The 55,865-nt window shown below is 69.6% G+C and carries 57 protein-coding genes and 3 pseudogenes (1 of these 60 running past the window's edge); 30 read left to right on the forward strand and 30 right to left on the reverse strand.

The genetic code is table 11. From position 1 onward, the window contains the following. Positions 1-953, forward strand: a 953-nt coding sequence (locus tag M1M07_RS20475; RefSeq protein WP_248675369.1) for a S1C family serine protease, incomplete at its 5' end; no start/stop codon positions are given. A 79-nt stretch (positions 954-1,032) separates the two neighbouring features. On the opposite strand, the gene M1M07_RS20480 is transcribed toward M1M07_RS20475, so the two are convergent. Beyond that, entirely contained in the window at positions 1,033-1,536 is a 504-nt protein-coding gene (locus M1M07_RS20480) for a pyridoxamine 5'-phosphate oxidase family protein (protein WP_197250814.1), read from the reverse strand. Between the two features lie 110 nt (positions 1,537-1,646). Between M1M07_RS20480 and M1M07_RS20485 the strand changes: the two genes are divergently transcribed. Beyond that, positions 1,647-3,284 carry an ABC-F family ATP-binding cassette domain-containing protein gene (locus tag M1M07_RS20485; RefSeq protein ID WP_248675370.1) on the forward strand — a complete coding sequence of 546 codons (1,638 nt, stop codon included), beginning with the start codon at positions 1,647-1,649 and terminating at the stop codon, positions 3,282-3,284. Then, on the forward strand, positions 3,281-3,655 hold the full coding sequence (locus M1M07_RS20490) for an RNA-binding S4 domain-containing protein (protein WP_197250816.1): 375 nt from the start codon (positions 3,281-3,283) through the stop codon (positions 3,653-3,655). The genes M1M07_RS20485 and M1M07_RS20490 overlap by 4 nt, the downstream gene beginning before the upstream one ends. Before the next feature lie 12 nt (positions 3,656-3,667). On the opposite strand, the gene M1M07_RS20495 is transcribed toward M1M07_RS20490, so the two are convergent. Then, complete coding sequence (locus tag M1M07_RS20495; protein ID WP_197250818.1) at positions 3,668-4,243, reverse strand: TetR/AcrR family transcriptional regulator; 576 nt, start codon at positions 4,241-4,243, stop codon at positions 3,668-3,670. A gap of 93 nt (positions 4,244-4,336) precedes the next feature. Here M1M07_RS20495 and M1M07_RS20500 point away from each other — a divergent pair, with 93 nt between their 5' ends. The 5 genes from M1M07_RS20500 (at position 4,337) to M1M07_RS20520 (ending at position 8,265) form a co-directional block, all read left to right on the forward strand. Continuing rightward, on the forward strand, positions 4,337-5,221 hold the full coding sequence (locus M1M07_RS20500; protein ID WP_248675371.1) for an oxygenase MpaB family protein: 885 nt from the start codon (positions 4,337-4,339) through the stop codon (positions 5,219-5,221). Between the two features lie 153 nt (positions 5,222-5,374). Next, on the forward strand, positions 5,375-5,650 hold the full coding sequence (locus M1M07_RS20505; RefSeq protein ID WP_197250821.1) for a helix-turn-helix transcriptional regulator: 276 nt from the start codon (positions 5,375-5,377) through the stop codon (positions 5,648-5,650). Between the two features lies 1 nt (position 5,651). Next, positions 5,652-6,188: a hypothetical protein gene (locus tag M1M07_RS20510; protein WP_197250822.1), complete on the forward strand. Its 537-nt coding sequence runs from the start codon at positions 5,652-5,654 to the stop codon at positions 6,186-6,188. After that, positions 6,185-7,075, forward strand: a complete 891-nt coding sequence (locus M1M07_RS20515) for an ATP-binding cassette domain-containing protein (protein WP_248675373.1) — start codon at positions 6,185-6,187, stop codon at positions 7,073-7,075. Before M1M07_RS20510 ends, M1M07_RS20515 begins: the two co-directional genes overlap by 4 nt. Beyond that, positions 7,072-8,265, forward strand: a complete 1,194-nt coding sequence (locus M1M07_RS20520) for an ABC transporter permease (protein WP_248675374.1) — start codon at positions 7,072-7,074, stop codon at positions 8,263-8,265. The genes M1M07_RS20515 and M1M07_RS20520 overlap by 4 nt, the downstream gene beginning before the upstream one ends. Positions 8,266-8,283: 18 nt before the next feature. On the opposite strand, the pseudogene M1M07_RS20525 reads toward M1M07_RS20520, so the two are convergent. From M1M07_RS20525 to M1M07_RS20555, 7 genes and pseudogenes are all read right to left on the reverse strand, one after another. Next, positions 8,284-8,607, reverse strand: a pseudogene (locus M1M07_RS20525) (carboxymuconolactone decarboxylase family protein); the annotation flags it as partial. Positions 8,608-8,639: 32 nt separating this feature from the next. After that, positions 8,640-10,223, reverse strand: coding sequence for a long-chain fatty acid--CoA ligase (locus M1M07_RS20530; protein ID WP_248675375.1), 1,584 nt, complete (start codon positions 10,221-10,223; stop codon positions 8,640-8,642). Positions 10,224-10,270: 47 nt separating this feature from the next. Beyond that, the gene (locus M1M07_RS20535; RefSeq protein ID WP_248675376.1) at positions 10,271-10,864 is read right to left on the reverse strand and encodes an alpha/beta hydrolase; all 594 of its coding nucleotides are present in this window, start codon (positions 10,862-10,864) and stop codon (positions 10,271-10,273) included. 36 nt (positions 10,865-10,900) lie between these two features. Then, positions 10,901-12,235, reverse strand: coding sequence for an MFS transporter (locus tag M1M07_RS20540; protein WP_248675377.1), 1,335 nt, complete (start codon positions 12,233-12,235; stop codon positions 10,901-10,903). Positions 12,236-12,342: 107 nt separating this feature from the next. Next, a complete protein-coding gene (locus M1M07_RS20545) occupies positions 12,343-13,395 on the reverse strand; it encodes a 3-keto-5-aminohexanoate cleavage protein (RefSeq protein WP_248675378.1) in 1,053 nt (350 codons plus the stop codon). A 40-nt stretch (positions 13,396-13,435) separates the two neighbouring features. Then, positions 13,436-14,326, reverse strand: a complete 891-nt coding sequence (locus M1M07_RS20550; protein ID WP_248675379.1) for a TauD/TfdA family dioxygenase — start codon at positions 14,324-14,326, stop codon at positions 13,436-13,438. A gap of 26 nt (positions 14,327-14,352) precedes the next feature. Further along, entirely contained in the window at positions 14,353-15,327 is a 975-nt protein-coding gene (locus M1M07_RS20555; protein ID WP_248675381.1) for a quinone oxidoreductase, read from the reverse strand. Between the two features lie 233 nt (positions 15,328-15,560). Here M1M07_RS20555 and M1M07_RS20560 point away from each other — a divergent pair, with 233 nt between their 5' ends. Further along, positions 15,561-16,583, forward strand: a complete 1,023-nt coding sequence (locus M1M07_RS20560; RefSeq protein ID WP_197250830.1) for an AraC family transcriptional regulator — start codon at positions 15,561-15,563, stop codon at positions 16,581-16,583. A gap of 73 nt (positions 16,584-16,656) precedes the next feature. After that, positions 16,657-17,715, forward strand: coding sequence for a YeiH family protein (locus M1M07_RS20565; RefSeq protein WP_197250831.1), 1,059 nt, complete (start codon positions 16,657-16,659; stop codon positions 17,713-17,715). A gap of 20 nt (positions 17,716-17,735) precedes the next feature. Here the strand turns inward: M1M07_RS20565 and M1M07_RS20570 are convergent, their stop codons facing one another. After that, positions 17,736-18,527, reverse strand: coding sequence for a hypothetical protein (locus tag M1M07_RS20570; RefSeq protein WP_197250832.1), 792 nt, complete (start codon positions 18,525-18,527; stop codon positions 17,736-17,738). Positions 18,528-18,735: 208 nt separating this feature from the next. Here M1M07_RS20570 and M1M07_RS20575 point away from each other — a divergent pair, with 208 nt between their 5' ends. Then, a complete protein-coding gene (locus M1M07_RS20575; protein ID WP_197250833.1) occupies positions 18,736-20,241 on the forward strand; it encodes a carboxyl transferase domain-containing protein in 1,506 nt (501 codons plus the stop codon). A 61-nt stretch (positions 20,242-20,302) separates the two neighbouring features. Here M1M07_RS20575 and M1M07_RS20580 read toward each other — a convergent pair whose 3' ends face one another. Beyond that, the gene (locus M1M07_RS20580; protein ID WP_248675382.1) at positions 20,303-21,778 is read right to left on the reverse strand and encodes an adenylate/guanylate cyclase domain-containing protein; all 1,476 of its coding nucleotides are present in this window, start codon (positions 21,776-21,778) and stop codon (positions 20,303-20,305) included. A gap of 86 nt (positions 21,779-21,864) precedes the next feature. Further along, positions 21,865-22,539: a GPP34 family phosphoprotein gene (locus tag M1M07_RS20585; protein ID WP_197250852.1), complete on the reverse strand. Its 675-nt coding sequence runs from the start codon at positions 22,537-22,539 to the stop codon at positions 21,865-21,867. 134 nt (positions 22,540-22,673) lie between these two features. On the opposite strand from M1M07_RS20585, the gene M1M07_RS20590 reads away from it, so the two are divergent. Continuing rightward, the gene (locus M1M07_RS20590; RefSeq protein ID WP_308200821.1) at positions 22,674-24,587 is read left to right on the forward strand and encodes a propionyl-CoA synthetase; all 1,914 of its coding nucleotides are present in this window, start codon (positions 22,674-22,676) and stop codon (positions 24,585-24,587) included. Between the two features lie 36 nt (positions 24,588-24,623). Here M1M07_RS20590 and M1M07_RS20595 read toward each other — a convergent pair whose 3' ends face one another. After that, entirely contained in the window at positions 24,624-25,694 is a 1,071-nt protein-coding gene (locus M1M07_RS20595; RefSeq protein ID WP_197250835.1) for a YihY/virulence factor BrkB family protein, read from the reverse strand. A 74-nt stretch (positions 25,695-25,768) separates the two neighbouring features. Here M1M07_RS20595 and M1M07_RS20600 point away from each other — a divergent pair, with 74 nt between their 5' ends. Then, positions 25,769-26,275 carry a flavin reductase family protein gene (locus M1M07_RS20600; protein ID WP_197250836.1) on the forward strand — a complete coding sequence of 169 codons (507 nt, stop codon included), beginning with the start codon at positions 25,769-25,771 and terminating at the stop codon, positions 26,273-26,275. Positions 26,276-26,327: 52 nt separating this feature from the next. Here M1M07_RS20600 and M1M07_RS33055 read toward each other — a convergent pair whose 3' ends face one another. Both M1M07_RS33055 and M1M07_RS33060 read right to left on the reverse strand, forming a co-directional pair. Beyond that, positions 26,328-26,936, reverse strand: coding sequence for a hypothetical protein (locus tag M1M07_RS33055; RefSeq protein WP_248675407.1), 609 nt, complete (start codon positions 26,934-26,936; stop codon positions 26,328-26,330). Between the two features lie 34 nt (positions 26,937-26,970). Continuing rightward, positions 26,971-27,039 (reverse strand): annotated as a pseudogene (locus M1M07_RS33060) (hypothetical protein); the annotation flags it as partial. Positions 27,040-27,219: 180 nt separating this feature from the next. On the opposite strand from M1M07_RS33060, the gene M1M07_RS20615 reads away from it, so the two are divergent. From M1M07_RS20615 to M1M07_RS20625, 3 genes are read left to right on the forward strand one after another with little or no spacing between them, the layout of a single operon-like run. Continuing rightward, positions 27,220-27,996 carry a pyrimidine reductase family protein gene (locus tag M1M07_RS20615; protein WP_248675385.1) on the forward strand — a complete coding sequence of 259 codons (777 nt, stop codon included), beginning with the start codon at positions 27,220-27,222 and terminating at the stop codon, positions 27,994-27,996. Beyond that, a complete protein-coding gene (locus M1M07_RS20620; RefSeq protein WP_197250838.1) occupies positions 27,989-28,474 on the forward strand; it encodes a CinA family protein in 486 nt (161 codons plus the stop codon). Before M1M07_RS20615 ends, M1M07_RS20620 begins: the two co-directional genes overlap by 8 nt. 51 nt (positions 28,475-28,525) lie before the next feature. After that, positions 28,526-29,014 (forward strand): hypothetical protein, encoded by a 489-nt coding sequence (locus M1M07_RS20625; RefSeq protein WP_248675386.1) that lies wholly within the window; start codon positions 28,526-28,528, stop codon positions 29,012-29,014. A 4-nt stretch (positions 29,015-29,018) separates the two neighbouring features. On the opposite strand, the gene M1M07_RS20630 is transcribed toward M1M07_RS20625, so the two are convergent. Continuing rightward, positions 29,019-30,818 carry an acyl-CoA dehydrogenase gene (locus tag M1M07_RS20630; protein WP_248675387.1) on the reverse strand — a complete coding sequence of 600 codons (1,800 nt, stop codon included), beginning with the start codon at positions 30,816-30,818 and terminating at the stop codon, positions 29,019-29,021. A 93-nt stretch (positions 30,819-30,911) separates the two neighbouring features. On the opposite strand from M1M07_RS20630, the gene M1M07_RS20635 reads away from it, so the two are divergent. The 4 genes from M1M07_RS20635 (at position 30,912) to M1M07_RS20650 (ending at position 33,957) form a co-directional block, all read left to right on the forward strand. Next, complete coding sequence (locus M1M07_RS20635; protein WP_248675389.1) at positions 30,912-31,571, forward strand: TetR/AcrR family transcriptional regulator; 660 nt, start codon at positions 30,912-30,914, stop codon at positions 31,569-31,571. Next, the gene (locus tag M1M07_RS20640) at positions 31,568-32,254 is read left to right on the forward strand and encodes a response regulator transcription factor (protein WP_248675390.1); all 687 of its coding nucleotides are present in this window, start codon (positions 31,568-31,570) and stop codon (positions 32,252-32,254) included. Before M1M07_RS20635 ends, M1M07_RS20640 begins: the two co-directional genes overlap by 4 nt. Further along, complete coding sequence (locus M1M07_RS20645) at positions 32,254-33,570, forward strand: sensor histidine kinase KdpD (protein WP_197250845.1); 1,317 nt, start codon at positions 32,254-32,256, stop codon at positions 33,568-33,570. The genes M1M07_RS20640 and M1M07_RS20645 overlap by 1 nt, the downstream gene beginning before the upstream one ends. A gap of 90 nt (positions 33,571-33,660) precedes the next feature. Further along, complete coding sequence (locus M1M07_RS20650) at positions 33,661-33,957, forward strand: hypothetical protein (protein ID WP_197250847.1); 297 nt, start codon at positions 33,661-33,663, stop codon at positions 33,955-33,957. 53 nt (positions 33,958-34,010) lie between these two features. Here M1M07_RS20650 and M1M07_RS20655 read toward each other — a convergent pair whose 3' ends face one another. The 6 genes and pseudogenes from M1M07_RS20655 to pdxH all read right to left on the reverse strand — a co-directional run bounded on the left by M1M07_RS20655 (position 34,011) and on the right by pdxH (position 39,357). Further along, complete coding sequence (locus tag M1M07_RS20655; RefSeq protein WP_248675404.1) at positions 34,011-34,364, reverse strand: FKBP-type peptidyl-prolyl cis-trans isomerase; 354 nt, start codon at positions 34,362-34,364, stop codon at positions 34,011-34,013. A 21-nt stretch (positions 34,365-34,385) separates the two neighbouring features. Continuing rightward, positions 34,386-34,733, reverse strand: a pseudogene (locus M1M07_RS20660) (FKBP-type peptidyl-prolyl cis-trans isomerase); the annotation flags it as partial. A 37-nt stretch (positions 34,734-34,770) separates the two neighbouring features. Beyond that, positions 34,771-36,069 (reverse strand): citrate synthase, encoded by a 1,299-nt coding sequence (locus M1M07_RS20665; RefSeq protein WP_248675391.1) that lies wholly within the window; start codon positions 36,067-36,069, stop codon positions 34,771-34,773. A gap of 339 nt (positions 36,070-36,408) precedes the next feature. Next, complete coding sequence (locus tag M1M07_RS20670; RefSeq protein ID WP_197250850.1) at positions 36,409-37,326, reverse strand: aldose 1-epimerase family protein; 918 nt, start codon at positions 37,324-37,326, stop codon at positions 36,409-36,411. A 103-nt stretch (positions 37,327-37,429) separates the two neighbouring features. Further along, positions 37,430-38,707: an MFS transporter gene (locus tag M1M07_RS20675; protein ID WP_248675392.1), complete on the reverse strand. Its 1,278-nt coding sequence runs from the start codon at positions 38,705-38,707 to the stop codon at positions 37,430-37,432. Next, positions 38,704-39,357 carry a pyridoxamine 5'-phosphate oxidase gene (gene pdxH, locus M1M07_RS20680; RefSeq protein ID WP_248675405.1) on the reverse strand — a complete coding sequence of 218 codons (654 nt, stop codon included), beginning with the start codon at positions 39,355-39,357 and terminating at the stop codon, positions 38,704-38,706. Before pdxH ends, M1M07_RS20675 begins: the two co-directional genes overlap by 4 nt. 210 nt (positions 39,358-39,567) lie before the next feature. On the opposite strand from pdxH, the gene M1M07_RS20685 reads away from it, so the two are divergent. The 4 genes from M1M07_RS20685 (at position 39,568) to M1M07_RS20700 (ending at position 43,815) form a co-directional block, all read left to right on the forward strand. Next, positions 39,568-40,695 carry a citrate synthase 2 gene (locus tag M1M07_RS20685; protein WP_248675393.1) on the forward strand — a complete coding sequence of 376 codons (1,128 nt, stop codon included), beginning with the start codon at positions 39,568-39,570 and terminating at the stop codon, positions 40,693-40,695. A 129-nt stretch (positions 40,696-40,824) separates the two neighbouring features. After that, complete coding sequence (gene serC, locus M1M07_RS20690; RefSeq protein ID WP_197252847.1) at positions 40,825-41,946, forward strand: phosphoserine transaminase; 1,122 nt, start codon at positions 40,825-40,827, stop codon at positions 41,944-41,946. 235 nt (positions 41,947-42,181) lie between these two features. After that, positions 42,182-43,096 (forward strand): septation protein SepH, encoded by a 915-nt coding sequence (gene sepH / locus M1M07_RS20695; protein WP_197252857.1) that lies wholly within the window; start codon positions 42,182-42,184, stop codon positions 43,094-43,096. Positions 43,097-43,107: 11 nt separating this feature from the next. After that, positions 43,108-43,815, forward strand: a complete 708-nt coding sequence (locus M1M07_RS20700; RefSeq protein ID WP_248675394.1) for a hypothetical protein — start codon at positions 43,108-43,110, stop codon at positions 43,813-43,815. A 15-nt stretch (positions 43,816-43,830) separates the two neighbouring features. On the opposite strand, the gene M1M07_RS20705 is transcribed toward M1M07_RS20700, so the two are convergent. The 4 genes from M1M07_RS20705 to M1M07_RS20720 all read right to left on the reverse strand — a co-directional run bounded on the left by M1M07_RS20705 (position 43,831) and on the right by M1M07_RS20720 (position 47,050). After that, positions 43,831-44,103 carry a DUF2537 domain-containing protein gene (locus tag M1M07_RS20705; RefSeq protein WP_197252849.1) on the reverse strand — a complete coding sequence of 91 codons (273 nt, stop codon included), beginning with the start codon at positions 44,101-44,103 and terminating at the stop codon, positions 43,831-43,833. Beyond that, complete coding sequence (locus M1M07_RS20710; RefSeq protein WP_197252858.1) at positions 44,100-44,906, reverse strand: RNA methyltransferase; 807 nt, start codon at positions 44,904-44,906, stop codon at positions 44,100-44,102. Before M1M07_RS20710 ends, M1M07_RS20705 begins: the two co-directional genes overlap by 4 nt. A 213-nt stretch (positions 44,907-45,119) precedes the next feature. Further along, positions 45,120-45,551 carry a MarR family winged helix-turn-helix transcriptional regulator gene (locus M1M07_RS20715; protein WP_197252850.1) on the reverse strand — a complete coding sequence of 144 codons (432 nt, stop codon included), beginning with the start codon at positions 45,549-45,551 and terminating at the stop codon, positions 45,120-45,122. A 44-nt stretch (positions 45,552-45,595) separates the two neighbouring features. Continuing rightward, entirely contained in the window at positions 45,596-47,050 is a 1,455-nt protein-coding gene (locus tag M1M07_RS20720; RefSeq protein WP_197252851.1) for an NCS2 family permease, read from the reverse strand. Positions 47,051-47,131: 81 nt separating this feature from the next. Between M1M07_RS20720 and M1M07_RS20725 the strand changes: the two genes are divergently transcribed. Next, positions 47,132-47,380: a DUF2530 domain-containing protein gene (locus M1M07_RS20725; protein ID WP_197252852.1), complete on the forward strand. Its 249-nt coding sequence runs from the start codon at positions 47,132-47,134 to the stop codon at positions 47,378-47,380. A 25-nt stretch (positions 47,381-47,405) separates the two neighbouring features. Here the strand turns inward: M1M07_RS20725 and M1M07_RS20730 are convergent, their stop codons facing one another. From M1M07_RS20730 to M1M07_RS20740, 3 genes are read right to left on the reverse strand one after another with little or no spacing between them, the layout of a single operon-like run. Further along, the gene (locus tag M1M07_RS20730) at positions 47,406-47,945 is read right to left on the reverse strand and encodes a phosphatase PAP2 family protein (RefSeq protein WP_197252853.1); all 540 of its coding nucleotides are present in this window, start codon (positions 47,943-47,945) and stop codon (positions 47,406-47,408) included. Next, complete coding sequence (locus M1M07_RS20735; protein WP_248675395.1) at positions 47,942-50,716, reverse strand: sacsin N-terminal ATP-binding-like domain-containing protein; 2,775 nt, start codon at positions 50,714-50,716, stop codon at positions 47,942-47,944. The genes M1M07_RS20730 and M1M07_RS20735 overlap by 4 nt, the downstream gene beginning before the upstream one ends. Before the next feature lies 1 nt (position 50,717). Further along, positions 50,718-51,758: a DUF3027 domain-containing protein gene (locus M1M07_RS20740; RefSeq protein WP_248675397.1), complete on the reverse strand. Its 1,041-nt coding sequence runs from the start codon at positions 51,756-51,758 to the stop codon at positions 50,718-50,720. 158 nt (positions 51,759-51,916) lie between these two features. Here M1M07_RS20740 and M1M07_RS20745 point away from each other — a divergent pair, with 158 nt between their 5' ends. The 3 genes from M1M07_RS20745 to M1M07_RS20755 all read left to right on the forward strand — a co-directional run bounded on the left by M1M07_RS20745 (position 51,917) and on the right by M1M07_RS20755 (position 54,961). Then, the gene (locus M1M07_RS20745; RefSeq protein ID WP_248675406.1) at positions 51,917-52,666 is read left to right on the forward strand and encodes a glutaminyl-peptide cyclotransferase; all 750 of its coding nucleotides are present in this window, start codon (positions 51,917-51,919) and stop codon (positions 52,664-52,666) included. A 70-nt stretch (positions 52,667-52,736) separates the two neighbouring features. Next, positions 52,737-54,470 carry an MFS transporter gene (locus tag M1M07_RS20750; RefSeq protein ID WP_248675398.1) on the forward strand — a complete coding sequence of 578 codons (1,734 nt, stop codon included), beginning with the start codon at positions 52,737-52,739 and terminating at the stop codon, positions 54,468-54,470. Then, entirely contained in the window at positions 54,467-54,961 is a 495-nt protein-coding gene (locus M1M07_RS20755) for a DUF2771 domain-containing protein (RefSeq protein ID WP_231610625.1), read from the forward strand. Before M1M07_RS20750 ends, M1M07_RS20755 begins: the two co-directional genes overlap by 4 nt. Positions 54,962-55,046: 85 nt before the next feature. On the opposite strand, the gene M1M07_RS20760 is transcribed toward M1M07_RS20755, so the two are convergent. Beyond that, positions 55,047-55,460: a cold-shock protein gene (locus M1M07_RS20760; RefSeq protein WP_197252490.1), complete on the reverse strand. Its 414-nt coding sequence runs from the start codon at positions 55,458-55,460 to the stop codon at positions 55,047-55,049. Between the two features lie 149 nt (positions 55,461-55,609). Between M1M07_RS20760 and M1M07_RS20765 the strand changes: the two genes are divergently transcribed. Together M1M07_RS20765 and M1M07_RS20770 are read left to right on the forward strand one after the other, a co-directional pair. Continuing rightward, positions 55,610-55,852 (forward strand): hypothetical protein, encoded by a 243-nt coding sequence (locus M1M07_RS20765; RefSeq protein ID WP_197252488.1) that lies wholly within the window; start codon positions 55,610-55,612, stop codon positions 55,850-55,852. Next, a protein-coding gene (locus tag M1M07_RS20770; RefSeq protein ID WP_197252487.1) for a YccF domain-containing protein crosses the window boundary here: on the forward strand, positions 55,849-55,865 show its start. 376 nt of this gene lie beyond the right edge of the window; the window shows 17 of its 393 coding nt (coding positions 1-17); its start codon is at positions 55,849-55,851; its stop codon lies beyond the right edge, outside the window. Before M1M07_RS20765 ends, M1M07_RS20770 begins: the two co-directional genes overlap by 4 nt.

Below are 55,865 nucleotides of genomic sequence, written 5' to 3' on the forward strand. Positions count from 1 at the left end.
CACCACCCCTGCCCGCGACCGCGGAGGAACTCGCCGCCCGGATCGCGCCCGCCGTCGTCACGATCACCGCCACCGACGGGTGGACGGGGATGGCGGGAACCGGGATCGTCCTGACCTCCGACGGCCTCGTGCTCACCAACCATCACGTCGTCAGCGGCGCCGACGAGATCACCGCCTTCAGCGCCGCGACCGGCCTGTCCTACGACGTCGCCGTCAACGGCTACGACCGCGTCCACGACGTCGCGGTCGTGCAGCTCGGCAGCGCCCGGGATCTGCCGGTCGCGACGCTCGCCGACGCCGAGGCGCCCCGGGTGGGTTCCGCCGTCACCGCGTTCGGCAACGCCGACGGCGGTGGGGTCGTCGTCGCTACTCCCGGCACGATCGTCGCAACCGGGCGCAATGTGCTCGTGCGAGACTCGGCCGACGGGTCGCGGCACCGGCTGACCGGGATGCTGCAGTCGGACGTGGCGATCCGGCCCGGCGATTCCGGCGGTCCGCTCGTCGACGCGTTCGGCGCCGTCGTGGGAGTGAACACTGCGGGCGCGATCGCGGAGGATCCCGCCGAGACCCCCGTCGCCCCGGAGGCCTACGCGGTGCCGATCTCCGCTGCGATGCGGATCGTCGAGCAGATCCGCGCGGGCACCGGCGGCGGCACCGTGCACGTGGGCCCGACTCCTCTGCTCGGAGTCAGGGTCACCACCGTCCGCGAAGACGGCGAGAACCGCGGCGCGGAGGTGCTGTGGGTGTCGTTCGACTCACCGGCCGAGGTCGCCGGGCTCGACATCGGCGACATCATCACCTCGTTCGACGGCAAGCCCGTCGCCTCCAACGGCGACCTCGAAACCCTCCTGATGGCGCGACGCCCGGGCGACACCGTCGAGATCGGCTGGCGCGACAAGACCGGTGCCGCGCAGACCGCGACGCTGACCGTCGAATCCGGTCCCCCGCGCTGACGCCCCGGCCGAGTGCGCAGATCTTGTTGTGTCCCACCGAAAATCGCGACAGGTTCTGCACGCTCGGCGGCCGCGGCGCTCAGCGCAGCCGGTGCGTCGTCTGCCCGTGCGGGTGTTTCGCGAACACGAGGACCTTGCGCGGGTCGACCCGGAACACCTCCGCGCCGAATCCCTCGCCGCCGAATCCTCCGTCGACGACCTCGAAGCGCCACTGCTCTCCGTACTTGGCGAGGTAGGCGTCCGCCAGCGTCTGCAATTGCGCGGGATCGGTGATCCGGTGGGCGTCGCCTTCGACCACCACGTCGGCGCCGTCGGCCCACGTGTTCGTGCCCGTCGTCACCGCGACCTGCGTCTCGTGCTGCAGGTTGCGGGCCTTCTGCTCGCCCGGACCCGTGCAGAACCAGAACGCGCCGTCGCGCCAGAGCCCGATCAGCGGGGTGACGTGCGGTCCCCCTCCGCGCCCGGTGGTGCTCAGCCAGTACAGTTCCGCGTCCGTGAGCAGGCGCTCGGTGTCGCTCCACGCCATCGGCTGCGCGTCCGGATCACCGAACCGTGTGTCGATCGTCGTCACCGGTGTGCCCATGCCGGCCTCCCTCGTTTCGCCGATTGTCCACCGATACCGACCTCGCCGACCGCCGAAACTCAGCATCCCCGGGTGACGGACCCGTACACCCGGGGCGGGATAATCGCCCGGTGAGCGCAACACTACGAATCGACGGGCTGTCCGCGTCCCGCGGCGAACGGACCCTGTTCAGCGGACTGGACCTGACGGTCGCTCCCGGCGACGTGATCGGCCTGGTCGGCGCGAACGGCGCCGGTAAGTCGACACTGCTCACGACGCTCGCCGGCGTCGGTACCGCCGACGTGAGCGGCACGATCACCCTCAGCCCGCCCGACGCGACCGTCGGCTATCTCGCCCAGGAACCCGAGCGCATCGCCGGGGAGACGATCCTCGGGTTCCTCGAACGACGGACCGGTGTCGCCGAGGCCGAACGCGTGATGAACGCCGCGGCGGAGGCGCTCGGCGAATCCGACGTCGACGACTACACCCCGGCGCTCGAACGGTGGCTCGCGCTCGGTGGCGCCGACCTGGCCGAACGCGCCGAGAAGACCGTCGCCGACCTGGGCCTCGACGTCGGGCTCGACGCCCCGATGACCGGTCTGTCCGGCGGGCAGGCGGCCCGGGCCGGGCTCGCGGCGCTGCTGCTGTCACGCTACGACGTGCTGCTGCTCGACGAACCGACCAACGACCTCGATCTGGCCGGGCTCGAACAACTGGAGCGGTTCGTCGCCGAGACCCGCACCGCGCTCGTGGTGGTCAGCCACGACCGCGAGTTCCTGGCGCGGACCGTCACCGGCATCGTCGAGCTGGACCTGGCGCAGCAGCAGATCGCCGTGTACGACGGCGGATACGAGGCGTACCTCGTCGAGCGGGAGGTCGCGCGACGGCACGCGCGCGAGGCCTACGAGGAGTTCGCCGACACCAAGCAGCAGCTCGAGGATCGCGCTCGGATGCAACGCAATTGGCTCGAGCACGGGGTCCGCAACGCGCGCCGCAAGTCGAAGGACAACGACAAGATCGGCAGGAAGTTCCGCGCCGAGGCCACCGAGAAGCAGGCGGCGAAGGCTCGCCAGACGCAGCGCCGCATCGAACGGCTCGACGTCGTCGAGGAGCCCCGCAAGGAATGGGAACTGCGGATGTCGATCGCGGCCGCACCCCGCAGCGGCGCGGTCGTGGCGACCCTGAACGGCGCCGAGATTCGCCGTGGCGCTTTCCGTTTCGGCCCCGTGACCACCCAGGTCGACTGGGGTGACCGCATCCTGGTGACCGGACCCAACGGCGCCGGGAAGACGACGCTGCTCGGCCTGCTCCTCGGCACGTTGACTCCCGATGCCGGCAGCGTGTCGCTCGGCTCCGGCGTCGAGATCGGTGAGATCGACCAGGCGCGCGGGCTGTTCGAGGGTGACGAGCCGCTCGTCGAGGCGTTCGGTGCGCAGATACCCGACTGGCCCGACGCGGATGTGCGGACCCTGCTCGCGAAGTTCGGGTTGAAGGGCCACCACGTGCTGCGGCCGGCGTCGTCGCTGTCCCCCGGCGAACGCACCCGCGCCGGACTCGCGCTGCTGCAGGCGCGCGGGGTGAACCTGCTGGTGCTCGACGAACCGACGAACCACCTGGACCTTCCGGCGATCGAGCAGCTCGAACAGGCCATCGACAGTTTCGAGGGCACGCTGCTGCTCGTCACACACGACCGCCGGATGCTCGACACCACCCGCAGCACCCGACGGTGGCGCCTCGACGACGGGAAGCTGACCGAGGAGAACGCATGAGTGGCAGTGTCCGGGTCGACAGCTGGACGTGGTCGGTGCGACTGTTCAAGACCCGCTCGGCTGCCGCGGCGGCGTGCCGGGCCGGGCACGTGCGCGTCGACGGGATGACCGCGAAGCCGTCGACACCGGTGACGATCGGCGCGGAGGTCCGGGTCCGCGCCCACGGGCTCGAAAAGATCGTCGAGGTCACCCAATTGGTGAACAAGCGGGTCGGCGCCCCCATCGCGGCGACCGCCTATCTCGACCACAGTCCTCCGCCGCCGCCGAAGGAGATCCTCGCGTCGCTCCCCCGCCGCGACCGCGGTGCCGGCCGGCCGACGAAGAAGGAACGTCGAGAGCTGGACCGGATCCGCGGGTTCAACGAGGACTGATCCGCCCGGCGGTCACCTCTGGGCGACGGCCGCGAGTGCGTGTTCCACGAAGGTGCGGAAGGCCCAGGCCAGGTCGTCCCGGGATCGGTGGGTTCCGCTCTCGTACCCGACGAGCATGTACATCGCGACGGTCGCCTGCCGTTCGGCCAGCGCACGGTCGCCGGTCGCGTCGAAGAAGGCCTCGGCGATGAACTGCCGACGTTCCTCGTCGGCCTCGATCTGGATCGCCCGGACGTCGGGGTCGTGGGCCGCCCACACGCGGATGGCCGCCTCGGTGTCGTGAGGCAGGTTGAGGGCGACGTCGATGAGGAATTGGAGCCGTTCGACCGGGTCGGCGACCTCTCGTGCATCGCCGATCAGGCGGTCGCTCTTGGTTTCGCGCCAGTAGTGGATGAGCGCGGACGTGTACTCACCCCAGTTGGGGAACGCGTGGTAGAACGAGCCGCTGGTGGCGCCGACCTCCTCGCACACCGTCGCGAGTTTCAGTCCGGCGTGACCCTGCCTGCCGAGCACGTCGAGTCCGGCCTCGAGATAGCGCAACTGAGCGCCGCGCGTGGGTACCTTCCTCTTTCCCCCGTCCGAAGCCATGTCTCCTCCGATCCGGCCACGTCCCTCGATTGTGACCTCTTGCACAAAAATATAACCCTACTTACACTCCGACCGGGACGCGAAGGAGAAGCCGTGAGCAAACCCAACCGCAACGCCGGTCTCGACCCGGAGAGCCGATTCCACGAGATCTACCGCAACCTGACCACCTACGAATTCCCGTGGGATTTCAACCAGGCCCTGAGCTTCGCGCTGTTCCGCACGTATGCGGTGCCGAGCATCGGGTCGCTGCTCGACGCGACCGGCGCGTTCACCGAGACCACCCAGAAGCGCTACGACGACACCTCGATCCTGCTCGAAGTCCCGCTCCTCCAGGGATTCGACAGCGCCGAGGGCAAGGCCGCGATCCGTCGCATCAACCAGATGCACCGCATGTACGACATTTCCAACGACGACTTCCGCTACGTGCTCTCCACGTTCGTGGTCGTCCCGCAGCGCTGGATCCAGGCCTACGGCTGGCGGCAGCTGACCGACGACGAACTGCTCGCGTCGGTCCGCTACTACCAGGCCCTCGGGCGTCACATGGGCATCAAGGACATTCCGGCCACCTACGGTGAGTTCGAGACCCTCATGGACAGCTACGAGGCCGAGCACTTCGCGTTCGACGCCGGCGGTCGACGCGTCGCCGACGCCACGATGGACTTGCTCGCGTCGTTCTACCCGAGCTTCGCCAAACCGGCCGTCGAACTGTTCAGCCGCTGCCTCATGGACGAGCCGTTGCTCGCCGCGTTCCGCTACCCCGAGCCCGGAAGCCTGGCCCGGAAGCTCTCGGTCGGGGCGCTGCGTGGCCGTGCCCGGCTGCTCGCCGTCCTCCCGCCGCGACGCAAGCCGCAGTTCGTCCACGACATGCCCCGAATCCGCAGCTACCCCAACGGCTTCGACATCAACAGCATGGGCACCTTCACCCCCGGCTGCCCGGTTCCGCACACGGCGCCGGAGAAGTCCGCACCCCAGCAGTAGACGTCTCGGGATCCGGCCCGCCGACCGTACGCGTCGGCGGGCCTCCCCTTTTTCCGAGCGAATGTATCGCTCGACTCCTCAGATCGACTGAGCGTGCCACTCGCTCTGATGGCACGGTTGACAGATCGTTGGGTTTTCACAACACTTTGTTGTATGAGCCCGGTACGCCGTGGGGAAACCCTCCCCATCTACAACCGGATCCGCGTACTCCGCGCGGACCGCGGATTGAGCCGCAGCCAGCTCGCCGCATTGGTCGAGGTCAATCCCCAGACCATCGGCGCTCTCGAGCGCGGCGACCACTACCCCAGCCTCGACCTCGCGTTCCGCATCTGCGACGTGTTCGGCCTGCCCGTCGAGGCCGTGTTCTCGCGCACGGAGTTCGCGCCGCTGTCCGCCGGGCTGCACCGTCCCGCACCGAAGGAGGCTTGAGATGCCCGCGCAGAACCTGCTCGAGCGGTACGAGGCGCGTCGCACGCGCAGATTCCTCGACAACCAGGAACGGATGTCCGGGTGGCTCCCGACCTGGCGCACCCGAGCGCGTCGCCGGCTGCTCACCGTGATTCTCGCCGTCGTGCTGGCCTGCATGTTCGTCGCCACGACCGCGACCTATTTCGTTCCGCTCGCCGCACTCGCCTGGCTACCGCTGACACTCGTGTTCCTCGTGACCTGGACGTCCCTGCAGATCGTGTCGAGCCGGCTGTCCGACGCACCCCGGCACGCGCTCGACGAACGGGAGATCTCCGAACGCAACAGCGCCCGGTCGATCGGGCTCGGTGTCGCTCAGGTGCTCGTGATGATTCCCATCCTGGCACTACTGCTCGGATCGACCACGGACAGCGTCGACCACCAGGATCTGGCCTACGCCGCAGGAGGTTTCACTCTGGCCTCGATCCTGTTCGCCGGCTGCCTGCCCGCGATGATCCTGGCCTGGATCCGCCCCGACGACGACCCGGAGGACCATCTGTGACCTTGACGCTGAGCCACCTGACCAAACGCTACGGCGACATCGTCGCCCTCGACGACCTGAGCTTCGAGGTCCGGCCCGGCGAACTGTTCGGGTTCGTCGGCAGCAACGGCGCCGGCAAGACCACCACCATGCGCATCACGCTGGGCGTGCTCGCCGCGGACTCGGGTGAGGTGCTGCTCGACGGCAGGCCGGTCGATCTCGACGTGCGCCGCACCATCGGCTACATGCCGGAGGAACGCGGACTGTATCCCAAGATGAAAGTGGGACAACAGCTGTCGTATCTCGCTCAGCTGCACGGCCTGTCCCGTTCCGACGCGGACGGCGCGGTGCGCCGGTGGACGGAACGCCTGGGCATCGCCGAACGTCTCGGCGACACCGTCGATTCGCTCTCCCTCGGCAATCAGCAGCGCGTCCAGCTGGCCGCCGCGCTCGTGCACGACCCGACGGTTCTCGTGCTCGACGAACCCTTCTCGGGCCTCGACCCCGTCGCCGTGGACGTCATGAGCGAGGTGCTCATGGAGAAGGCGAACAGCGGTGTTCCCGTGGTTTTTTCGAGTCACCAGCTCGATCTCGTCCAGCGCCTGTGCCACCGCGTCGGCATCATCGCGAAGGGCCGGATGCGTGCCGTCGGCACCGTCGACGAACTGCGCTCCGGCGGCGACGCCCGCCTCGTCGTGCACGCACCGCAGGCACCGCCCGGCTGGGCGGACGGACTGCCCGGCGTCGGCACCGTCGAGCACACGGACGGCCGGACCGTGCTGTCCGTCGCACCCGGGGTCGACGACCAGCAGATCCTGAAGACCGCACTCGAAACCGGGCCCGTGCACGAATTCTCGCTGCACCGACCGTCGTTGGCCGATCTGTTCCGGGAGGTGGTGTCCGCATGAGCGCCCCGTTGACCACGACACGTGCGATCGGGCTCGTCGCGCGACGCGAGTTCGTCACTCAGGTTCGGAAGAAGAGCTTCGTCGTCAGCAACGCGATCGTGCTCGTCGCGATCGTGGTGGGCATCGTCGCGATGTCGATCTTCGGCGGATCCGACGACGACCGGCCCACCGTCGGTGTCGTCGCCGCGCCGCAGCTGAGCGCAGCACTCGGCGCGATCGGCGACGCCACCGGCATGCCGCTGGAGATCTCCGAAGTACCGGACGGCGATACGGGTCGCGCACAGGTCTCCGCGGGCGAACTCGACGTCGTGCTGATCCCCCGCGAGCCCGCGGGCGTCACCGCCGTCACCGAATCGAATATCGACGCCGGGCTGAAGACCGTTCTCGATGCCGCGGTCGCGCAGGACGCGCAGTCGGCGGCACTGACCGAACGCGGAGTCGATCCCGCCGAGATCGCCGACGCCACCGCGCGATCGACCGTCGTCGTCGAAGCGATCGACCCGCCCGATCCGGAGCAGGGTCAGCGAGTCGTCCTGTCGATCGTCGCCGTGGTGTTGCTGTACATGCAGATCCTGATGTTCGGCATGTACGTCGCCATGGGGGTCGTCGAGGAGAAGTCCTCGCGCGTCGTCGAACTGCTCCTGTCGACGCTGCGCCCGCTGCAGTTGTTGTGGGGCAAGATCATCGGCATCGGTGCCGTCGGCCTGCTGCAGCTCGCCGCGTACGGCCTCGTGGGTGTCGGAGCCGCCCTGGCCACCGACACCCTCACCATCACCGGCACCGCACTCGGGGTGTTCGCGAGCACACTCGGCTGGTTCGTCCTCGGATTCGCGTTCTTCGCGGTGCTCTACGCCGCCGCCGGGTCGATGGTGTCGCGGCAGGAGGATGTCAACTCCACCTCCGGTCCGTTGATGATGATCATCCTCGCGATGTTCTTCGCCGCGTTCTCGTCCGTCGACGATCCCGACGCCACGTGGAGCACGGTACTGAGCTGGATTCCGCCGTTCTCGGCGATCCTCATGCCGCTGCGGATCGCGGCCGGCGTCGCATCACCGTTCCAGATCGTCGGCACGATCGTGCTCATGATCGTGGTCACCGCGCTCCTCGCTGTCGTGGCGGCGAAGATCTACCAGCGTTCGATCCTGCGGATCGGCCGCACGGTCACGTGGAAGGAAGCTCTCGGGCGGTGACACCGGTCCCGAAGCAGCCCGACGTTCCATCTCCTCCACGAGGATGGGCACACCGATGTTGCAGGAGTGGATCCCGACCGTGGTCGCGAACTTCAGGACGTCGAGGATCGCCTCGGGTTCCACGCCGAGTTCGAGTGCGGCACGGATGTGGCGCCGCACGCCGGGCGCATACATGTGCAGGCAACTGGCGTCCACCGCGATGCACAGGAGCTGGATCTCCCGGGGCGTGAGCGAGCCGGACTCCAGCGGCTGCATGGCCGCGGCCATGTACTGCTCGGTCCACGCCGGGTCCATCCGGTCCAGGTCGTCCCACAGCGGATTCCAGAAACCCTCGTCCCGCATGCGTTCCACGGTCGGGCGGGTTCCCGGGCCGGTCACGACACACCCGCCTGCGTCGACGAGGCGGACTCGACCAGCGCCCGCTTGAGGATCTTCCCGGTGGCGGTCATGGGCAGGACGGCCGTGAACTCGATCCGGCGCGGATACTTGTACGCCGCCATCTGCTCCTTGCACCAGTCGATCAGCTCGGCCTCGCCGAGTCGTTCTCCCGCCTCGGGGATGACGAATGCCTTGACCTCCTCACCGTGCCGCTCGTCGGGGACTCCGACGACCGCGGCCAGCGAGACCGACGGGTGGTTCATCAGCACCTCCTCGATCTCTCGCGGGTAGACGTTGAACCCACCCCGGACGATGAGGTCCTTGGCCCGGTCGACGATGTAGTAGAAGCCGTCGTCGTCCCTGCGGGCGAGGTCGCCGGTGCGGAACCAGCCGTCGCGCATCACCTCTGCCGTCGCTTCGGGCCGGTCCAGATAGCCCTTCATGACGTTGTGCCCGCGCAGCACGAGTTCACCGACCGTGTCGGGCCCGGTCACGGGATTCCCGTCCTCGTCGACGAGCATCGCCTCGATCCCCCACACCGGAACCCCGATCGAACCGGGCCGCGGCTCCCGCTCGGGGTCGCTGAACATCGCCAAGGGCGACGTCTCCGACAGGCCGTAGCCCTCGAGGATTCCGATGCCGAAGCGCTCGGCGAACCGGGTCAGGATCTCCACGGGCAGCGCCGCCCCACCGGAGATCGCCCGGCGGAGTGTGCGGGCGATCCGCTCCACGTCGACGGACTCGTCCACCGCGCCGAGCAGCGCCCAATACATCGTCGGGACACCCGCGAACACGGTGACCGACTCCGCGAGCATGAGATCCAGGGCGGCCTTCGCCTCGAACCGGGGCATGAGCACCAGCGTTGCACCGACCGACAACCCGGCGTTCATCGTCACCGTCTGCCCGAACGAGTGGAACAGCGGCAGCGTGAGCAGGTAGGTGTCGTGGCGAACCGGATTGCTGTCGAACAGGCGGTTCGCGGTCAGTGCGTTGAGGACCATGTTCGCGTGCGTGAGTTCCGCGCCCTTCGGCCGGCCGGTGGTTCCGCTCGTGTAGAGCACGACCGCGGTGTCGGTCGGGCAGCGCACCACGGCACCGGTCCCGACCACCCAGTCCGGGTCGACGACGGGTCGCGCATCGCTTCCGTCGGCCGTCGTCACCACATCCGAATCCGCGGAGAGAAAGAGGATTTCGCGACAGCCGTCCGCTTCCGCGAAGGCGGACCGACCGTACTCGCCCGTCGGCAGCTCGTCCGTGCCCTCGAAGCAGAAGTAGAGGGCTGCGCCGGAATCGTTCAGGTGGTAGGCGATCTCGCGGGGCTTGAGCAGGGTGTTCAGCGGCACCACCACGCCGCCGGCCTTGAGGATGCCGTAGTACACGGCGGGAAACGCAGGAATGTTCGGGCACGTCAGCGCAATTCGTTCGCCGGGCCGGATACCGCGGTCGATCAGCAGAGCCGCGATTCGGTCGGCGCGGACATCGAGTTCGGCGTAGGTCAGCCGCTCGGTGCCGTGGACCAGCGCGACCCTGTCCGGGTAGCGGCGAGCGGAATCCTCGAGAAGCACGGAAAGATTGAACATGGGATGGGTAGATCCTGTCGTTGCGGTGTGTGATGCCCCGGAAGCACTCACTTGGCCTGTGAGAGCACCGGACTCGTGTCGTCGATCAGCTCCTGCAGCAGCGTCTCGGCGGCGGACCAGAAGCCGTATCCGGCTGCGGGATTCAGATGCCCGACGTCACCGAGATCGACCAGGCGGCTCCCCCACGCCTCGGCCATTCCGGCGACCCGGCGGAAGCCGGCGAGCGGGTCGTTGCGGCTGGCCGCGACGATGCTCGGGAACGGCAGGGTACGGCGGGGAATCGGGGTCCATCCCCCGTGTTCGAGTTCGTCCGTCGTCGGATATCCGGCCGGCAGTGGCAGTTCGACGTCCGCGGGGGTCGCGAGCAGTGCCCCTTGGATCGGGCGGGTCGAATTCTGTGCCCAGTGGACGGTGGTGACGACGCCGGCGCTGTGCGCGACGAGCACCACCGGCCCGGCGGTGTCGGCGAGAACGGCGTCGAGGGCAGCGACGCGGGCGGCGCGATCGAGTTTGTGGTGTTCGAGCGGCGGCACGATGCGGGCGTCGTCGAGTCGTTCGGCGAGGAGGGTCTGCCAGTGGTCGGCGACATGGTCGCGCAGGCCGGGCACGATGACCACGGTCGGGGACGAAGAAGTGTTCACAGGGAGCTCCGGGGGTCGTCGACGTACGGTTCGGGGTCAGCTGACCTGGACGGCGCGGTCACGCAGCTCGGCGAAGCGGCGCAGACCCGCCGGATACAGCCGCTTGCCTGCGATCAGCGCGACGATGGCGACGACGTAGATCAGCGGCGCCAGCTGCAGGGCGCCGACGAGGCCGAGGCGGTCGGCGAGGATGCCGATGACGAACGGCCCCAGCGCGAGGCCGAGCAGGTTGTTCGCGACGGTGAGGGTGCCCATGGCCGAGGCACGGACCGAGGAATGGGTGAGGTTGGCGACCATCGCGGCCGTCGGGCCGGACGATCCTGCCGAGAAGAATGCGCCGATGCCGAGGAGCACCAATTGTGCGGTGCCTGCTTCGAGACGGAACGCCGCGACCAAGGTCACCAGCGAGATCGCGCAGTAGACGATGGCGGTGGTCCACTTCCGGGCGATGTCCAGGCGCCCGACGCGGTCGGTGATCACGCCGCAGACGACCATGCCGCTGCCGATGAGGAGCACGACGATCGCTGCTGCGGCGGCGGCCTTGTCGGGAGCGAGGCCGTAGTACCGGTTGAAGAAGCTGGGTGTCCACGAGAGCAGGACCGCCGCGGTGAACATCTGCAGGCCGCCACCGGCGTAGGCGCACAGCACCGCGGGGTTGGTGAACAGGCTCGACACGGGAGCCCGGAAGCCGTCCGGCGGTGAGGCGACCTTCGTGTCGGGAGCGTCGTCGACCGAGTACCGCGCCAGTTTCCGTTCGCTGACGAGTGCGCGGAAGAGCGCCACGAGGAGAAGCCCGAACACTGCCATCGCGGCGAACGACCACCGCCAGCTCAGATGCACGGCGATCAGACCGCCGAGCGCGACACCGACGACCGAGCCGAACGAACCGCCTGCCATGAATGCGCCGCTGAGGGTCGCGTGGATCCGCGGGGCGAACACGCTCAGGACCAATGCGATTCCGACGCTGCCGTAGGCCGCTTCACCGACACCGACGAGGAACCGGGCGCCGAGCATCTGCTCGTAGTTGCTCGCGACCGCGCACAGCAATGTGGCGGCGGACCACAACGTGGCCATGAGCACCAGGCTCTTGACGCGACCCCACCGGTCGGCGAGCAGCGACAACGGGAGGGTGAGCAACCCGACCATGAGCGCGACGACGCTCGTCAGCGAGGCAAGTTCCGAATCGGCCAGCGCCCATTCGGATTTGAGGAAGGGGAAGACGGCGCTGAGGACCTGACGCGACATGTAGTCGGAGAGCAGGAGGCCGAAGGTGAGCGCGAAGACGATCCACGGGTAGGCCCGTGAGCGGGTGCGCGGTCCGGCGACGGTGGCGTCCGGATCGGCGACAGTGGTGGTGGTGTGCAGTCCCATGGGTGCTCCTGGGGAGACGGTTCGGTGAGTGGGGACTCGGCGGGCGGTGCGGTCCCGGGGCACGATGCGAGTGCGTGCCCCGGAACCGCTGGGTGTAGCGAGGTCGATCAGGCGTGCTGTGTGAAGCCGACCTGCCCGGGGCGACGGTTGGGCGCGTAGCCGAGCTTGGCGAGGGTTTCGTCGGCGTCGCGGTAGGTTTCGCCGATCTTGTAGATGTCGCGGGCCTCCTTGCCGGTGGCGACCTCACGGCCGAGTTCGCCGGCGATCCGGACGAGCTGCTGGATCTGCTGGACCGAGGTCATCTTCTGGCCCTTGCGACCCCAGAGGGTGTCCTCGTTGCCGCACCGGGTGTGCAGACCCATCGCGATCGCCATCGCGTTGACGGGAAGCACCGAGCGCATGAGGGTTTCGAGGGTCAGGCACGCACCGTCGGGGACGCGCTGGATGAAGTTCATGATGTTGTACGGGTTGGGGCCGTCGAAGCCGCCGCCGATGCCCACCCACGTGAGGTTGAGGGGTCCGGTGTAGACGCCACGGCGGATGAGCCGTTCGACGGTCTCGAGCTGCGGGATGCTCGACAGCTGGAAGTGCGGCTGGATACCCGCCGCCTGCAGGCGGCGCAGGTGCTCCTCGACCCACTCGGGTCCGGCGGGCACCGTCATCTCGCGGTAGGTCGTGGCCAGCTCCGGGCGTTCCATCGAGGTACCCGCGATGTCGTCGGCGGTCATCAGTTCCATGATGTTCATCTGCGAGGTGTTGATCGCGATGGTCACCTGATCCGGCTTCGGGTCGAGCTCGGCGAGCATGTGCCGCACGTCGTCGTCCAGCCACTTCGCTTCGGCGCCTTCACCTTCCGGAGCGAAGGAGATCGAGCCACCGACCTGCAGGATCATGTCCGGCACGGCCTCGCGCAGGCCGGCGAGAAGCTCGTTGAACTTCGACAGTCGCTTCGAGCCCTTGCCGTCGAGTTCGCGAACGTGGATGTGCAGCACCGTCGCGCCGGCCTCGTAGCAGTCCACGGCCTGCTGGATATGCTGCTCCATGGTCAGCGGCAGGTCTTCGGGAAAGTCGGAGGGTTCCCACTCCGGGCCGTAGGGGGCCGCGGTGATGACCAGCTTCTCCTGGCACTCGGGGAACAGGGCGTCGTCATGGAAATGCATGGGAGGTCTCCGTATCGGTATCGGTGGGATCGGGGGAAGGTCAGAAGGGGCGGTCGCCGACGATTCCGGCGCGTTCCATCCTGCGGACGGCCGGCCAGTAGTCCTGGACCGCGTAGTGCTGGGTGGATCGGTTGTCCCAGATGGCGATGCTGTTCCGGGTCCACCGCCAGCGCACCTGGTACTCGGGGATCGCCGCCTGGGATGTCAGGTAGCGCAACAGTTCTCCGGCGCCGGGCGCGTAGTCGCAACCGAATCGCACGTTCTCGGGGGTGTGGTAGTTGACCAGGTGCGTCGTGAAGGAATTGACGAACAGGATCTTCTCGCCGGTTTCCGGGTGGGTGCGAACCACCGGGTGCTCGGCGTCGGGGAACTGCGCGTGCAGCGCATGCCGCTTCTCCGTCGACAGTGCCGCACCGAAACTCGACTCGATGCTGTGCCGCGCGCGCAGGCCGGCGATCTTGTCCTTCACCGCATCCGGCAGACGACGGTAGGCCTCGACCATGTTCACCCAGATGGTGTCGCCACCGACGGGAGGTGTCTCCACGCACCGGAGCACGCAACCCATCGGCGGGTTCTCCCGCCACGTGGCGTCGCAGTGATAGGCGTTCTCGTAGTGCTCGGGCGCGCTGTCGAGATCCTTGTAGATCCGAACCAGGCCGGGATGCTCGGGGTGGCTTCCGAGGACGGGGTGGTCCTCGAGTGCACCGAATCGTTCTGCGAGAGCGACGTGTTCGGCGCAGGTGATGTCCTGGTCCCGGAAGAAAAGCACCTTGTGCTCGAGGAGCAGCGCGCGGAGCTGGGCGAACAGCGTCTCGTCGCGGGCGACGTCACCGAGGTACACGCCGGACAGTTCGGCGCCGATCGTCGCGGTGAGCCGCTCGACCCGGAATGCGGTGCGGGTGTCGCCGGCCGGAGGGAGCGTTGTGGTCATGGGAGTGTCCTTCGAGGTGGTGCAGATCAGAGGGTGAAGACCGAAGAGCCGATGCTGCGGCCGGATTCGATGTCGCGGTGCGCGCGGACGGCGTCGTCGAGCCCGTACCGCTGGTTGATCTCGATGATGATGTCGCCCGCCGCGACGTGCGAGAAGAGCTCGCCGGCGAGTTCGGCTCGCTCGGCCGGGTCTGCGATGTAGTCCGCCAGCGCGGGGCGGGTCACGTACAGCGAGCCCTTGATCGCGAGCTGCATGGCGTCGATCGGGGGGATCGGCCCCGAGGCGGTACCGAAGCAGACCAGCAGACCCCGGCGGGCGAGCGAGTTCAGCGACGTCTCGTAGGTGGTGGCGCCGATGCTGTCGAACACCACCGGGACACCCTTGCCGTCGGTGAGTTCGTGGACGCGGGTGGCGACGTCCTCACGGGTGTAGAGGATCACCTCGTCGCATCCGTGCGCCCGGGCGATCTCGGCCTTCTCCTCCGTGGACACGGTCCCGATGACCTTGATTCCCAACAGCTTCGCCCACTGGGTGAAGATCAGGCCGACACCGCCGGCGGCGGCGTGGAGCAGAACCGTGTCGCCCGCCGAGAGCGGCCGGATCCGGCGCAGCAGGTAGGAGGTGGTCAGTCCGCGCATCGTCATCGCCGCGGCGGTCTCGAACGGGATCGCGTCGGGCAGATGGATGAGATGCTCGGCGGGCATCACGCGCTCGGTGCTGTAGGCGCCGAGAGGGCTGCCGGTGTAGGTGACGCGGTCGCCGGGTGCGAAGTCCTCGACGCCGGCGCCGACCGCCTCGACCACTCCGGCGGCCTCGACGCCCATGCCTGCCGGCAGCGGCGCGGGGTACAGGCCGGTGCGGAAGTAGGTGTCGGCGAAGTTCATGCCGACGGCCTCGTGACGGATGCGGACCTCGCCCGGTCCTGGGTCTCCGACCTCGACGGCCTCCCAGGTGAGGACCTCGGGGCCACCGGTTTCGTAGAAGCGAACGGCTTTCGCCACGGTATCTCCTTCACGGCCGCACCGGGTCGCAGACGGGCTGCGACAGGTGGGACCCGGTTTCGGGGTGCGTTCGATCCCGTTGCGGGATCGCGGAATTCACCGACGCTGTGCGTGTCCGGCTCCGGTGTTCGTGGAGCCGATCTCTGTGATGTGACTAACACTAGTGGGCTCCCGACCCCTATGCTTATCCCTATGGGACATGACCCTGTTCATTTCGGGACATCGGTGACGACATGAAGCCACTCGCCCGCTATGCATCGCTCAACAACTACGTCGAGCTCGCCCACTCGGCCGGACTCGAACCCGCCGGCATGATCCGCGACGTCGGCCTGGATCCCGCCGGTCTCGGTCTCCAGGACCGCTGGGTGCCGGCGTCGGCCATCGCAACCCTGCTCGAGAACTCGGCGACGGCGTCCGGCCGGCAGGACTTCGGCATCGCGCTCGCCGGACTGCGCCGCTTCTCCAATCTCGGCCCGTTGAGCCTGGTCGTCCGCGAGGAACCCGATGTCCGCAGCGCCGTGAAGATGCTCGTGCGCTACCAGCACATGTACAACGAGGCCCTGAGGACCCACATCAGCGAGAACGGCGGGATCACGACCCTGCGCGTCGAACTCGACGTGGGCGTGCCCGGCGACTTCCCCCAATCGATCGACCTGGCCGTCGGGGTGCTGCACCAGCTACTGAAGGGATTCCTGGGCCGGACCTGGCGGCCGCTCTCGGTGTCCTTCACCCGTCCCGCACCCCACGATCCGGCTCCCTATCGCCGGATGTTCGGAACCGAGGTGCTCTTCGCCGAGAGATTCGACGGAATATCCCTGTACACCAAGGATCTCGACGCACCGAACGCCATGTCGGATCCGCTGCTGCGTCCCTACACCCGGAAGATTCTCGAAGGAGTCGACGCGCGCGAGGACGTCACCACCCTGAGCAGGGTCCGCGAGCTGATCGAACTCCTGCTGCCCACCGGACGGTGCTCGGCCGAGCAGGTCGCCCGGAGCCTGGGCGTCGATCGCCGAACCGTGCACCGCAAACTCGCCGAAGAGGGTCATACGTTCTCGTCGGTGCTCGATTCCACCCGCGCCGAACTGGCCTCGCACATGGTGGGCAACACCCGGTACTCGCTCACCGAGGTCTCCGAACTTCTCGGGTTCTCCTCCCCCGCGAACTTCTCCCGCTGGTTCCGAAAGCAGTTCGGCCGCAGCCCGAGCCAATGGCGATCCGAGACCATAGGGGGCAGGTCCACCGAACCCGAGTGACATATCGAATCGATATGCCCTGATGCCGGAATGACGTCTATCGGTTTCGGCGTCCTCGGGCCACGGTGGGAGAATGGTTCTCTCCCCCACCGTCGCTACCACGCCTCCGATCCGGACGCGTCTGCGAACTCCGTTGCCGGGTCTCGCATTCTGCGCCGTGGGTGCCGCCGCGGCACTCGGCATCGCCCGACTGTCCGGCATCAGCCCGCTGCTGATCGCGATCGTCCTCGGAGCGACGATCACCAATTTCTTTGCGCTACCGTCCTTCACGGCGCCCGGTATCGCGGTCGCCTCGAAACGGCTGCTGCGCATCGGAGTGGCACTTCTGGGCCTGCAACTGCTGCTCTCCGATGTTCTCGGCCTCGGCTGGGGCGTGCTCGCCCTCGCCGCCGCCGTGGTGGTGGGTGGGATCGCCGGCACAATGGCCGTGGGACGGCTTCTCGGCATGGAGTGGGGCGAACGCCTGCTCATCGCGTGCGGCTTCTCCATCTGCGGCGCCGCCGCGGTCGCGGCCGTCGAAGGGGTGACCGCAGCCCGAAAACAGCATGTCGTCACGGCCGTGGCGCTGGTGGTCGTGTTCGGGACCGCCATGATCCCCGGACTCCCGTTCGCCGCGTCGCTGCTGGGGCTCGACACGACTCGGGCCGGCATCTGGGCGGGCGCTGCCGTCCACGAGGTGGCGCAGGTCGTGGCGACCGGCGGCGCGATCGATGCCGGCCGTCTCGGAACGGCCGGGGCGAGCGCCCTCGCGGTCGCCGTCACCGTCAAACTCGCCCGTGTCGCGCTCCTCGCACCCGTGGTCGCGTGGATCGGTGTCGCCTCCCGCCGTCGCAGCACCACGGACGGCCCCGCCGGGCGGCCACCGCTGGTTCCGCTCTTCCTGCTCGGATTCGTCGGGTTCGTGGCGTTGCGGGCGACCGGACTGCTGCCCGACCCGGCGCTCGACCTCGCACGACTCGCCCAGACCGCCCTGCTCACCACCGCGATGTTCGCGCTCGGCACCGGGGTGAAGGTCTCCGTCCTCCGCGGGGTCGGCTGGCGCCCGTTCGTCCTCGCGACCGTCTCCACCGTCTGGGTCTCGGCGATCGCACTCGGCGGTGTCCTTCTCCTCGGCCTCGAACCGATCGTGTGACCGCGCGACGCGAACGTCCGTCAGTCGAGGTAGCGCTGTAGCGGCGTCGATTCCGGCTGATCGAGCCGCCAGAATGTGCCGCCGTCGCAGGTTACGGTGTCGCCGCTGATGAAGCTTGCGACCGCGCGGGCGGCGGTCGTCGGGTCCGGAAATCGTCGGCCCTCCATCGGACCGGCCGTGATCTCGAGGGTGCCGGTAGCCGGGTCGAACCGGCCCTTGACGCGGTAACCGCCCCGGTCGGCGATCACCCGCAGCCGCAGGTCCTCGACGACCTCGGGTTCGACCGACTTGCGCACCGCACCGGCACTTGCCTTCTTCGCACGGTTGCGGGCGCACCGCTCGGCCTCGGCCTCGGCCGCGTCGTCGTCGGTGTACAGAGTGGTGTCCTTGGCTGCTGCCAAGCCGAGCAGGTCCCAGCAGTCCTTGCCGTGGACGACGCTGCTGAGGGGGATGGCGTGACTGCCTGTGTGTGTCCGGCCGGGGACATCCGCCATCCAGAGGTCCACCTCGGCGGCGATGCCCGCCGCGACCTCGTCGGAAGGCAACACGAAGTAGCCCGCCGGGTCGCTTCCCAGGTCGACGAACACCCAGAACTGCGAGCCGGTGTCGTCGGTGTCGGGCAGGGCATCCTGCCGTCTGGCCTGCCAGTCCCCGTCGATCCTGGTCCGGACGCGGACGATGCGGCTGTTTCCGTCCGCACCCAGGACCTCGACCGGGGTGCGCGGCAGGTGGTCGAGCCGCTCGGCGCGGCCTCCACGCTGGATGACCTCGGAGATGAAGGCTTGGATCCCTCGACCGGCAGTGTCGTGCACTCGACTGCGTCCATTTCTGTGTCGCGACCCGTACGCCTCGGTGAGCTGTGTTGCGACGGGTCTACGCGGCACGACTCGGGTTACTGCACCCACAGTACGGGCACGGGGTGCGGCCACCACAGGACGCGTCGGCATCGGGTGGGTCGGGCCGAGTACCGGGCGACCACTCCGGTATAGCTTGACACCAGGAACGACAGGTGGAGGCGACGTGGCCGGCAGCAAAATCTCCGCACGGGAGTTCATCGACAGCGTCCTCGACGAGGGCAGTTTCGTCTCCTGGGACACGACACCCGTCGACGTCGGCGCCGACGAGACGTACCGCGCCGAACTCGCTCGTGCGGCCGAGCGTTCCGGCGTCGACGAATCGGTGATCACCGGTATCGGCACGGTGCACGGCCGTCCCATCGCGATCATCGCGTGCGAGTTCGCGTTCCTGGCCGGGTCGATCGGGGTGGCCGCGTCCGAGCGCATCGTGTCGGCGATCGAACGCGCCACCGCCGAAGGGGTGCCGCTGCTCGCGTCCCCCACCTCCGGCGGCACCCGCATGCAGGAGGGCACGCTCGCGTTCGTGCAGATGGTGAAGATCGCCGCCGCGGTCGCCGCGCACAAGGCCGCGCACCTCGGATACCTGGTGTACCTGCGCAATCCGACCACCGGCGGGGTGTTCGCGTCGTGGGGTTCGCTCGGCCACATCACCGCCGCCGAACCCGGTGCGCTCGTCGGCTTCCTCGGACCGCGCGTCTACAAGGCGCTGTACCACGAGGAATTCCCGCCGGGCGTGCAGACCGCCGAGAACCTGTCCGCCAACGGCGTGATCGACGGGGTGGCACCGCTCGAGGCCGTGCGACGGCTCGTGCACCGCACGCTGCGGGTGCTGGTCGAGCCGAGCAGCCCGGACGAGGGCGCCGAGGCGGCCGTCACGGACATCGACGAGGTGCCGGATGTGCCCGCGTGGCAGTCGGTGATCCTGTCCCGCCGTCCCGAACGACCCGGGATCCGGCAGTTGCTGCGGCACGCCGCGTCGGCGCAGGTACCGCTGTCCGGCACCGGTCAGGGCGAGGCCGACAAGACGGTGCTGCTCTCGCTCGCCCGGTTCCGGGGCGTGTCGTGCGTGCTGTTCGGTCAGGACCGCAGCGGCCAGTCCGCCGCGCTGACGATGGGGCCGGGTGCGCTGCGCGAGGCGCGTCGCGCGATGCGGCTCGCCGACGAATTGCGGCTGCCGCTGGTGCTGGTCATCGACACCCTCGGGGCTTCGCTGTCGCGTGAGGCCGAGGAGAAGGGACTCGCACCGGAGATCGCCCGGTGCATAGCCGATCTGGTGACTCTGCCGACCCCGACGGTGTCTGTGCTGCTCGGTCAGGGCACCGGCGGGGGCGCCCTGGCGCTGCTGCCCGCCGACCGCGTGCTGTGTGCGCAGAACGGCTGGCTGGCGCCGCTGCCGCCGGAGGGTGCGAGCGCGATCGTGCACCGCGACACGACGCACGCGCCGCAGATGGCCGCCGCGCAAGGAGTTCGCTCACGAGATCTGTTGCGCCACGGCATAGTCGACGGTGTGATTCCCGAATTCCCGGATGCTACAGAAGAACCCACGGAGTTCGTGAAGCGGGTCGGCGCGGCCGTGGCCGTCGAACTGGGCGATCTGGCGAGCGAACCCGCCGATACGAGGTACGCGCGGCGCCTCGAACGCTACCGCCGGCTGGGGTTGCCCGACTGAAGATCCGACCCGGGAGCGTGCCGGCCGGGGAAGGTCACCGCAGGCCCCGGCGTTCCCGACCTCAGGGCAGCCGGCCGCGTCGGCCCGCGAGGCGCGCGAGTTCCCGGAGCACGCCGGGGGCCTTGCGCGCCACGGTCAGGACCGCCCGATCGGACATGGTCGGGCGCGGCGGTGCCGCCGACTGCGTCGGCCGGGCCCCGTTCGTCGCGGCGAACAGCCGTACCTGACCGGGGACGCCTTTGAGCCGGTGCCTGCCGAGGTCGGTGAAGTCGATGTCGGCACCGGCCGCGAGATCGCGCACCGTTTGTGAGCACCGCACCTGCCCCGGGCCGGCGGATGCGGCGATGCGGGCCCCGAGGTGCACCGTCATCCCGGTCAGTTCCGGACCCGCACGGGTGACCGGACCGGCGTGCACACCGGCCCGGACCGCGAGTCCGAGTGTCCTTGCCGCACTGTCTATTCGATGCGCGCAGTGCAGCGCGGCCGCCGGTCCGTCGAACACGCTCAGGGTGCCGTCACCGGCGATGCCGACCAGGCTGCCGCCGCCCGCCCCGACCTCGCCGCGCACCATCCGGTCGTGTGCGGCCAGGAGTTCCGCGAAACGGTTGTCCCCCAGCTGCGCGAGCACCTCGGTCGAGCGCACGACGTCGGTGAACAGGATGGTCACGAGAAAGCGGTCCGCGTCGACCGGGCGGACCGTGCCGGTGGCGAGTTCCTCGACGTGGTCGAGCACCGGGATCAACGCCTCGCCGAGGGTCGCACCGGCCGGGATCGGCGGCAGGTCGTGGAAACGGCCGTTCGGCACGAGTTCGGCGACCCGGCGGACGGCGTCCCGGGCGAACAGGCTCTCCGGCTGGTGCAGCACCTCGGTGCGGCACTGGATCGAGGGCAGCACCTGCACGTAGCTCACCCGCATCGCCCACTCGAGATGCTGCTGCGCGGTTGCCGGTGTGGCAGAACAGCGTTCGAGCATGGCCATGATGCGGCGGTTGTGCGGAACATCGAGGGTGGGGTGCGCCAGGGAGGTCAGTTCGCCGTGCCCCCAGCGTGCGTACGCGCCCCGGAAGGAATCGACGAACCGGTCCCGTTGGGCGCGGGTCCATCCGGGCGGCGGCTCGCCGTCCTCGGACAGCAGAGCCTCGGACCAAGGCTCGGCGAGGACCAGCCCGGCGACCCGGTCGGGACAGCGGGCGGCGAGCAGGGCGACCGCCCCGCAGGTACTGGAGGCTCCGACCAGTGTCACCCGCGCGACACCGGCGTCGTCGAGGACCGCGAGGACGTCGTCGGCCTGCTCCTCGAGGGTCGGAACGTGGTCGACCGGATCGGACAGCCCGAAGCCGCGCCGCTGGAAGAACAGCGACCGCGCGAAGCTGGAGCAGCGTTCGAAGTTGTAGTGCAGATGCGGATCGGTCCACATCAGGTCCGGGTGCATCATGTCCTCGAAGAACCAGGCCACCGGGTGTGGCCCTCCGCCCACGAGCTGGTACGCCAGTGCGTGACCGTCGCGCTGGATGTACCGCGTCACGGGCGGGTCCATGGGACAACGATAGGCGGCGACCGGGCGAGCTGCGAGGGATCAGCCCCTCGTCCGACCCCGGTGACCCGGCGCGACGAGATTCCTGCTCACCCGCTGGAGCCCGCGACGGCACCCGCGGTGACGGCCGCGATCATCGCGGTGTTGACCGCCTCGACCGCCTGACGGACCGCGGCTCCCGCCCATTCCCCTTCTGCGATCTCCTTCGCGCGCTTGTTCACGGCACGCTTGTCCGCGTCCGGGAACACCTTCGAGGCCGCAGAGACGGCCGAGAGCATCGAGACAAGGGCCGCGGTCCGTGGCGCCGGAGTGAGACCGTCGACCAGCGCGGCCCGCAGTTCGGCGCGCACGTGCCGCTCGTGACTCTCGTCCACCGCGGGCCACCGGCGCGTCGTGAACAGTCCGAGGATCCGACCGCGCTCTTCCCGCAGCCAGCCCCGGTCGACGATTCGATCGATCAGCGTGTCCTGCAGACCCTTGGTGAGCTTCTCGATCGCCGACGCCGGTTTCATCGGTTTCGCGTCGGCGAGCCTGCGGGTGGCGTCGGCGAGCACCGGATCGTCCGGCGCCGGGTCCGGGCGCACCACGAGCCGGCCCTTCCGGACGACGCTGCCGTCGATGTCGGGCGTGACGGTCCCGGCGAGCGCGAGTTCGAGCAGCACCGCCCCGGCCAGCACCCGCGGCAACCGGGTACCGTCCACGATCGGTTTGCCCGATTCGTCGTCCAGCAGCAACAGCAGCAGGTCTTCGGCGAGCAGCGGCATGTAATCCACGTTACTGTTCGCCACCCGCTCGTCGACCGATTCGGACCGTCCGTCGCACGGCATCCGCACCGAACCGCGGGGTGGCACCCGGGGCACCGTCCGGTCGCATAAGGTGTTCGGCGTCACAGTGCTGTGTGGAGGAAGGACACGAATCGATGAGCTCGTACGCGGAGGCGTTCCGGCAGAGTGTGGAGGACCCGGAGACCTTCTGGCTCGACGCCGCGCGCGGAGTGGACTGGGTGAACGCACCGACCCGGGCTCTCGACGGTTCCGAGGCGCCCTCCTTCCGCTGGTTCCCGGACGGCACGCTCAACACCAGCGTCAACGCACTGGACCGGCACGTGCAGGCCGGCCACGGCGACCGCACCGCGCTGATCTGGGACTCGGCGATGGTCCCGGCCAAGCGCACCTACACCTATTCCGAGCTGCTCGACGAGGTTGCCGTGTTCGCCGGCGTGCTGCGTGACCAGGGCATCGTCGCTGGGGACCGTGTCATCGTCTACATGCCGATGATCCCGGAGGCAGCCATCGCGATGCTCGCGTGCGCCCGCATCGGCGCCGTGCACTCGGTGGTGTTCGGCGGGTTCGCCGCGAAGGAACTGGCCACCCGCATCGACGACGCGCAGCCGGCGCTCCTGGTGACCGCGTCCGGCGGTCTCGAGCCGGGCCGCACCGTCGAATATCTCCCCATGGTCGAACAGGCGATCGGCCTGTCGCAGACCCCGCCGCACACCGTGATCGTCAAGGACCGCGAGTCCATCCCGGGCTCGGCCGCGGACTACAAGACCTCGTCGGCGGCGTGGTTCGACTGGGACGAGCTGGTCGCCGACGCCGGCCCGGCCGATCCGGTCCCGGTCGCGGCCACCGACCCGCTGTACATCCTGTACACCTCGGGGACCACCGGGAAGCCGAAGGGTGTGGTCCGCGACAACGGCGGTCACGCGGTCGCGCTGACCTGGTCGATGCGCAACATCTACGACATCTCCCCCGGTGACGTGTGGTGGACGGCCTCCGACGTCGGCTGGGTCGTCGGCCACTCCTACATCGTGTACGGGCCGCTGCTCGTCGGCGCGACGACCGTGATGTACGAGGGCAAGCCGGTGGGCACCCCCGACGCGGGCGCGTTCTGGCGGATCATCTCCGAATACGGTGTCCGTGCGCTGTTCACCGCACCCACCGCGATCCGCGCCGTCCGCAAGGCCGATCCGAACGCCGAGGAACTGAAGAAGTACGACATCTCGTCGCTGCAGACGCTGTTCGCGGCCGGCGAGCGTCTCGACCCGGACACCTACGAATGGGCGACCGCCGTCCTCGACCGTCCCGTCGTCGACCACTGGTGGCAGACCGAGACCGGCTGGGCGATCGCGGCGAATCTGCGCGGCCTCGAACCGATGCCGCTCAAGGCCGGCTCCCCCACCGTCCCGGTCCCCGGCTACCGCGTCGAAATCGTCGACGGCGAAGGCAAGCGCGTCGAGGCCGGCACCGAGGGCAACATCGTCATCGCGCTGCCGTTGCCGCCCGGCACCCTCACCGGTCTGTGGCGCGACGAGGATCGCTACCGCCGCTCCTACCTCGACACGTTCCCCGGCTACTACCTCACCGGCGACTCCGGGTACATCGACGAGGACGGCTACGTGTTCGTCCTCGGCCGCTCCGACGACGTCATCAACGTTGCCGGACACCGTCTTTCGACGGGAAGCATGGAAGCGGTCGTGGCGTCGCACCCCGCCGTCGCCGAGTGCGCGGTCATCGGCATCCGCGACGAGCTCAAGGGCCAGCGGCCCAGCGGCTACGTCGTCCTCAAGGCCGGCGTCGATATCGATCCGGAGAAGCTCCGGCAGGAACTGGTCACGATGGTCCGCGAACAGATCGGTGCCGTCGCAACCTTCCGCGACGTGACGGTGGTGCAGGCGCTGCCGAAGACCCGATCCGGCAAGATCCTGCGGAAGACCATGCGGCAGATCGCCGATCACGAGCAGTACACGGTTCCCTCGACCATCGAGGACCCGGCGGTGCTCGAGGCGCTGGAGCGGCAGCTCGGCGGCTAGAGCAGAAGACGAAGGGACCCCGCCGCCGAGCGCTGCTCAGCGGTGGGGTTCTTCCGTGTCGTGGCCGGCGCCGGTGCGCAGCCGTCGTCCGTAGTCGACGAGTTCCTGCAGCTTCGCGTCGTTCTTCTCGCTCACCCGGGTGTCGCGCTCGGGTAGCTGCAGCGACTCCTCCGCCGCGATGCCGGCCTGCAGCTGACGGCCGCGCTCGAGTTCGGCATCGAATTCGGCGCCGAACAGCAACGCCAGGTTCGTGATCCACAGCCAGAGCAGGAAGATCACGGCGCCGGCGAGCGAACCGTACGTGCGGTCGTAACTGCCGAAGTTGGAGACGTAGAACGCAAAGATCACCGAGGCGGCGATCCAGGTGCCGATCGCGATGACCGATCCGAGGCTGAGCCACCGGAACTTCGGTTGTGCCACATTGGGTGTCACGTAGTAGAGCACCGCCACGATCACCACGACGAGCACGAGCATCACCGGCCATTTGGCGATGTTCCACACGGTGACCGCGGTGTCGCCGAGCCCGACGGCATCGCCGAGGGCACGCGCGACCGGGCCGCTGATCACGAGCATCGCGGCGGTCGCGCCGGCGGCGATCAGTGCCAGCGCCGTGACGAGCAGCATCAGAGGCCGCAGTTTCCACACCGGCCGGCCCTCGTCGATCTCGTAGATGCGGTTCATCGCCCGGCCGAACGCACCGACGTAGCCCGACGCGGTCCACAGCGCGGCGAGCACACCGATGATCAGCGCGAGCCCGGCGGACGGGGCGTTCACGAGCTGCTCGACCGGTCCACGCAGGGTGTCCACCGCCGAGGCGGGACCGAGATCCTCGACCATCTGCATCATTCCGTCGACCGTGGATCGTCCCTGCCCGACCACGCCGAGCAGCGACACCACCACGAGCAGTGCGGGAAACAGCGACAGCACCGCGTAGTAGGTGAGCGCGGCGGCGAGGTCCGTGCACTGGTCGCGGCCGAATTCGCGAACTGTCCTGCGGACCACGTACTTCCACGACGGTTTCGTCAGATCCGTCGGTGAGTCCGGTTTGCGGGGATCGTCGGGCGCGACCGTCCCACCGGTGCGTCCCGAGCCTTCGTCGACCGTCATGGCGCCATGAGTACCCGCGCTCGGCGGCCGACCAAACGCGCGCGCCCGGCGTCCATCCGACGTACGATGCGGCGATGTCCGATGCCATCAGCGGCTCGAGCGACGGGTTCTCCGCGATCGTGGACCGCCTCGACTATCCGATGTTCGTGGTGACCACGCGCGCGGCGAACGAACGCAGCGGGTGCCTGGTCGGTTTCGCCACCCAAGCGGGGATCGACCCGCCGCGGTTCCTCGTGGGCCTGTCCGACAAGAACCGCACGTTTCGGGTGGCCACCGCGGCCGATCATCTCGCCGTGCACGTCCTCGACCAGCGGAACCTGCCGCTGGCCGCGCTGTTCGGCGGGGAGACCGGCGACGAGGTGGACAAGTTCGCACGCTGCCGCTGGAGCGAGGGTCCGCACGGCCTGCCCATCCTGGAGGACGCCGCGGCATGGTTCACCGGCGAGATCCTCGGCCGGTTCGAACTCGGCGACCACGTCGGCTTCCTGCTCGCCCCCGACGAAGGTGAACTCCGCAGCGACCTCACCGACCTCGTGACGTTCCGGGACGTACGCGACATCGACGCCGGCCACGACGCGTGACGACGGCTCTCCCGACATCCGCTCGGTCCCCAGCCATCCTTCCCGACGATCGTCACAGCGTCTGACTGGGTGCCGAGCGGATACGGCGGAGTGCCCTCTCGAAACGCGCCACGAACATGCCGCCGGGAGTGCGGATGGTCCGCTGCAGGTCAGGGTCGGGTATGCCACTGTCGCGCAACCGCAGCCGGCTGAGGGATTCGCCGGGGCTCGCGCTGCGTCCGTCGAGGAAGCCGACGATGCGCCGGGCTGCGGCAATCCCGGTTCGCGGCGCGTCGAGCAGATCGTCGAAACACAGCCCCGGGTCGTGGCGCAGGGCGCTGTCCCCGATCACGACGGCTTCGTCCTCACTCACCGTCCGGGCGAGGTCGACGACGGTACGAGCCGGAGACGTGACGCGCATGTCGTCCAGTTCGACGACGTCCCCGTCGAGCCTCCCGGCGTGCCCGTAGCGCGTCGCCGACCGATACCCTCCTGCGTCGCGCCCGTTGGTGACGTGTACCCGCCCCAGGTCGGTACGCAACACGTCGAACCCGTGCAGGACGGCGGCGGAGATGTGGCTGAGTGCCGCCGAAGATCCGAGTTTCGCCCCTCGGCCGCGCATGGATCGTGTGCCGACCGACGTCGTCGAGATGCCGTAGTCCCTCGCTGTCGAGATAGACACCGGGCGTGAGCCGTGCGAGGTCGCCGCGTCGCACCGCCCGCCGCAGTTCGGCATCGGTACGGCCGGCCGCGAGAGCATCGCGTCGGAACAGCGGTTCTGCCATGTCGGCCGGCGTGCCGCACGACGGCCCGCCTCTTCGTCCGCGAACCGGTGATCGGCGGCAATCTGTGGATGGATGCGCCGCCTGTGGAATTCGTATCCGCTCGGTCCCCAGCCATCCTTCCCGACGATCGGACCAGCGGATAGCTGGCGGCACCGCGGATACCCGTGATCTGATCGGAGGATGCGCCGCCTCGACGACCCGATCGATCCCACCCGAACACTCGACGACGCCGGCCTGCGCGCGCTGTACGCCTATCCCCCGCAATTGGACGGGCCGTGGATCCGCGTCAACTTCGTGTCGTCGCTCGACGGTGCCGTCGCGGTGGACGGCCGATCCGGCGGGCTCGGGACCCCGGCCGACAAGAAGGTCTTCGGGATGTTGCGTGAGCTCGCCGAGGTGATCGTCGTCGGGGCGGGCACGGCCCGGGGTGAGAACTACGGGGGTGCGCGCACGAGTCCGGCGCTGCGCGAACGTCGCGCGGCGGCGGGTCTGCCCGAGATCGCGCCGGTCGTGGTGGTCACCGCGTCGGGCGATCTCGATCCGCAGATGCGGCTGTTCACCGACACGTTCGTGCCGCCGGTTGTGTTCACCAGTACCCGGGTATCCGATGCGAAACGTCGCGCGTTGGTCGACGCCGGTGCAGACGTGCGGGTCGTCGCCGATCACGAGATCGACGGCGTCACGCTCGTCTCGGCGCTCGCCGACGCCGGCTGGCGCCGGGTGCTGTGCGAAGGGGGACCGAGATTGTTCGGCACGTTGATCGCGGACGGGGTGGTCGACGAGCTGTGCCTGACGCTCGCGCCGATGCTGGCGGCCGGTTCGGCGGGTCGCATCGCGACCGCCCCGGTGTCGGCGCCGACGTCGATGCGACGCGAGCACCTGCTGGCCGACGACGACGGAACACTGCTGGGCCGGTGGGTCCGGTCCGATCACCGGGAAGGGGACTCGAATGAGTGACGTGGCGGACGGCACGCGGCAGTCCGAGGAGCTGGTCGAGCGGCTCGCCGACCTCATGGACGCCCACGGGTACACGGTGGCGTGCGCGGAGTCGCTGACGTCCGGGGCGATAGCCTCGCGGCTCGGCGCCGGGCAGGGCAGCTCGGAATGGTTCCGCGGCGGCATCGTCGCGTATTCACGGTCCGTCAAGCACGGTCTGCTGAAGGTACCCGAGGGTCCCGTGGTGTGCGAGGCGGCGGCGCGGGCGATGGCCGAGCATACGGCGCGGCTGCTGGACGCCGATCTCGTCGTCGCCGTCACCGGAGCCGGTGGACCCGACCCGCAGGACGGACGTCCGCCGGGGACAGTGTGTTTCGCGACGACCGGACCGGGCGGCACCCGTTACGAGGAGCGGTACTTCGAGGGCGATCCGGAGAAGGTGCTGGAGAAGACGGTGCGTCACGCCCTGACGTTGCTGGTGGACCGCGCCTCCGCCTGACCGTCGGTAATTCGGGTGCGTGCGGGTGCACGCGGCATCTACCGTACGAACATGCAGGTTGTGTTCACCAAGGGTCCCGGTACGAGCTACGACATCGCCGTGCACCGCGGAACCGGTGCGTCGCTGGCTCCGCGCAACGGTCCCGGCGGTCATCCCTATCTGCCGCACGATCTGGTGCACCTGCTCGTCGAACAGGTGGCCGGGATCGAACTCGGGGTGTTCGGGCAGCTCGCGGCGGGCGACAACGGTCTGTTCTGGCCGGCCGATCCCGCCGAGCGGGCGAAAGCCGCCCGTCACCGGAAGTCCAAGGGCGCCAAGCTCTCCGATCGGGCGAAGAAGGACATGACCCGATCGGAGGAACTGGCGGGAATCGCCGTTCCGGTGTGGGAGGTGCGACGCGGGTTCGCGAAAACCTTGCCCGCGTACGTCACCCGCAACGAGATTCCACCCGTCGTCGAGCAGATCGTCGGACGACTCGACGACTACGCCGACCGGTGGCATGCGCTCCCGGTCGGCGAATCGCTCACCGTGACATGGTGATTGCTCAGAACACCTCGGGCGAGACGTCGAGCGTGGTGCGGTCCAGGCTGTCGAGCAGATCGAACTGCGGGCCGGTCTTCGGCAGCTCGAAGCGGTAGAAGTACCGGGCGGCAGCGCGCTTGCCGTCGAAGAAGGCGCCCTCGCGGTCGCCGACGGCGAGGAGCTGTTCGAGCCAGATCCACGCGACCACGACGTGTCCGACCGCTTCCAGGTAGACCGACGAGTTCGCCAGCGCCAGTTCGGGATCGCGGCCCGCCCACAGCTTCGCCGTGGTGGTACCGACACGCACGACGGCCGCCTCGAGCTCTTGCGCGTACTCGGCGGCTGCGCCACCGGCGGCCCGCGCCTTCGCGACGGTCGCGGCGATGGTCTCGCCCAGCAGCGCCAGACCGGCACCGCCCTTCATGATCACCTTGCGGCCGAGCAGGTCCAGGCCCTGGATGCCGTGGGTGCCCTCGTGGATCTGGTTGAGTCGGTTGTCGCGGTAGAACTGCTCGACGTCGAACTCGCGGGTGTAGCCGTAGCCGCCGTGTACCTGGATCGCGAGACTGTTCGCCTCGAGGCACCACTGCGACGGCCACGACTTGGCGATCGGGGTGAGCACGTCGAGCAGCAGGCCGGCGCGGTCGCGGGCCTCGGCGTCCGCGGCGCTGCGCTCCTCGTCGACGAGCTTGGAGCAGTACAGCCCGAGCGCGAGGGCACCTTCGACGTACGCCTTCTGCGCGAGCAGCATGCGGCGGACATCGGCATGCTCGATGAGCGGCACCTGCGCGGAGGCCGGGTCCTTCTCGGCGAGCGGACGGCCCTGCGTGCGGGTGCGCGCGTACTCGAGCGACTGCAGGTACCCGGTGTAGCCGAGGGCGGTCGCGAGGAATCCGACGCCGATGCGCGCCTCGTTCATCAGCAGGAACATGTACGACAGGCCCTTGTTGGCCTCGCCGAGCAGGTACCCGACCGCCCCCTCGCGCCCGCCCGGGGTGAAGGAGCCGTCGCCGAAGTTCAGCAGCGTGTTGGTGGTGCCGCGGTTGCCCATCTTGTGGTTCAGGCCCACGAGGGCGACGTCGTTGCGTTCGCCGAGCGTGCCGTCGGCGTTCACGAGGAACTTCGGGACGATGAACAGCGAGATGCCCTTGACGCCGGCCGGTCCGCCGGGGATCTTCGCGAGCACCAGGTGCACGATGTTCTCGGTCAGCTCGTGGTCGCCGCCGGAGATCCACATCTTGGTGCCGGTCAGGCGGTAGGTGCCGTCGTCCTGGGGGATCGCCTTGGTGGTGATGTCGGCGAGCGACGAGCCGGCCTGCGGCTCGGACAGGCACATGGTGCCGAAGAACCGGCCCTCGAGCAGCGACGGAACGAACGTCGCGACCTGCTCCTCGGTGCCGTGGGTGGCGATGACGTTGGCGTTGCCGACGGTGAGGAAGGGGTACGCGGAGGTCCCGGCGTTCGCGGCCTGGAACCACGCCATCGCCGCGCGCAGCACGGTCACCGGCAGCTGCATGCCACCGAGCGACTCGTCGAAGCTCGCGGAGAGCAGCCCGGCCTTGGAGAACTGGTCGAGCGCCTCCTTGACCTCGGGGATCATCTCGACGCGCCCGTCCTCGCCGATGCGCGGTTCCTCGGCGTCGGCCTTCTTGTTGTGCGTGGCGAAATGCTTGGTGGCGAGGTCGGCGCTGAGGTCGAGGATGCCGTCGAACGTCTCGCGGGAGTGCTCGGCGAAGTAGGGGCGGCCGGTCAGCGACACGACGTCGAGCCAGTCGTACAGCAGGAAGTCGAGGTCACGCCGGGACAGGACGGGAGCGGGCATGGCTATCCTTTCAGGACGACTAAGCGCTCACTTAGTAAACCGGTGACGGTGCATGATGTCAACGAGCACCCCGATCGACCAGGACGGACAACCATGACCGACAGCACCGCCACCACCGCCGGACCCGGCGACCCCGCCGCCCTGACCGGCGTCAAGTCCGACGTCGCGCGGCGCCTCGTGCTGTCGGCCGTGGACTCGTTCGCCCGGCGCGGCTACCACGCCACGACCACCCGCGACATCTCGGTCGGCGCAGGACTGAGCCCCGCCGCGCTCTACGTGCACTTCCCCTCCAAGGAGGAGGTGCTGTTCGAGGCGAGCCGCATCGGGCACCGGTTCGTCCTCGACTCGATCACCGCGGCCGCCGCCGGCGCGGAGACACCCGTCGAGCGGATCCGCGCGATCGTCGACCGGTTCGTGCGCATCCACGCCGAACACCACACGATGTGCCGCGTCGCCCAGTACGAACTGCACGCCCTCACCGACGAGCACTACCGGGAGATCGCCGAGATCCGGCGGGCGACCGACGCGGTGATCCGCGAGGAGATCCAGCGCGGCGTCGACTCGGGTGCGTTCACCGTCGGCGACGTCCCCACCGCGGCGCTGGCGATCCTCTCGCTCGGCATCGACGTCTCCCGCTGGTACCAGCCCGGCCGCATGGACATCGACGCGCTCGCCGGCAACTACGTCGCGCTGGTGCTGTCGATGCTCGGCGCCGCCCCGGGTGCGAACGCACAGGGCACAATGCCCACATGAGCGCCCACGCCACCGTCCTGGTCGTCGACGACGACGAGGACGTGCTCGCGTCGCTGCGCCGCGGACTGCGCCTGTCCGGTTTCGCGGTCCTGACCGCCACGGACGGTCGCGACGCGCTCGCGGTCGTCGAGCAGCAGCGGCCCGACGCGATGGTCCTGGACATGAACATGCCGGTCCTCGACGGCACCGGCGTGGTGACCGCGCTGCGCGAGGCGGGTGACGACATCCCGATCTGCGTGCTCAGCGCCCGCAGTGCCGTCGACGACCGCATCGCCGGTCTCGAAGCCGGCGCCGACGACTACCTCACCAAACCGTTCGTGCTCGCCGAACTGGTTGCGCGGATCAAGGCGATGCTGCGACGCGGGCGGGGTGGCGCACCCTCGGCGACCGTGCGGGTCGGCGACCTCGAACTCGACCCTGCCGGTCGTCGCGTGCACCTCGCCGGGGTGCCGGTCGAACTGACCAAACGCGAGTTCGAGCTGCTCGAGGTGCTGGCACGCAACACCGGGATCGTGCTGACCCGCGAGCGGCTGCTGTCGCTGGTGTGGGGCTACGACTTCGACTCCGACACGAACGTCGTGGACGTGTTCGTCGGATACCTGCGCCGCAAGCTCGAGGCCGGCGGCGCACCCCGACTCGTGCACACCGTGCGCGGAGTCGGATTCGTGATGCGAGAACCGTGATGCCACACCGTTTTTCACTTCGAGCGCGGGTTGCGGCAGCAACGGCGCTGGGCACGACCGTGGTCGTCGGCGTGCTCGGCGTGCTCGTCGCGATCGAGATCGACCGCAACAACCTCGCCCAGCTCGATCGCCGCCTCGACACCGCCGCGCAGGTTCTCGTCGCCAACGCCGGGACCGCCGGATTGTTCCTGCCCGCGCTCGGCGACGCCGGCGCGTTCGCGGTGACGATCCGCGCCGAAAAGGACGGCCACGTCCGCAGCAGCACCCCGACGCAGCTCCCCGAACTCGACCTCGGGGCCCACACCGTCACGGTCGGCGATGTTCCCTACCGCGCCGTCACCGCACCGGTCGAGGCGACGCGCGGCCGCCTGTCGGTCGCCGTTCCGTACGCGGAGGCACAGGACGTCACGACCGCGCAGCACCGGCAGCTGGCCGTCGCCGGGCTGTGCGCGATCGCGGTCGCCACCGGTCTCGGCTGGGTGTTCGGGGGCCGCGCGGTGCGGCCGCTGGTGGATCTCACGGGCCGGATCGCCTTCCGGGATCCGGATCTCGCGCCCCGCAGATCCGGTGTCCGCGAGGCCGACGAACTCGCGGCCGCCGCCGGGGCGATGCTCGCCGACGTGGCATATGCCCAGGCCGCCACCGACGCGGCGCTCGCAACCGCGCGGGACTTCGCGGCCGCCGCGGCCCACGAACTGCGGACACCGCTGACGGCGATGCGCACCGACCTCGAGGTGCTCTCGACCCACGACCTCGCCGCCGCCGACCGTACCGAGATCCTCGGCGACCTCGTCCGCACCCAGGGCCGGGTGGAGTCGACCCTCGACGATCTCGAACGTCTCGCCCGCGGCGACCTGTCGAGCACCGACGATTTCGTCGACACCGATCCGGTGGAGATCTGCGATGCGGCCGCCGCCGAGGCGCGCGGCCGGTATCCGGGCCTGACGGTGGAGGTCGACGGGGAACCCGGTCGTCTCGTGCCGGCACTGCCCGGGGGCCTCCGGCTCGTCGTCGACAATGCGATCGCCAACGCGGTCCGGCACGGCGGCGCCCGCCACGTCCGGCTGACGGTCACCCCGGACGGCCCCGACACGGTGCTCACCGTCGACGACGACGGCACCGGTGTGCCCGCCGAGGAGCGGGAGGTCGTGTTCGAACGGTTCCGGCGCGGCACGGGCGCATCCCGCACCGGTTCCGGGCTCGGGCTCACACTGGTCGCGCAGCAGGCGGCGCTGCACGGCGGGACGGCACGTCTCGAGGACTCACCGCTCGGCGGAGCGCGGCTGACGGTGAGGATCGCGAACCCGCAGGGGTGAGCCGGGTCCACACCTCGGGTGGGTTCGCCGCGGCGCCGGCCGCGAGCACGATGGACGCATCAGACCACCCGATCGTCCACGGAGGACCGAATGTCGAAGAGCCGCAAGCTGATCGCCGCCATGATGATGACCGCGCCGTTGCTGCTCGGGTTCGCGGGCACCGCCGGCGCCGACTCGATGCACCGGAGCGAGGACGGTCGCTGCGACGTCGCGCTCGTCGACGAGCACGGGAACATCATCCGCATCGACGAGAAGTCTCCGGGGACCCGGCTCGACGGGCTGCGGTGCGACGACGGACTGTGGCGCTTCACCACCAACGGCAACACCTACCGGAGCGGCGACGTCGCCACGGCCACCCTCGTCCGGGAACGGGACCGGGATCGGTGAGAAAGCACGACGCCCCGCATCGCGAGCGATGCGGGGCGTCGTCGTGGATCGATCTAGTTGGTGCCCAGCAGATCGATGATGAACACCAGCGTCTTGCCGCCGAGCGGATGCCCGGAACCGGCGGGACCGTACGCGAGCTCCGGCGGGACCGTGAGCTTGCGGCGGCCACCGACCTTCATGCCGGGGATGCCTTCCTGCCAGCCCGGGATCAGACGCCCGAGCGGGAACTTCACGGACTCGCCGCGGCTGAACGACGAGTCGAACACGTCGTTCGTGTCGTACTCGACGCCGTGGTAGTGCACGTCCACGACCGCGCCGGGCTGCGCCTCGGCACCGTCACCGACGGTGATGTCCTCGACGACCAGTTCGGTCGGGGCCGGACCGGTGGCCGGTTCGACGACCGGCACCGCCGGCGGCACCTTCACATCGAGCAGGTCGATGACGAACACCAGCGTCTTGCCCGAGAGCCGGTGGCCGGATCCGGCCGGGCCGTAGGCGAGCTCCGGCGGGATCGTCAGCTGACGACGGCCGCCGACCTTCATGCCCGGGATGCCTTCCTGCCACCCGGCGATCAGGCCGGCCAGCGGGAAGGTGATGGACTCACCGCGGTTCCACGACGAATCGAACTCCTCGCCGGTGTCGAACTCGACACCGACGTAGTGAACCTCGACCTTCGCGCCGGGGGTGGCCTCGGCACCGTCACCGACCGTGAGGTCCTTGATGACCAGCTCGGTGGGTGCGGGACCGTCCTGGAACTCGATCTCCGGCTTGCTCATGCGTGTTCTCCTCGTCGAGGTTGCGTTCGGACGCGCGTCAGCGCGCGTCGAGGGCGGTGTAGGCGCGCTCGGTGTAGCCGGTGTAGATCTGGCGCGGGCGGCCGATCTTCAGGGTCGGATCCGAGTGCATCTCACGCCAGTGCGCGATCCAGCCGGGCAGGCGGCCGAGCGCGAACAGCACGGTGAACATGCGGTCCGGGAAGCCCATCGCCCGGTAGATGAGACCGGTGTAGAAGTCGACGTTCGGGTACAGCTTGCGCTCGATGAAGTACTCGTCGGTGAGCGCGGCTTCCTCGAGCTTCATGGCGATCTCGAGCAGTTCGTCGCCCGCGCCCAGCTTGGAGAGGATCGAGTCGGCGGTCTTCTTCACGATCGCGGCACGCGGATCGTAGTTGCGGTAGACGCGGTGACCGAAGCCCATGAGCTTCACGCCGTCTTCCTTGTTCTTGACCTTGCGGACGAACTCGTTGACGTCGCCGCCGGAGGCCTTGATCTTGTCGAGCATCTCGAGCACGGCCTGGTTGGCGCCGCCGTGCAGCGGGCCCCACAGCGCGTTGATGCCACCGGAGATCGAGGTGAACAGGTTGGCGTCGGACGAACCGACCAGACGCACCGTCGACGTGGAGCAGTTCTGCTCGTGGTCGGCGTGCAGGATCAGCAGCATGTCGAGAGCCTGCGCGATCTCGGGATCGATCTCGTACGGCTCGGCCGGGAACCCGAACGTCATACGCAGGAAGTTCTCGACCAGCGACAGCGAGTTGTCCGGGTACAGGAACGGCTGGCCGACGGACTTCTTGTAGGCGTAGGCCGCGATGGTCGGGAGCTTCGCCATGAGGCGGATCGTCGACAGCTCGACCTGCTCCGGGTCGTCCGGGTCGAGGGCGTCCTGGTAGTACGCCGACAGGGCGTTGACGGCGCTCGAGACGACCGGCATCGGGTGCGCGTTGCGCGGGAAGCCGTCGAAGAAGCGCTTGAGATCCTCGTGCAGCAGCGTGTGCCGGCGGATCTTGTCGGTGAAGACCTCGAGCTGCTCCGAGGTCGGCAGCTCACCGTAGATCAGCAGGTAGCTGACCTCGATGAACGTCGACCGTTCCGCGAGCTGCTCGATGGGGTATCCGCGGTACCGCAGGATGCCCTTCTCACCGTCGATGTACGTGATCGCCGAGGTGGTGGAGGCAGTGTTGACGAAACCGGGGTCAAGGGTGGTGTACCCGGTTGCAGCAAGGAGCTTGCCCAGCTCGATACCGTCATTGCCTTCCGTCGCCTTGGCGATCGACATTTTGTGCTCGCCACCGGGGTAGCTGAGGGTGGGGTTTGTGTCATTCTCAGCGGGCACGAAGGATCCCTCTCAAGCTCAGACCTACGAGAAACTTCCGAACATTCACGTAGAACCTAGCCGCTGGCCGGGGCGGGCGCCCAGGGAGGGTCGGTCGAAAGTCCCGGGACGGCTACCCATGCGAAGCGGAGGCGAACCCTCGTCGTGCCCGGCGATCGGCGCACACCGACGGACGTGAATGCCGCTCACCTGCGACAACACTCCACGCAAATCGATATCACGATACCGGATCGCGCGCGGTGAGGCACCCCCGGCGTGTCCGGCCGAATGTGCACCGCACCGGTACAACGGTCACACCCGGGGCGCTCGACCCCCGTCGGACCGGGGCACTCGGCCCCGTCAGACCAGGGCGCTCAGCCCCCACTGACCGGTCCACGTCTCGCCGGGCTGCAACACGACGATGTCGATGCCCAGATTGAACGCGTCCGGCGGGCACGTCGCCGGCGCGAGCGCGAGGGCACGGCCGCGGCCCGGATAGTCGTCGGCGATCGACGCGTGCACCCACCCGAAGCCCGGGCCGGTCCACAACCGCACGCCGCGACCGTCCGGGCCGAGCAGGTCGTGCCGGACCCGTCCGTCGACGTCCTCGTCGAGCGCGCTGAAGGGGGCGTCGAGCGTGACGCCGCGCAGCGACCGCGGAGAGGTGAAGTCGTAATCGCTGTCGGCGACGGGCTGCGAGTACGCGTTCGGCAGGGACCGCTCCGGGTCGACGGGCAGCCGCGTGCCGGCGGCGATCTGCAGCGTGCAGTCGTCGAGGTCGGAGTCGCCGGCCCGCAGGTACGGATGCGCACCCAGACCGAAGGGCGCGTGATAGCCGCCGATGTTGGTCGTGGTGTGGGTGACTGTCAGCCCGGCCGGCCCCAGTTCGTGGGTGACGGTGAGCCGCAACTGGTACGGCCAGCCCTTGTGCAGTCCGACCTCGAGCGCCTGCACGACCCGATTCTCGCTGTGCGACAACAACTCCCAATAGCTCGCCCATGCGAACCCGTGCAGCGCCGCGCCGTGCTCCGGATCGGTCACGGCGAGTTGGTGTTCGATGCCGTCGAAGAAGAAGTGGCCGTCGCGGACCCGGCCCGGCCACGGGGCGAGCACGACACCGCTGTACAGCGGTGGCCGCTCCCCGGCCGGCCAGCTCTCGGTGAGCGCGTAGGCGCCGTCGGGCGCCTCGTGTTCGAGCAGACGCAGCGCACCACCTGCACTGGACACCACAGCCCGGTACCCGTTCCCCTGGATACCGAAATCCCTCGGATCGGACATGCCCACAGTTTCCACGGCCGCGACGATCCACACCACCGAATCGGCGCCTCCGCGCCCGTGTGTCGTTGTGGCGGTCGGGACCGCCACAAGTACACACCGGCGCCTACGACACCCTCACGACCTCTTTCGCGACCCGGAACCGCACGAACGCGGGGAACGCGAGCACACAGAGCGCGGTGCCGATCACGACGAGCACCCCACCGCCGGCAGCCGCGACCGCGGTGCCGACCGCCGCCGCGGCGACACCGTGGGCGACGTCGCCGATGCGCGGTCCCCCGGCGACGACCACGATGAACACACCCTGCAGCCGGCCACGCATCTCGTCGGTCGCGACGGTCTGGAGCATCGTCGAGCGAAAGGCCGCCGACACCATGTCGACGGCACCGCCGAATGCCAGGAACGCCAACGCGATCCAGAGCAGCACGGGACCGTCACCGGGCTCGGCGAACGCGACCGTGACACCGAAACCGATCATCGCGACACCCCACAGTGCGATGCACACGATCACCGCGAGCCCCTGCCGGCGCACCCGCGGCAGCCAGCCGGAGAACACGCCGCCGAGCACCGCGCCGACGGACATCGCCGCGAACAGCAGGCCGAGGGCGAAGCCGCCGGACACCGGGTCGCCGAACGACTCGTGCGCAATCTGCGGGAACAGGGCACGGGCCATGCCGAAGACCATCGCGACGATGTCGACCACGAACGAGGCGAGCAGGATCTTCTGCGTCGACAGGTACCGGAATCCGTCGAACACCGCGCGCAGCCCGGCCTTCGTGGTCTCCCCGAGCGGCGGGATCGCCGGCAGCCGCACCACCGCCCACAGCGTGGCGAGCAGCGCGACGGCGTCGAGCAGATACAGCGCGGACAGCCCCAGAACCGGGATGAGAACCCCGGCGAGCAGCGGTCCGGCGATCGCCCCGAACTGCATCACCGTCATGTTCAGCGAGGTCGCGGCCGCGATCTGTCCCGGTGGCAGCAGCCGCGGGATGATCGCGGACCGCGTCGGCTGATTGACCGCGAAGAACGCCTGCTGCACCGCGAACAGCCCGAGCAGCAACCACACGTTGTTCAGTCCCGCGGCGGCCTGCGCCCACAGCAGCAGCGCCGTCACGCCGAGACCGGTCGTGGTGATGGTCAGCAGCCGTCGCCGGTCCATGACATCGGCCAGCGCCCCGCCCCACAAACCGAACACCACCAGCGGGACCAGCCCGAACACACCGGTCAGGCCGACGTAGGCGGAACTGCGGGTGATCTCGTAGATCTGCTGCGGCACCGCGACCACACCGAGCTGGGCGCCGATCGTGGTGACGACCCCCGCCGACCACAACCGCCGGTAGGCGGGGTCGCGCAGCGGGGTGGTGTCGGCGAGCAGGCGCTTCACGGCTGGAGCCGAACTGTCGACCAGTGCCCGTCGACGAGCCGGGTGAGGACGCGGTTGTGGAGGCGGTTGGGACGACCCTGCCAGAACTCGACGGACTCGGGGGTGATCCGCAGGCCACCCCAGAACGGCGGGACCGGGATGTCCTCGTCGACGCCGTAGCGTTCCCCGACCTCGATCATGGCCTGTTCGAGCGCGGCCCGGGACTCGATCGGCTGCGACTGCCGCGACGCCCACGCGCCGAGCCGCGAACCACGCGGCCGGGTGTGCCAGTACTCGGCGGTCTCCTCCGCCGACACTCGCGTGACCGGTCCCCGCACGGTGACCTGCCGGTGCACGGGAAGCCACGCGAACGTCGCGGACGCGTACGGCCGCGCCGCGAGCTGGCGGCCCTTGTTCGACTCGTAGTTGGTGAAGAAGGTGACGCCGTCCGCGTCGATGTCCTTGCACAGCACGGTGCGGGTCACCGGGCGGCCGTCCTCGTCGACCGTGCCGAGCACCATGGCGTTCGGTTCCGGTACCTCGGCGGCGATCGCGTCGGCGAGCCACCGCCTCAGCAGCGACAGCCAGCCGCCGGCGAGGTCTTCGGGTTCGAGGTCGGCGTCGACGGGCGCGGCCCCTTCGGGGCCGGCCTTCGCGTAGTCGACGCGCATCGCGGCGAGTTCCCCGGGACGCCGGGGTCGGTTCTGCGGATCTGACGACACGGGCGAAGACGCTACTCCGGAGACTGCGGGTCCGACCTGCGGCGGGGAGGTCTACAGTCTTGTTCGACGACAGCGGTGGGGTGCCCATCACATTCCGGCGCCTCGCCTCACAAGCAGTGCGACCCGGACCGGGCCGCACGAAAACAAGGAGAGTCCACCGTGGCATCGCGCGCGTCAGTACCCGAGGATTTCGTTGCCGGCCTCGAAGGCGTCGTTGCCTTCACCAGTGACATCGCCGAACCCGACAAGGACGGCGGCGCACTGCGATACCGCGGTGTCGACATCGAGGACCTCGTCGAGCGTGGTGTCACCTTCGGAGACGTGTGGGCACTGCTCGTCGACGGCAAGTTCGGTCGCGGCCTGCACCCGGCCGAACCGTTCCCCCTCCCGATCCACACCGGCGACGTCCGCGTCGACGTCCAGGCCGGCCTGGCCATGCTCGCCCCCATCTGGGGATTCCAGCCGCTGCTCGACATCGACGACGACACCGCCCGCGACAACCTCGCCCGCGCCGCGGTGATGGCGCTGTCCTACGTCGCCCAGTCCGCCCGCGGCATCTACCAGCCCGCGGTCCCGCAGAAGCGCATCGACGAGGCCAAGACCGTCACCGAACGCTTCATGGTCCGCTGGAAGGGCGAGCCGGACCCGGCGCACACCGCCGCCATCGACGCCTACTGGGTCTCCGCCGCCGAGCACGGCATGAACGCCTCCACGTTCACCGCGCGTGTCATCGCCTCCACCGGCGCCGACGCCGCCGCGGCCCTGTCCGGCGCGGTCGGCGCGATGTCCGGACCGCTGCACGGCGGCGCCCCCGCCCGGGTGCTGCCGATGATCGAGGAGACCGAACGCACCGGCGACGCCCGCGCGCTGGTCAAGGGCATCCTCGACCGCAAGGAAAAGCTCATGGGCTTCGGGCACCGCGTCTACCGCGCCGAGGATCCGCGGGCCCGGGTGCTGCGCAACACCGCCCAGCGCCTGAACGCCCCGCGCTTCGAGGTCGCCGCCGCGCTCGAGCAGGCCGCGCTCGCCGAACTGCGCGAACGTCGCCCGGACCGGGCCATCGAGACCAACGTCGAGTTCTGGGCCGCGGTGATCCTCGACTTCGCCGAGGTCCCGGCCGCGATGATGCCCGCGATGTTCACCTGCGGCCGTACCGCCGGCTGGTGCGCGCACATCCTCGAGCAGAAGCGCCTCGGGAAGCTCGTGCGACCGGCCGCGATCTACACGGGACCGGATCCGCGCTCCCCCGAGAGCGTCGAAGGCTGGGACACCATCGCACACAGCTGACCCGGCAGTCTTCGGGCGAATCGGAGGGGCCCCGGCCGGATCGGACGCAAATGCGGTGTCGGGGCCGGTGACACGGGCGGTCTAGACTACCTGTGCACCTGTCCCTCGACGCTTAGGACACGCATTCCGATGGCTGACGCTTCACCGATCATTCCCGCCGACCTCAAGCCCGCAGACGGCCGCTTCGGCTGTGGCCCCTCCAAGGTTCGCCCCGAACAGCTGCAGTCGCTGGTCGACGTCGGCGCCTCGGTGTTCGGTACCAGCCACCGCCAGAAGCCGGTCAAGGACGTCGTCGCGCGGGTGCGAGGCGGCCTGCGCGACCTGTTCTCGCTGCCCGAGGGCTACGAGGTCGTCCTCGGCAACGGCGGGTCGACCGCGTTCTGGGACGCCGCCGCGTTCGGTCTGATCCGCGAGCGTTCGCAGCACTTCACGTACGGCGAGTTCTCGTCGAAGTTCGCGTCGGTGGCGAAGAAGAACCCGTTCATCGGCGATCCGGTCGTCGTGTCGGCCGAGCCGGGTTCGGCTCCGGAGATCGTCGCCGACCCCGACGTCGACCTGATCGGCTGGGCGCACAACGAGACCTCGACCGGTGTCGCGGTCCCGGTTTCCCGCCCGGCGGGTTCGGAGAAGGCCCTCATCGCGATCGACGCGACCTCGGGTGCCGGTGGTCTGCCGGTGAACATCGCCGACGTCGACGCCTACTACTTCGCGCCGCAGAAGTGCTTCGCGGCCGACGGTGGGCTGTGGGTGGCGCTGATGAGCCCGGCCGCGCTCGAGCGCGTCGCCGAGATCAAGGAGTCGGGCCGCTTCACGCCCGAGTTCCTGTCGCTGCCGATCGCGATCGACAACTCGGTCAAGGACCAGACATACAACACCCCGGCGCTCGCGACGCTGCTGATGTTCGCCGACCAGATCGAGTGGATGAACAACAACGGTGGTCTGGAGTGGACCACCGCGCGCACCAAGGATTCGTCGTCGCGCCTGTACGAGTGGGCCGAGGCTTCGGAGTACGCGACGCCGTTCGTCGCCGATCCGGCCTACCGCTCGCAGGTCGTCGGCACCGTCGACTTCGTCGACTCGGTGGATGCCGCGGCGGTCGCGAAGATCCTGCGCGCCAACGGCATCGTCGACACCGAGCCGTACCGCAAGCTGGGCCGCAACCAGCTGCGCATCGGCATGTTCCCGGCGATCGATCCCGAGGACGTCACCCAGCTCACCAAGTGCATCGACTGGGTCGTCGGCCAGCTCTGAGTTTCACGTGACGGTGGAGGACCGGGCCCGCTGGGTCCGGTCCTCCGCTGTTTCCGGCCCGGGTGAAACTCTCGACTCCTGGTCGAGACTTCGGGTGAACCCAGCACCATAGCGCGTCCCGGGGGAGGTTGCACGACAACCCGCCGGGCGTGGCGCGGCGTGTCCTGACCTCACCGCCCCCACCGTTCCGTTACAGTCGGGCGGGTCAGTCGCGAACCGGCGCGAGGAGGTCATGGTGCGAGAGCTTCGAGTGGTCGGCCTCGAGCCCGACGGTTCCCACGTCGTGCTCGCGGATCCCGCGACCGGCGACAAGTTCCGCATCCCTGTCGACGACACCCTGCGCGCCGCCGCCCGCGGCGACCTCGCGCGTCTCGGCCAGATCCAGATCGAGACCAACAGCCAGCTCCGCCCCCGCGAGATCCAGGCCCGGATCCGCAGCGGCGCATCCGTGGAGCAGGTCGCCGAGGAAGCCGGCATTCCGATGGCGAAGGTCGAGCGTTTCGCCTACCCGGTGCTGCTCGAGCGGTCACGGGCCGCGGAGATGGCGCAGCAGGGTCACCCGGTCCGGCCGGACGGCCCCGCGGTCGAAACCCTGCTCGAGATCGTCACGCAGGCCTTCCGCACCCGCGGTCACAACATCGACGCCGCGACCTGGGACGCGTGGCGCGACGACGACGGCCACTGGGTCGCGCAGCTGCAGTGGAACGCGGGACGGTCCACCAACAGTGCGCACTGGCGGTATCAGCCCGACGCGCACGGCGGCACGATCGTCGCGCTCGACGACATCGCGAGCGACCTCGTCGATCCGGACTGCGCCCGGCCACTGCGGTATCTGACGCCGGTGTACTCGGCTCGGGACGTCGACGACACCCTCGACACCGACACGGTGGGCGAGCGGGCGTCGGCCGCCGCGGAGCCGATCACCCTGGATCGAGCGGAGCCGGAGCCGGCCGAGCAGCAGGTCACTGCCGAGGCCGAGGCCCCGGTCGTCGACTCCGACGAGGACGCCGAGGCCGAATCCGTTTCCGAGGACGATCCGCAGCCCAAGCTGGCACCGCAACACACGTCGGGCAAGGACAAGCGCGGCAAGCCCGCGCTGCCGTCCTGGGACGACGTGCTCCTCGGCGTGCGCAGCAACGGACGCGCCTGAGGACCGTCCCGATGGCGGCGTCCGTCTCGACTCTCTGGTACGTCGACGCCCCCGAACCGGCCACGGTGTTGTGCTCCGCCCGCCCGGACCGCGATTCCGCGCATGCGCTCGTGGGGCGACTCTATCCGGATCTGAATTCGGTTCCGCTGGAACGGGTTCCGCTGGTGGAGGCCGCCGCGTGCGCGGAGCGGGACCGGGTGTACGTGGGCAGCTATCCGGGTGTCACGGTGGTGTGCAGCCCCGACCTGCCGCAGCAGCCCTCGGAGACGCCCGAAACCTGGACGCACACACTGGGTTCCGAGCACACCTACGTGATCCGGTCGGATCCGCCGCGGGCTCTGGGGGCGTTCGCGCAGTGGCACCACGGGGAACTGCGACGCGCGTTCAGCGCGACGACCGTCGACATCTTCGAGGATCACGGCGTGCCGTTCGTGTGGGAACGACCGTTCTGGGCCGGTGACCATCCCGTGCGCTGGCCCGTCGATGTCACCCCTCCCCCGCAGGCACTGCCGTTCCATCCGCGCCGTCTCGTCGAGACCGCCAACGCGGCCTGGCTCGGATTCCGGTACATCGGCCGCGAATCCGGAGAGCCGGATCCGGCCGACATCGAGGTCTGGCGGTTCGGTCTCTACCGCGACGGCGAGACACCGCCGCCCGCAACGGATTTCACTCCACCGCCGGAACGACGGCGACGTCGCTGGTGGGGACTCCTCCGCTGACGGCCGAACCGGAGATCACAACGACGTCAGCAGGATCAGCCAGCCGAGGGGAATGCCCGCGGCGACACCCACAGCCACCCAGCGCCACAACGGAATCCGGCTCCACACCCACAAGGTCGGGGCGGCACCCGCACCGGCGACCAGGTTGACCCCGAAGGCGAGCACCGGACTGATGCCCACCAGCACCGAACCGAACGCGACGACCGTCACGACGGTCACGATGAGCGCGAACGCCGTGAGGGTCAGACCGGTTGCCCACGGGGTTGCCGAGGGAGCGGAGCGAGTCATCTCGGGATCCGCACCCGCTCGTAGAACGCCATGGCGGCAGCGGTCGCGACATTGAGCGAATCGGTGCCCGGCGCCATGGGGATACGCGCTCGCACGTCGGTGGCACGCATCGCGTGCTCGGTCAGTCCCGGACCTTCGGCACCGAGCAACAAAGCCACCTTCTCCCCCGTCATCGCTTCGGCGAGGGTAACAGCCCGAGGGTTCGGCGTGAGCGAGATCAACTGGAAACCGCGACCGCGCAGCAGATCGAGGTCGTGCGGCCAGTTCGGCAGGTGCGCGAACGGCACACGCAGCACGTGGCCCATGGACACGCGCACCGCGCGGCGATACAGCGGGTCGGCGCAGCCCTTGCCGAAGAGCACGGCGTCGACGCCGAGACCGGCGGCGTTGCGGAACATCGAGCCGATGTTCTCGTGATCGTTGACGCCCTCGAGCACCGCGACGGTCGTCGCCTTCTCTAGCACGTCCCCGAGGTCGAGGGGTTCGGGGCGGGACGCGGCGGCGAGAACACCCCGGTTCAGGTGGAACCCGACCACCTCGGCCATCACCTCGGCGGAGGCGCGGTAGTACGGCACGTCGACATCGCGCAGGTCGTCGGCGAGTTCCCCGAGCCGGCGGTCGACGCCGAGCAGGCTGTTGGGCGTGAACCGCGAGTCGAGCATGCGCTGCACGACGAACACGCCCTCCGCGATGACCAGGCCCTTGCCGCCCGGGAGATCGGGGCGGCGATCCGAGGAGTTGAGATCGCGGAAATCGTCCAGCCGTGGGTCGGCGGGATCGTCGATGTCGATGACGTGAACCACGTCGCCCATTGTCCCAGTTCACGCCTCGCGTGCAGGCGTCGGGGCGAGGGAATCCGGGTCCACCGGAATGTCGCGCTGCCAGGCCGCTGCGGCCGGGAGCGCTGCGTCGACGACCGGCCGGTCACAGGGCGACGACCGTCCGCAGCGCGGTGATGTCGGTCTCGTCGGTACGGGTGCGGCACGGTCGCCGCCGCCGTACCGACGAGCAGGTGGTTACTTGTCCTCGGTGACGAGCGTGGTGAGGATGCCCACCGCCTCGCGCAACGTGTCGAGACTCTTCTGATCGAGTTGCTGCAGCCGCTCCGTCAGCCACGCCTCCCGTGCCTGCGCCTCGTCGCGCAGCAGTTCCCGCCCCGCCTCGGACAGGTCGACGATGATCTGACGGCCGTCGGTCGGGTGCGGCGTGCGCTCCACCAGACCGAGATCGTTGAGTGATGCGATGACGCGTGTCATCGACGGTGGCTGGACCTTCTCACGCGCGGCAAGTGCCCCGGGGGTCATCGCTCCATCCTGGCTCAGCGTCGACATGGCCGACAGCTGGGTCAGGGACACTCGCGAATCGGTGCGTCTCCCCCGCAAATGACGCGTCAGGCGCACGACAGCCAGGGCGAGATCGCCCGCCAGTGCACGTGTTTCCGATGTCATGGCGAGCACAATACGTTATGCCACGGAAACTACCGACACATGTTCTAGGTGAGCACGTTGGTGATGGGATCCACCACGAAATATGCGGTGAACAATGCTGCTACCACCCACATCAGCGGGTGTAGCGTGCGGATTTTCCCGCTCGCCGCGTGCATCACCACCCAGGTGATGAAGCCCACGCCGATGCCGTTGGCGATCGAGTAGGTGAACGGCATCACCAGGATGGTCAGGAACGCCGGCAACGCGACCTCGAATTTGCTGAAGTCGATGTCCCGGACCTGCCCGATCATCAGGGCGCCCACCACGATCAGGGCGGGCGCGGCGGCCTCGATCGGCACCATCTCGTACAGCGGCGTCAGGAACATCGCGGCGAGGAACAGCACACCGGTGACGACGTTCGCCAGGCCGGTGCGGGCGCCGTCGGCGATACCCGACGCGGACTCGACGAACACGGTGTTCGACGACGACGAGGCAGCGCCACCGACGATGGCACCGGTGCCCTCGACGACGAGGGCGCGGCCCACGTTGGGCAGGTTGCCGTCCTTGTCGACCAGACCGGCTTCCTTACCGAGTCCGGTCATCGTGCCCATCGCGTCGAAGAAGTTCGCGAGCACCAGGGTGAACACGAGCAGCGTCGCGGCGATCACGCCGATGCGGGTGAAGGCACCGAACAGGTCGACATCACCGACCAGGCTCAGATCGGGCATGCCGGCCACCTGCCCGGGCACCTCGGGGGTGCTCAGGTTCCAGCCCTTCGGGTTGGTGCCCATCGACGGCCCGACGTCGGTGAGCGCCTCGACGATCGCCGCGACCACCGTGGTGATCACGATGCCGATGAGCAGACCGCCACGCACCTTGCGCACGACCAGCACACCCATCAGCAGCACACCGAAGACGAACACCGCGGTGGGCCACGACGCAATCGAGCCGTCGATGCCGAGACCGACGGGCACGGTGGTGCCGGCGGCGTCGGGGATGCGGCGGACGAAACCGGCGTCGACGAGGCCGATGAACGCGATGAACGCACCGATGCCGGCGGCGATGGCCGATTTGAGTTCCGGCGGAATCGCATTGAACACCGCGGTCCGGAATCCGGTCAGTGCGAGGACCACGATGATGATGCCGTCGATGACGACCAGGCCCATCGCCTCCGGCCACGTCACCTGCGGCGCGATGGTCACCGCGAGCAGACTGTTGATGCCCAGGCCCGCGGCGAGCGCGAACGGATAGTTGGCGATGATGCCGAACACGATGCTCATCAGTCCGGCGACGAGTGCCGTGACCGCGGCGACCTGGTTGATCGGCAGGATGTTGCCGAGCACGTCGACCTTGGCGGTGGCGTCCTCGGGCGAGAAGCTACCGAGGATGAGCGGATTGAGCACCACGATGTAGGCCATCGCGACGAAGGTGACCACACCGCCGCGGACTTCCCGGGACACCGTAGAACCACGTTCGGTGATCTTGAAATAGGTGTCCAGTAAACCGGTGCCTACGGCCATGTCGAATATCCACTCCGGAGAAGATTTGCTCGAGTCGCAACCGGGAGATTATTGCAGCGCGGAACTACTAGTCTGCAAATTGTGAAAGACGCAGATGACGTTGCCGCGCAGGTCCGACGCCTCGCCGATCCCCGGCCCGCGCTCGCCCTCGGCACCGTCGCGTGGCTCGTCGCGACGATCGTCGTTCTCGTCGTCGGAGACCGCTGGTCGGCGGCGCTTCCGGTGTGCGTGGCCGGAATCGTGGTGGGGCTGCTGGGATCTGCGCTCTTCCTCGTTCAGCGGCGCGCCGCGCGCCGCGGCCGGCGCGGGGCACAGGTCGGGCTGAACTGACGGATCGGGCCGCGAGCCGGGTGCGTCAGCGACGGATCCGCACCCGCGTGACCAACCACACCCACAGCAGAGCCCACAGCGACCCGAGGATCCAGCCGGCCACGACGTCGGTCAGCCAGTGCGCCGCGAGGTAGACGCGGGAGAGTCCGACGGCCACGGTGTAGCCGGCGAGACCGGCGTAGAGCGCCGCGCGCCACGGGCCCTGCGGACGCGCGGACCGGGCGAGAACGGCCGCGAGCGTGACCGCCAGGATCGCCGACATCATCGCGTGGCCGGACGGGAACGAGTGCGTCGACAGGTCCACCAGCCGCTCCGGCTGCGGCGGCCGGGCACGACCGAACAGCAGCTTGAGCAGGCTCATCACGGGCCAGCCGGTGAGAACCGCGCCGGCGACGAGCAGCGCGTCCTGCGGCCGCGACGCACGCATCAGCAACAGGGTCGCGACGATCGCGAGGATCGTGACCCCCACCGTGCCGCCGGTGTGGGTGACGACGGTGACGGCGGTCGTGATCGGCGGCTCCCGGACGCCGAGCATCCAGTCGAGTACCGCGACGTCGACGCTCACGACCCGGCACCACCGCTCGCCACGGCGGCGGCGAACCCGGCGGGCGTGCAGTGGGTGGTGCCGGATCGGTCCACCCACCAGGCCACCTCGCGCTCCCCCGTCACCGCACCCGAACAGCTCACGACGAGCCGGTCGTGAACGGTCAGCGGTCCCCGGGGCAGGGGCACCCCGGTGGTCGCGGCGGCGAGCACGGCCTGCGGTTCCCGCGACCATTCGGTGGCCCGGCCCGGGCCGGTCGGTTCGGCGGACACCGTGTCGGACGCGAGCGGGAGGTCGAGCAGTTCGGCGAGTGCACCCGCAGTTGCCGTGGTGCCCATCACGATCCGTTCCGCGGGGACGACGGCGGCGAGCCACGGACGGTCGAGCACGAGCGCGTCGGCCGCGTCGACGACGGTCCCGGCGATGCTGCGCACGGCGTCCGGCAGGTCCAGTGCGGCGACGTCGAGAACCCCGGACGCGTACGCGGCGGCGAGGGCACCGTGCGCGGCGGCGACGACCGCGGGTGCCGGGTCACGGTCCGGGTCCGCTAGGCGGTCGAGCAGCAGCGCGGCCAGTGCGGTGCTGTCGACGACCGGCGACGCCAGGCACGCCCGCAGCCGGTCGGCGTCGGGGTGCGGGCACGGATCGAGCAGGCCCTCGAAGGTCGTGTCGTCGGGGGCGCGCAATCGTCCCAGCGGCTGCCCGTCGAGAACCGCGTAGGTGCGCAGCCACCACGCGGTGTACCCCTCGCGGTCGGCCAGCGCGTCGGCGGTGTCGGGATCCGCGGCGAGCAGCGTCAGGGCTCTTGCCCATCGGGTTTCGTCGACGAGGTCGAGGTCGCGGACCGCGACGAGGGTGTCCGGGTCGGTGTCGACCGTCTCCCACCACTGCCCCTCGTCGGGCAGGTCGTGGTCCGGACCGGTGGGCAATTCCGCGCGCAGCACGGTGAAACCCCAGCCGACCCCGACGGCCCGCAACGCGTCCACGCCGTACCGGTCGATCACCTTGGAATCGACTGTCCCGAAAGGTGATTCGTCGACGAGAACATCGGCGAGGGGCGCATCGGGCAGGAGCAGTTCGTCGGCGGGAACCAGCTCGCCGTCGACGTCGGGCAGCAGCAGGGCCCCGAGATCGCGGGGCAGGGAGCCGCCGGGAACGTGCCCGGCGAGCCGCAGCACCGTGTCGGCGAGTTCCGCGGCGGCTTCGTCGTCGTCGGGGTCGACGTCCTCGACGGCGGCGAACAGCGCGGGGTCCGACAGCAGATCGACGGCGGTGACGGTGCCGGCCCCGAGCCGCGCGAGCAACGGGTGAGCGGCGTCCGGGTGCACCAGCCGCACCCACGGCAGCACGAGCGGGCCGTCCACCCCCAGATCGGCTCCGAGCACGGTGGTGCGCGGACCGGTGACGAGACGCCCGTCCGACAGCGGCACCGGAATCGACGCGAGTTCCTCCGCGACCACCGCGTCCACGACGAGCGGCTCGAGCGCGTCGTACAACCGGCGCCACCACTGCGGGTCGCGGTCGAGTCCGGCGAGCAGTTCGGCGACCCGGGCCGGGCCGATCCGGTGCACGTCCACCGCGGCGAGCAGCGACGCGTACCGCGGCCCGCACAGCGCGGGCGCGACGAGACCGGGCACGACGTCGGCGAGGGCCTCGGCCAGTTCGTCGGTGAGCCCGTCCAGCGCCGTCGCCCGTTCGGGCACCAGGTCGTCGCCGCCAGCGGCGGCGGGAAGCCAGGGGTGGGTGCGCAGTTCCGCGAGCACGGCCTCCCGGAGCAGTCCGTCGGCCTCGCTGCGCGCGAACCCGGGCACCGGCACCAGCGCGATCCGCTGGTCCGCGGGCAGCGCCGCGGCGAACCGCGCGTAGCCCTCGGCGATCCGGTCGAGCGGGGCGCCGGGCAGCAGCCGTCGCCGGTCCGGCTGCATCGGCACGTCGGCGACGACGAGGACGGGCAGCGACAGCTCCTCGTCGGACCGGGTGGGGGCGCGCAGCACGTCGTCGCCGAGGGGCGTGATCTCCCCGGCGGCGGTGACGGGAACCAGCCAGCGCGCGTGCGGTCCTTCGCCCTCCCACCAGCGGTGCTCGCCGACGACGATCTCGTGGACGCCGCCGCCGAGGTCCGTGCGGGTGCGGGTCAGTTCGTCGTCGCCGATGGTGATCGAGCCGAGGGCGGGCAGTTCCAGCAGCAGTTCCGCAGCCTCGGCGCGGAATCCGTCGAGCAGAGCACGCGCGTCGACATCCGGGCGCAACCGCAACACGATCTCGGTGTCGAAGCCGGACACCGGAGGTTCGGCGGTGGGCCACGCCAGGCGCAGGACCGGCACTCCGGACCGCGGTGGCGTCAGGTCGTGCTCGCGCAACACCGCGCGGGTGCGCTCGGCGGAGAAGCGGATCGATCCGGTCCGGGACCGGATCCCGATGTCGTCGGAGACCGCGAGAACGGCGGTGAAGCCGACACCGAAGCGTCCGACTCCCCCGGTTTTTGCGGACGCCCGCAGCGCTGTCAGCGCCTGCACGCCGGGGCCGTCCAGCGGGGAACCGGTGTTGGCGACGTGCAGGCCGTCGTCGCCGAGCCACACCCGCATCGCGCCGGTGATGCCCGCGCGGGTCGCGGCGTCGGCTGCGTTCTGGGCGAGTTCGGTGAGTACCCGGTCGCGGTAGCCGGCACGGACGAGGTCCGATTCGGTGGCGGTGTCCTCCCGCAGGCGGGTGGGCGACGACCGCCACGCGAGCAGCGTGCCGTCCCGCAGCGCCGCGGTACCGAACGGGTCCGCGGGGTCGGCCTGGGTCACGTCAGTCGGTCTGTTCCGGCCGGCCGGTGTCGTCGCTGGTCGTCGCCTCGTCGGTGACCGTCGGCTCCTCGGCGGGCGCCTCGTCGGTGGCGCTCGGCTCCTCGGCAGCGGGCACCTCATCGGTGACCGTCGGCTCCTCGCTGGCGGGCGCCTCGTCGGTGACCGTCGACTCCTCCGTGACAGTCGGCTCGGCGGGCGGCTCGGGCCCTTCGGCCTCGACGGTGCCCGACTCCGCCGGCGCGGCGGTGTCCGACTCTGCCGGGGCGGCGACCGTGATGATCTCCACCGCCGCGTCGTCGTACGCGTCGAAGCGGGGCGAACCGGCACCGGTCGGAAGCGTGGTGTCCGAATGGGCACCGCAGCCGTACTGGGCGTGCACGACGTGCCCGTCCGCGGCGAACTCGTTTCCACAGACCCCGAACGCCGCGTGCAGCGACCCGGCGAGCGGCAGGAAGAATCCGCACAGCATGCAGGTCGACGGGGCGGCCTTCGCCATCTCGGTGTCCGGGCCGTATGCCTCGAACCAGCGCTGGGCCGCGTCGAGGCGACCTTCCAGGCTCATGACCTGACGACGGCCGAGACCGATCTCGAGCGCGGTTTCGTCGACCTCGGGGTCGCCGGTCTCGACGTATCCCGGCACCAGGCGGGGATCGCCGGGGGCGGGGGCCAGCAGGTCGCCGGGGCCGAGGTCGCCGGGGCGGATCCGCTCGCTCCACGGCAGCCATTCGGGTGCGATCAGCGCGTCGGGTCCGGGCAGCAATGCCAGCTCGCTGACCGTGACGTGATCGGACTCCGGAGCGGCGGCCACGACGACCGCCCACTGCCAACCGCGGTAACCGGGCAGGTCGGCGACGAAACGGTGGGTGGCCGCGCAGTCGTTCTCCGCGGTCACACCCAGATGCGGGCCGATCCCGCCTTCGCCGAGCTCGTCGAGAGCCGCGCGGGCGATGTCGACCGCATCGGCGAGGACAGGTCGCACAGCCTCGGCGGAGCTTTCCGCGCTGGGGGCATCAGCAGAAGACACAGCACTCACGGCTCCCATTCTGCCGCACCCGAACGGGAGCGCGACCCTTGGCCGCCGGGACGGCGGCCGACGACTGCGATGATGGCAGCGTGCGACCGCGACAGGGCAGCAAACTCCCCGGGCCGATCCGAACCGCCGGTGTCCTGGCCCCGGCCACCGCGCTGCTCGCCGCCGGAATCCTCGCCGGGTGCGGCGACGAACCCGTCCCCGACCCCGGTCCGCCCGCCGACCGGCTGCGCGTCGAGATCGTCGCGACCCGGCCGCACGATCCCGAAGCGTTCACCCAGGGGCTCGAGATCTCCGACGGCGAACTGCTCGAGGGCACGGGCCGGAGCGGCCGGTCGTACCTGTCGGCGCGGGCCCTCGACACCGGCGTCGAACGCACGCGGGTGCCTGTTCCCGACGACATGTTCGGTGAGGGCATCACCGTGGCCGGGGACACGGTGTGGCAGCTGACCTGGAAGGACGGGGTGGCCATCGCCCGCGACCGCGACACGCTGACTCCCCGCGACCACGTCGAGTACGACGGCCAGGGCTGGGGCGTGTGCGCGGCCGGGGACCGTCTGGTGATGAGCGACGGTTCGTCCACCCTGACGTTCCGCGATCCGGCGACCTTCGACGTGCTCGGCAGCACGACCGTGCGCGTCGACGGCCGTGAGATCGACAACCTCAACGAGCTCGAGTGCGCCGAGGACGGATCCGTCTACGCGAACGTGTGGCAGACCGACCGGATCGTCCGCATCGACCCGGGCTCAGGGCGCGTGACCGCGACCATCGACGCCGGTGCCCTGCGCGACGCGCTCACCGACGAGCAGCGCGCGGAGATCGACGTTCTCAACGGGATCGCGCAGGTGCCGGGCACCGACCGGTTCCTCGTCACCGGCAAGTACTGGCCCACGATGTTCGAGGTGCGATTCGTCCCGTGAGCACCATGGATCACATCTCACGCCGGGACCTGTCTGCGCCCCCCGGGGACGGTGGGGAAGAATCGGAGGCGTGACCGATCCGGACGAGCGCCGACCCGCCGACCCGGCGCGCGGCCGTGCCGACGCCGACGGCAGCGACGCCGACGGCAGCGACTCCCGTTCGGCTCCGCGCTCCTCGCGTCCCGGCCGGCCCGACCCCGAGGCGAGCCATCCCGGCTACCGGAACTATCCGCCCCCGCGGCACCTCGGGTCGCGGCGCACTCCTCTGCCGCCGCTGCACCCCCTCGACGGGAATCGCAAACCCCGCGACGACGCGCGCGCGGCCTCGGAGTCCGACGCACCGCGCGCCCCGCGGATGCCGCGGAAGCTGACCGTGACCCGGGTCGCGGCCCTGCGCAGCCGGGAGCTGACGAACAAGGGCATCGCCACGTTCCGGCGCGCGGCCACCGCGGACGGCGCCGACAAGTCCGGGCTGACGGCGCTGATGTACGCGACGATGGCGAACTTCGCGAGCGACGCGGCGATCGCGGTGGCGCTGGCGAACACCTTGTTCTTCTCGGCCGCGACCGGCGAGGACAAGACGAAGGTCGCGCTGTACCTGCTCATCACGATCGCCCCCTTCGCGATCATCGCCCCGCTGATCGGCCCGTTGCTGGATCGGTTGCAGCACGGTCGCCGGCTGGCGCTGGCGGCGTCGTTCGCGCTGCGCTGCGTCCTTGCGGTGGTGCTCGTGTTCAACTTCGACAGTTGGGGCCTGTATCCGGCGGCGCTGGCGATGATGGTGCTGAGCAAATCGTTCTCGGTGCTGAAATCGGCGGTGACGCCCCGGGTGCTGCCCCCGGAGATCGATCTTGTCCGGGTCAATTCCCGGCTGACCGTGTTCGGCCTGGTCGGCGGCACCTTGGGTGCCGGTGCGGTCGCCGGCGCCGCGGCGTGGCTGTTCGGCTCGTCGGGTGCGCTGTGGCTGTGCGCCGGCATCACCGCGTTCGGCGCGTACCTGAGCATGCGGATCCCCGCGTGGGTGGAGGTCACCGAGGGCGAGGTCCCGGCGACGCTGTCCTATCACGGGTCCGAGGCCCGCACCGAGATGCTCGACACCAAGACGGAGGTGATCACCCCGCCCGGCACGCGACGCCGTCAGCCGCTGGGCCGGGCGGTGGTCACCGGACTGTGGGGCAACGGCACGATCCGGGTGCTGACCGGATTCCTGACCCTGTTCATCGCGTTCGTCGCGAAGTCCAAGACCGAGCACGACCCGCTCGTGCAGGCCGCGATGCTGGGCCTGGTCGGCGCGGCCGCGGCGATCGGCAACTTCGCCGGCAACGCGACGGGGGCGCGGCTGGCGCTGGGTCGTCCCGCGCTCATCGTCGTCCGCTGCACCGCGGCGGTGGTGATCGTGTCCGCGATCGTCGCGGCGACGGACAACATCTTCGCGGCCGCCGCCGCGGCGCTGGTCGCGGCGTGTGCGAGCGCCCTGGCGAAGGTGTCGCTGGACGCGTCGCTGCAGCAGGATCTGCCGGAGGAATCGATCGCGTCCGGGTTCGGACGTTCGGAGACGGTGCTCCAGCTGAGCTGGGTGGCCGGCGGCGCGCTGGGGGTCCTGTTGCCGCCCGAATACTGGATCGGCTTCGGTGTCGTCACGGTGGTGCTGGTTCTGGGACTGACCCAGACGATCCTGACCTACCGTGGGAAGACGCTGCTGCCCGGATTGGGCGGTAAACGTCCCGAGCACGCCGACCAAGAGACCGCCGGCCGGCGCACCCCGCGCGCGGCCGGACATTCGAGCAGGAACGGAATCAGATGACGCTGCAGGCCCGGACGAAGAAGATCATCGCGCTGATCGCGGTGGTCGTATTGCTGGCGGCGGGTGGTCTCGCCGCGGTGGTGTGGAAGCTCGTCGACTCGGCCGAACCGCAGCTCCCGACGATCACCGCCTTCGCGCACGGCAAGAGCGTGACGGTCGAGCCGACCCAGCACTGCAACCTCTACCTGGAGGAATGCGTCGAGAATCCGCTGGGCATGCTCGACGTTCCGGCCGGGTTCCCGCTGCAGTTGTCGTTGCCGTCCGAGATCTCCGACGCCCCGTGGCGCCTGATCGTCGTCTACGGCGATCCCAAGACGGGCCAGACGTTCGTGGACGGGCGCCTCTTCGAGCCCGGTGAGCAGCGCGCGGTCACCGTCCCGTCCGATCCGTCGATCCAGCTGCTCGGCGTCGAGATCCAGCTGCCGTCGGCCGTGCAGGACGAGACGGGCACCGCGATCGCCCACGCGGTCTGGGCACTCCAGACCTACTGACCGATCCGTCACACGACCCGATCTTCAACGACGAGGGCCTCCGGTGCATCACCGGAGGCCCTCGTCGTGAGTGCGGTGACGAAAATCAGGAGTCGAGCTCGCGGGCGACGGCGCGCAGCACCTCGGAGATCCGCTGGGCGGCCTTGCGGTCCGGGTACTGGCCGCGCCGCAGGTCCTTCTGGACCGACGCCTCGAGCAGGTTGATCATGTCCTCGATCATGCCGTGCAGTTCGTCGGGGCTGCGCCGCTTCTTGTCCGCGGTGCTCTCGCGGCGACCACCCTTCTGTCGCAGGGTGGGCTGTTCGAGCAGTTTCACGCTCAGTGCCTGCGGGCCGCGGCGGCCGACTGCCATGCCGAACTCGACGCGCTGTCCCGGCTTGAGGGCCTCCACCCCTTCCGGGAGTGCGGACGCCCGGACGTAGACGTCCTCGCCTTCCTCCTGGGACAGGAAGCCGAAGCCTTTTTCGACGTCGTACCACTTCACCTTGCCGCTTGGCACCGCGCTCACCCGCTCCTCGACAGCTGTACCCGTCCGGGCACCTGTGGATATGCAAAACAACGCGCCCCGCAATCGGGTGCGGGACGCGTAGACGGCCGCCAGTGTACCCCGACCCGTGCGAGGGCCACGTACCTGCGCGACCCACTACCGTGGACGACGTGGGTACTTCCGATTCTTCTACGCGTCCGGGCAACGGCCTGCTGAAAGCAGCGCTGGTGTGCTTCGCCGTCGGTATCGTCGCAGTTGTCCTGATTTTCCTGACCCCGGTCGTCACGGACGGCAAACCGGGCCTGGTGCTGTATTCGCTGACCGCGGCCTGGCCGCTGGGCTTCCTGCTGGCAATCGCGTTCGCCCTGCGGTCGGGCCGTCGCGCGCGTGGAGGTGGATCGTGAAGTTCCTGCTCAA

The organism is Rhodococcus sp. HM1 (assembly GCF_023218075.1).
Classification (GTDB): domain Bacteria; phylum Actinomycetota; class Actinomycetes; order Mycobacteriales; family Mycobacteriaceae; genus Rhodococcus.

What these genes read in the sequence shown, in the direction of transcription:
- M1M07_RS20480 (WP_197250814.1), bottom strand. Translation starts at nt 1,536, where the DNA reads ATGGGCACACCGGTGACGACGATCGACACACGGTTCGGTGATCCGGAC.
- M1M07_RS20490 (WP_197250816.1), top strand. Translation starts at nt 3,281, where the DNA reads ATGAGTGGCAGTGTCCGGGTCGACAGCTGGACGTGGTCGGTGCGACTG.
- M1M07_RS20495 (WP_197250818.1), bottom strand. Translation starts at nt 4,243, where the DNA reads ATGGCTTCGGACGGGGGAAAGAGGAAGGTACCCACGCGCGGCGCTCAG.
- M1M07_RS20505 (WP_197250821.1), top strand. Translation starts at nt 5,375, where the DNA reads ATGAGCCCGGTACGCCGTGGGGAAACCCTCCCCATCTACAACCGGATC.
- M1M07_RS20510 (WP_197250822.1), top strand. Translation starts at nt 5,652, where the DNA reads ATGCCCGCGCAGAACCTGCTCGAGCGGTACGAGGCGCGTCGCACGCGC.
- M1M07_RS20520 (WP_248675374.1), top strand. Translation starts at nt 7,072, where the DNA reads ATGAGCGCCCCGTTGACCACGACACGTGCGATCGGGCTCGTCGCGCGA.
- M1M07_RS20530 (WP_248675375.1), bottom strand. Translation starts at nt 10,223, where the DNA reads ATGTTCAATCTTTCCGTGCTTCTCGAGGATTCCGCTCGCCGCTACCCG.
- M1M07_RS20540 (WP_248675377.1), bottom strand. Translation starts at nt 12,235, where the DNA reads ATGGGACTGCACACCACCACCACTGTCGCCGATCCGGACGCCACCGTC.
- M1M07_RS20545 (WP_248675378.1), bottom strand. Translation starts at nt 13,395, where the DNA reads ATGCATTTCCATGACGACGCCCTGTTCCCCGAGTGCCAGGAGAAGCTG.
- M1M07_RS20550 (WP_248675379.1), bottom strand. Translation starts at nt 14,326, where the DNA reads ATGACCACAACGCTCCCTCCGGCCGGCGACACCCGCACCGCATTCCGG.
- M1M07_RS20560 (WP_197250830.1), top strand. Translation starts at nt 15,561, where the DNA reads ATGAAGCCACTCGCCCGCTATGCATCGCTCAACAACTACGTCGAGCTC.
- M1M07_RS20565 (WP_197250831.1), top strand. Translation starts at nt 16,657, where the DNA reads ATGGTTCTCTCCCCCACCGTCGCTACCACGCCTCCGATCCGGACGCGT.
- M1M07_RS20580 (WP_248675382.1), bottom strand. Translation starts at nt 21,778, where the DNA reads ATGGACCCGCCCGTGACGCGGTACATCCAGCGCGACGGTCACGCACTG.
- M1M07_RS20585 (WP_197250852.1), bottom strand. Translation starts at nt 22,539, where the DNA reads ATGCCGCTGCTCGCCGAAGACCTGCTGCTGTTGCTGCTGGACGACGAA.
- M1M07_RS20595 (WP_197250835.1), bottom strand. Translation starts at nt 25,694, where the DNA reads ATGACGGTCGACGAAGGCTCGGGACGCACCGGTGGGACGGTCGCGCCC.
- M1M07_RS20600 (WP_197250836.1), top strand. Translation starts at nt 25,769, where the DNA reads ATGTCCGATGCCATCAGCGGCTCGAGCGACGGGTTCTCCGCGATCGTG.
- M1M07_RS20615 (WP_248675385.1), top strand. Translation starts at nt 27,220, where the DNA reads ATGCGCCGCCTCGACGACCCGATCGATCCCACCCGAACACTCGACGAC.
- M1M07_RS20620 (WP_197250838.1), top strand. Translation starts at nt 27,989, where the DNA reads ATGAGTGACGTGGCGGACGGCACGCGGCAGTCCGAGGAGCTGGTCGAG.
- M1M07_RS20625 (WP_248675386.1), top strand. Translation starts at nt 28,526, where the DNA reads ATGCAGGTTGTGTTCACCAAGGGTCCCGGTACGAGCTACGACATCGCC.
- M1M07_RS20630 (WP_248675387.1), bottom strand. Translation starts at nt 30,818, where the DNA reads ATGCCCGCTCCCGTCCTGTCCCGGCGTGACCTCGACTTCCTGCTGTAC.
- M1M07_RS20635 (WP_248675389.1), top strand. Translation starts at nt 30,912, where the DNA reads ATGACCGACAGCACCGCCACCACCGCCGGACCCGGCGACCCCGCCGCC.
- M1M07_RS20640 (WP_248675390.1), top strand. Translation starts at nt 31,568, where the DNA reads ATGAGCGCCCACGCCACCGTCCTGGTCGTCGACGACGACGAGGACGTG.
- M1M07_RS20645 (WP_197250845.1), top strand. Translation starts at nt 32,254, where the DNA reads ATGCCACACCGTTTTTCACTTCGAGCGCGGGTTGCGGCAGCAACGGCG.
- M1M07_RS20650 (WP_197250847.1), top strand. Translation starts at nt 33,661, where the DNA reads ATGTCGAAGAGCCGCAAGCTGATCGCCGCCATGATGATGACCGCGCCG.
- M1M07_RS20670 (WP_197250850.1), bottom strand. Translation starts at nt 37,326, where the DNA reads ATGTCCGATCCGAGGGATTTCGGTATCCAGGGGAACGGGTACCGGGCT.
- pdxH (WP_248675405.1), bottom strand. Translation starts at nt 39,357, where the DNA reads ATGCGCGTCGACTACGCGAAGGCCGGCCCCGAAGGGGCCGCGCCCGTC.
- serC (WP_197252847.1), top strand. Translation starts at nt 40,825, where the DNA reads ATGGCTGACGCTTCACCGATCATTCCCGCCGACCTCAAGCCCGCAGAC.
- M1M07_RS20700 (WP_248675394.1), top strand. Translation starts at nt 43,108, where the DNA reads ATGGCGGCGTCCGTCTCGACTCTCTGGTACGTCGACGCCCCCGAACCG.
- M1M07_RS20705 (WP_197252849.1), bottom strand. Translation starts at nt 44,103, where the DNA reads ATGACTCGCTCCGCTCCCTCGGCAACCCCGTGGGCAACCGGTCTGACC.
- M1M07_RS20715 (WP_197252850.1), bottom strand. Translation starts at nt 45,551, where the DNA reads ATGACATCGGAAACACGTGCACTGGCGGGCGATCTCGCCCTGGCTGTC.
- M1M07_RS20720 (WP_197252851.1), bottom strand. Translation starts at nt 47,050, where the DNA reads ATGGCCGTAGGCACCGGTTTACTGGACACCTATTTCAAGATCACCGAA.
- M1M07_RS20740 (WP_248675397.1), bottom strand. Translation starts at nt 51,758, where the DNA reads ATGGGAGCCGTGAGTGCTGTGTCTTCTGCTGATGCCCCCAGCGCGGAA.
- M1M07_RS20755 (WP_231610625.1), top strand. Translation starts at nt 54,467, where the DNA reads ATGACGCTGCAGGCCCGGACGAAGAAGATCATCGCGCTGATCGCGGTG.